We start from the raw sequence: 54962 nt of genomic DNA, 5'->3' as shown, positions 1-54962 counted from the left end.
GGCCTTGAGGACCTCCTGCAGGTCGTCGGAGAGCGAGACATCATCAAAGAGGAAGACGGTTCCGGGTTGCAGGCTGCCGTTGTAGTAGAGCGCCTTATCCGAGACCGTGCCGGCGAGGCGGTACTCCTCCGGGACCTGCTGGAGCATGGTGGTGCAGGCGTGGCTCTTCCCCTTCCCGGAGTTGCCGGAGATGGCGACATGAAGGCCGTTCGTGTTCTCGACCGACTGGGACGCAAGAGACATCACAAGACATTCCGCGACAGTCCGGTCCCCGACATGGCTCTTGTTGAAGGTGTCGAGAAGGAACGCGAGCGGGTCGCCGGTCTGAAGGATCGCTATTGCCCGGCGGCGATGCCCATCATCCACCGGTGCCGGAGCCGGAACCGGGGGAGGGGTGGGTGCCGCCTCCTTCTCCTCCGTCGTCCGCTTCTTCTCGTAGATCCCTCGAAGCTCCGGCCACCGCTGCGCCCCTCCGCCGCAACTTGCGTGGTGGCAGCCGGCAAAGATGGCGCCGTTTGCAAACTGGATGGCAAACGCACCGTCTTTATGCGCTCCCGAGAACGGGCACTCCGCGAGGATGTAGAGGGTCCCGCCCTGGTAAGGCCGTGTGCTCCGGACGGCGATACCGTGATCGAGGAGCCAGGCGGCAAGGTCGATCCTTCGAGAACCCTTCTTCGGCTGTGATGGTTCTTCCCGGGGGAGGAGCCCGGCGAGGTACTGGAGCCGATCTATCGGGACGATCTCGATCTCTTCTGGGACCTTGAGGACCTTCGCCCGCCGGTGGGGGCGCTCCTCTGTTGAGTCGCCCTTTCTTGAGAGCGTCCCGTAGAGCTTCCAGATCCGGGCGGCGTTATAGTTCGCGGTATCGACGGTGATCACATCATTTGAGAAGAGGGCATCGAGGGTTGCGAGCGCCCCCTTCACGAGCGATGTGGCTACCTCGTCGTTCGGGAGATCGATCCGGTATAACAGGTGGGCGCCATTGCCCGAATCCGCCCGGATGGGTGCGGGGAACCCCTGCTCCGCGAGGTAGGCCGCGATCCGCTCCGCTGCATTGAGTGCCGCATCGTGCTCCTCATCCGTCGACGAGACCCCGCTCGGCCGCACCGGGTCGATGTCGATTGGGAACCAGCGCCGGCGGATGATGTCGGCATCAGCGGTCGTCGCATCCTTCCGCGAGAGGCGCATCTTGATCCGGTTCGCCCGCCGGGCGAGGAGGGCGGGGTTCGGGGTGTTTAAGGTGACGTAGATCCCGGCGACCGAGGGATCGGCGTCGAGGGCCTCTACGGCCCGGGCGAGGCGCTCGTAATCGTCGAAGTAGCCGGAGTGCGTCACGCCGTCGGCGAGCGCCCGGACCTCGACCACGCTGCCGGGGGCGAGGATCTCTGCTGTCTGGAGGATCTCGCTCATACCTCCACCTCCGAAAAGAGGGGGGCGCTTGTCGCCTCTCCGCAGGCGACCCGCCGGAGGGAGGCGAGCGGGACGGTCCAGGCACCCTCCCGGGTCCGGATCACCACCGCTTTCCCCGCGGCGTTTAGCGCCGCATATCCCTCGATCGTCACCTCCCCCGTGATGGTGCCGCTTGCCCGCCGCACCCGCTCCCGGACGACCGGGGCCGGCCGGCCAAAGAAGATGAGCGCCCGGACATCAGCGGGCGATATCCGGCAGCGTTCCCCCTCGACATGGACGATGAGCCCGCCGGCCGATGTGCCGGCAAGGGTGCCTGGCTCAGGCATCATGGGCGCCCCCGCTCGACTTCGACGGCGTAGTGGTGGTTCCTGGTCCTCCGTACATGGATCTCCCGCACAGCCCTTCCATACCGCCGGATTACATCCGCCACCGCCCGCGGGATGAGGAAGAGCGGGACAGTGCTGGCGCGTTCTTCCTCAGTAGATGGTCTTATCACTCTGGGCGGAGAAGTGTTATCGGCAGTCCCGTGTGAATCGATATTGGCGTACGTTTCATCCCGTGGGCTGCCATCTTTCCTGTCTATGCTTTGCATTCTGTTCCCTCACCGTGTGATGCTATCAATCTGACTTTATCTTCAGCAAACAACTTCTCCCGGGCGATCTTTGCCATCGCGCCCGGGATATGGTCAGGTAATTCCTGGGTGATCTCTTCCATGCCGCTTTCCTGTGCTGAGATGCCGTCGTTTTGGCATTAAGCGCCGGCGCCTCTCGCATAAAAATAGATAGATATGAGATGATATAAGCAAGAACCGCGCGGAGTGTGAGTGAAAATCTGTTAGTTGCTGTGCCCCGGGAGATAGCCTTCGGCAACCCATGTTGTGTTGCATAAATATTCAGGTGCATGGAGGGGGAGTCGCAAACCGCACGCGGGGTGAACTTTCGGAAATCCCCGGGAGCCGGCCGGGCATCCCCGCCCATGAAGAGCCTCACTCTCAAAACTGTCGTGGATCCAGCCCCCATGCCGCCGGTGGAGTTTGACGACGTACGGCTGATGTCGTTCCTCTCCCTGCAACGGGGAGGAACGGATGGTGTTATTAGCGCAGACGATAGAGATGCTGGTATCGAATGTGGTTCGTTCGACAACCCGGAGTGATGATGGCGTTCGGTGAGACCCTGAGGTCTCATGCCGGCCTTCTGCTCCTCAGTCCGGGCGGATGGAAGTAACCTTTCACCCTCCTGGAATAAAAGGGAAGAGCGTTCCCCATGTACGTGGGGATGAACCATAGTCATCCTCGACCGCGACCGCATGCACGGTGCGTTCCCCATGTACGTGGGGATGAATCGACCTCGTCCTTACCAGGGACGTGCTCTACCGAGTGTTCCCCATCCCTGTGGGGACAGACCGGACCCGGAATTCCCCCCGCCGGCCGGCGCCCGCCCTCCCGCTACCGGATGACCCCCCGGCGCCATCGTCGCATCGGTCCGGCTCCCGGCGCATATTACAGGAGAGGGTACAGGTAAACGGATAAGGGTTCCCATCCCTCCCTCACTCCTCCCCGCCCTGGATCTCCCGGTAGTACCGGCAGAGGTCCGCGACGACACACCGCTCGTGCTTCGGGTTCTCGGCCGTGCAGACAGCACGCCCGTGGCGGATCAGGAGGTAGTTGATGTCCCGCCAGACCTCTCGCGGGAAGAGGGCCATGAGGTCGCGCTCGATGATATCGGGGTTCGTGCTCCCGGTGAACCCTATCCTCTTTGAGACCCGGCGAACGTGAGTGTCGACGGCGATACCGACGTTGACCCCGAACGCGTGGGAGAGGACGATGTTCGCGGTCTTCCTCCCCACCCCCGGGAGCGACCGGAGTTCCTCCATCGTCCGCGGGACCTCCCCGCCGAAGTCGGCGACAAGCCTCCTCGCCGTCTCGACGATATAACGGGACTTCGCGCGGTGGAACCCGATGCTCCTGATGAGCGGCTCCACCTCCTCGGGCTCCGCGCGGGCAAGCGCCTCCGGCGTCGGGTAACGGGAAAAGAGGGCGTCACGGACGGCGTTGACGGCGCGGTCCGTCGTCTGCGCGGAGAGGATCGTGAGGACCAGCGCCTCAAAAGGGTTTTTGAAGTCGATGAAATGACGTCTGCCGCCGACGACGGGGTACTCGGCAAGAAGACGGCGGTACGCCTCGCAGGCAGTCTCGCGGTTCATACGGATGGGGCAGGGCAGATTCGAACTGCCGTCAAAGCGTCCCAAACGCTCTAGGATGGACCAGGCTACCCTACTGCCCCGTACCACTATACGTTAGAGAAGCAGGCAAAAATAGTTACCGATAGAAGGATCAGGCTGGCAGGGGGTTTACGTGCTCTTCGCTCACGATGGTGCCGACAAAAGTCCCCTCCACGATCGCCCGGTAGAGGTTCTCCGGGTCGCGGCCGTCAAGCACCAGGAGCGGGATCCCGGACCGTTCGACGACCTTCCCGGCCACGATGTCAAGCACATTGTTCGCACCCGCATCCATCCTGCTCCCGGTGATGATATCGAGGAGCTCCTGCGGCGTGAGGCGCTCATACCTCACCGCGGCGGCGTCCTTCTTCGGGTCGGCGCTGTAGATCCCGTTGACCGACGTGGCGTTGATGAGGAGGTCGGCGCCGACGCTCTCGGCGAGGACCGCAGATACCGCGTCGGTCGTCTGCGCGGGGGTGATGCCGCCCATGACGACGATCTTTCCCGTCTGTGCGAACTCCCGCGCCTCCGTGTAGTTCTCGGCAACGCGCGGGTAGGCCGCATCCCCGAGTCCGGCCACCAGGAGACGCGCGTTCAGCCGGGTCACCAGGATCCCGAGTTCATCGGCCGTCGCCTCACCGGCACCGAGCTCGCGGGCAACCTGGATGTACCGGCGCGCCTCCCCACCGCCGCCGACGACGATAAAAATCCCGCATTTCCCGGCGAGCCTGGAGAGGACAGAGACGTAGCGGCTTATATTGTTCGATTCAAGCGAAGGGACCAGAACCGAGCCGCCCAGAGATATCACAATCTTCTTCATTTCACCCTACTATTATCCCTGATACCGCTCATATACCTGTCGTGAACAGGCTGCACTGCCCCGTATGCAACGCAACAGAGGTCTGGGAGATCGCAGGAGGCTGTACCGGCAAGATCTACCGGTGCAAGCGTTGCGGGTATCGCGGAGCGCTCATCATCGAGTACGACGATGAGGAGCGCGACAAGCGGTAGCCCGGCACCGCAGTGATTAATACCATGCGCCCCCTCATCCTCATGCGGTGGCCATATGCACGAGGCGCGACTCTACCGGAAACTCGAGGAGAACACCGTCCGCTGTTCGCTCTGTTCCCACCGGTGCACCATACGGGACGGCAAACAGGGAGTCTGCGGCGTTCGCATCAACCGCGGCGGCACGCTTTACGCCGCCACCTTCGGCAAAATCATCGCCGAAGCGGTCGACCCCATCGAGAAGAAACCACTCTACCACTTCCTGCCCGGAACGCTCTCCTACTCCCTCGGGACCATCGGGTGCAACTTCCACTGCGAGCACTGCCAGAACTGGCACATCTCCCAGCAGACGCTGGAGATGGAGGCGCTCCGGGACCTCGCCCCGGAGCAGGGCGTGGAACGGGCGATCAGGTCGGGCTGTGCGAGCATCGCCTGGACCTACAACGAACCCACCATCTGGCACGAGTACCCGCTTGCGATGGGGACGCTGGCGCGCGAAAAAGGCCTCGGGACCGTCTACGTCACGAACGGCTATATTACAGAAGTTGGGCTCCGCGAGCTCTCACCCATGCTCAACGCCTTCCGCGTCGACATCAAATCGTTCTCCGACACCTTCTACCGGAAGGTCTGCGGGGGGCGGCTGCAGCCGGTCCTCGACGCGACGGCGCTTGCAAAGGAGCTCGGGATGCACGTCGAGACGGTCACGCTGGTCATCCCGGGGCAGAACGACTCGATGGACGAGATGGAGACACTCATCCGGTGGGTGCTCGACACCCTCGGGCCGGACACCCCGATGCACTTCACCCGGTTCCACCCCGACTACAGGATGCTGGAGGTGAGACCGACTGCGATCAGGACACTTGAGAAGATCTACGAGCGTGCAAAAGAACTCGGGCTCCACTACCCGTACCTCGGCAACGTCGGGGGCCACCCCTACGAGAGCACCTACTGCCCCACCTGCGGCAGCCTTGCCATCGAGCGGTCGGGCTACGCGGTCAGGATACGGGGGCTCGATGATCATACCTGCACGGAGTGCGGCGGGCGCATCGAGTATGTCTCGAAGATCGACTGAACAGCGGAGGTTCCTCGCCGACCGGATGCTCGGGACGCTCACCCGCTACCTCCGGTTCATGGGCTACGACACGATGAGCGCAAACAGCCTCGCCCCGGGCAGGACCCGGGAGGACACACTCCTCCTCGAGATCGCCGCACAGGACAACCGGGTCCTCCTGACCCGGGACCGTGAACTTGCACGGCGGGGCGGTGCACAGGCAGTCTACATCGCATCCGAAGAGATCATGGACCAGATCCGGCAGGTCGCCGCCCTCGGGCTCATCGAACCCCGGATCCGGATGAGCCGCTGCTCGATCTGCAATACGCGCCTGCGACCCGCCACCGCTCGTGAGGTCCGGGAGGCGCACTACGCACCGCGATCAGACCGGGGGAGGGAGTTCTCGTGGTGCCCCGTCTGCCGGAAACTCTACTGGATGGGCTCGCACGGTGATCGCATCGAGGAACGCCTGAAAGAATCCCTCTCTTCCTGACCCGGCACCCGGCATATCCCAAACCGGACCGCGAAAACGCCCCGTATCAGGCAATTTTCAAAAAAACCAAAAATATATCAACTTTGAGCGGGTATGTAGCGCGGCGGCCCGGGGTCGGCCGACCCCGCATCACCACCCGGATGCCGGCGGGGGCATCCGGTCCGGGAAGAAAACGGTCTCGGCCGCCCGGTCCTGAATTCCGGACCTCGTGCACGGATCGGCGAGGTCCGGGCAATCTACGAAGAGGAAAACTATGGAACACCTGAAAATAGCATTTTTTTGCTGGGAATCACTGTACGCAGAGAAGGTCGGCGGGCTCGCGAACGCGGCGACCAATCTCGCCGAGACGCTGGCACAGCGCCACGAAGTTCATTTCTTCACCCGGGGAGAGGGAAGAGACGCGGAGATCAACGGTGTCCGGTACCACTACTGCCAGCCGGCGGGAGAGGACATCGTCCGGTACTGTTCCGATATGAGCAGGAAGATGATCGACCGGTTTGGCGAGTTCGATACACCGTCGTTCGATCTTCTGCACTTTCACGACTGGCACGTGGTCGAGGCGCTCAACAGGCTCCGGGAGCGAGAGACCGTCTTCACCTACCACTCGACGGAGTTCGGAAGGAGCGGGAACAGGTACAGCGAAAGATGGCCGTTTCCCGAGATCTCCGGGATAGAGCGCCGTGGCGGTTCGATTGCAAAACGCGTGACGGCGGTCTCCTCGACCCTCCGCCGGGAGGCCATGAACCTCTACAACATACCGGACGAAAAGATCGACGTCGTCCATAACGGCATCGTCCCCGGCCTCTACCAGGCGGACGTCGATCCGGAGGCGGTGAAACGGCGCTACGGCTTTGACCCCGACGCCCCGCTGATCCTCTTCGTCGGGAGGCTTGCATGGCAGAAAGGCCCCGATATGCTCGTGGATGCAGCTCCCCGCCTTCTCCGGGAGCACCCCGACGGCCAGTTTGTGTTTGTCGGCGACGGCCAGATGCGCCGGGGCCTCGAGGCCCGGGCCCGGTCGCTCCCCGTCCGTTTCCTCGGGCGGCTGGACGATGCCGACTACGTACCGCTCCTCAACGCAAGCGATATCGTTGCCATCCCGAGCAGAAACGAGCCGTTCGGCCTTGTGCTCCTCGAGGCGTGGAGCGCCGGGCGGTGCGTCGTCGCCTCCGACGTCGGCGGGCTTGCCGAGAACATCGAGCACGGAACCGACGGGGTCAAGGTGCGGCCGCATCCGGACTCGATCGCCGAAGGGCTCTCTCTTGCGGCGGACTCCCCGAAGCGATCGCTCTCGATGGGCCGGGAGGGGCTTGGCAAAGTGAAGAAAGAGTTTCCCTGGAGCCGCGTTGCAGAGCGGATGGAGGACTCGTACCGAAAGGCCGCAAAGCACGAGACGCTCCTCTGCTGACCGCCCCCTCATGGCAGCATGACGGCTGTAAGGTGCTCCATCAGGCGGAACGGGTCCGACGTGACGACGGGCGTCCCCGCGTAGAGCTCCATCCCCCCGATGTCCGACGTCCGGGAGTGAAGGTCGCCCCGGTCAACCACCCACGCGGCGTAATAGCCCTCTTCCCCGAGCGGCGGCATGTACACCGCCGCGTTATAACTCTGCACCCCGATGTTGCGGTAACACTCAAGCACTTTTGCGAGAGCCGGGGCGAGATCGTGCGGCGACTCCGTGAGGATCGCGACTTCGTGCTCTTTCCTCGGGGTGAGGTGCGCCATGATCCGGGCGCCCCGGTAGACGAGCCCGAGACCGATGGCGACGTGGGCCGAGAAGAGGTCGTCGTAATACTCGCTCCCGTAGCGGCACCGGTACTCCTCCCTGACCCGCTCGATCCGTGCCGGGGCGGCATAGGGGCGGTGGGTGAGCAGGATCTGGGCATGGTTGTGCACGATGCTCGCGCCCGCCCGCCAGAGGAAGTTCCAGACAAGGAAAGGGTAGACTGCCCGGGGATCGGCGCGGTGCGCCTCCTGGCACCACCGGACCGCCACGCTGACCATATCGGCCACCTGCGGTTCCGTGATGATGGAGGGGTTCTTCTCCTTCGCGATGATGACGGCGTGGAGGTAATCGTATTTCGCTATGTTGCTTGCCGTGATCCAGTGGTCGCCGTCGATCCGCCCGAACGTGTCGGCCGGCGTCTCCTCGAGGGGGTTGGCAAACGGCCCTCCCTCTGCAAGCGCCCGCAGGTCCCGCGTCTCCTCGGCGCGGGGCGTCAGCACCGGGCGGCGTGCCCGGACAGAGTTGAAGAGCGTGCTCTCGCCGGTCTGGTTATTGGTCACCCGGACGATCTGTTGCGCCTCGATATCCCCGTACTTCTCGCGCACCCACGCCCGCATGGTATCCGGGAAGACCAGGTGTCCGGGTTCGACGTACCAGGAGTAGATCCGGGAGACGAGCTCGTCCATACCCGGCGCGAGTTCCTGCACAACGCCCGGCAGCCGGGTGATATCAAGTGTTACCTCTAACATAGCCCTGGTCTGAGAGGTTGTTACCATATAATTCTTAGCCAGACCGGTGCGGGGGTGTGCGGGGGAGCATCGCCGGCAGGACCGGACGGGCGCCGATCGTAGCGCAGCCCGCCGCCGGGACGCGGGATGGAAGATTTATTCGGTACGGATAGAAAATATACTCTGATTTCAGAGATAACCGCCCGGACAGGGCGTTCCGGCTGAGCATTCCAGGGATACGGCGACATGGCATTCTTTGACAGGTTTCGGGCGAACGTCGAGAGGTTACAGCAGGAGAGAGACTATGCCGGTCTTGCCGGGGTCCTGGACGCTGAAGACCCCGGCACCCGTGCCGATGCGGCGCGGGCGCTCGCTGTCCTCGGGGTCCCCGCCATCCCGGACCTTCTCGTGGCGCTTGAGAACGCCGGCCCCGCATCACGCACCCGGATGACGGAGGCCCTTGTTTCGACCGGCACTCCCGCCATCCCCCTGCTGCTTGCCGTGATCCTCCGGGCAAGCCCTGCCCTGCAGGCATCCATCGCCCGGGCAGTCGCCGGGACGGGCAACGGGATGGTTGAAGCGCTGATCCCTGCACTGCACCACGAGCAGCCGGCGATCCGGCGCGCCGCCGTGATTGCTCTCCGGGAGACAGGGAAAAAGTCTATCCCGCACCTTGCGGGAATGCTCCACGATAAAAGCCCCCCGGTCAGGAAAGAGGCCGCGGACGCGCTTGCCGCGCTGCGGTGGGCGCCCGACGACCCCGGTGAGAAGGTATGGTTCTGCTACCTCCGGGAAGACTGGGGAGAACTTGCAAAACTCCAGGGCGCAGCCGTCCCGGTCCTCCTCAAGGCTCTCGGCAGCAAAGAGGCCCGGGTACGGTGCGATGCGGCGCGGACGCTCGGGAAGATCCGCGACAGCCGGGCCATCCCGCCGCTCGTCAGGGCGGTGAAAGACCCGGATATGGACGTCCGCATACGCGCCGTCGAAGCGCTCGGGGAGATGGGGGACGACCGGGCGAAACCCCCGCTCGTCGAAGCGCTCAACGACCCCCACCACCGGGTGCGGATGGAGGCGGCGTGGGCGCTCAACCGGCTGGGATGGGTGCCGCAGAGCGACCTCGCGAGGGCGGAACACCTCGTTGCAGGCGAGCAGTGGAACGAACTTATCCGGATGGGGAGGGTGGCCATCCCGGCGCTCATCCGGGCGCTGGAGGTGGAGTATTCGGGGGTCCGCACCGGCGCAAGCGAAGCGTTGCGGCAACTGGGGCAGCCCGCGGAGAGCGCCCTGAACGCGGAGATCGCATCAAAGAACCCTGCACGGCAACAGCGGGCGCGAGCGGCCCTCGAGTACATCCGGCGGCGCCAGGAAGAGGCGTCCCGGACCCAGCCTGCACCAGCGGAATCCTCCCGGTACGAGCAGGAACTCAAAGAGGGGCTTGCCATCCAGCGGCGGTTCAGTAAGCAGTTCGGGCGCCCGGGGTATGCCCGCAGCGTGCCGGCTATAAACCCGCCGCCTAAAAAAGAAGAGGCTCCCGCCCCCGAAAGTCCGGAGAAACCCCCCGAGCAGGCCGGCGGAGAGCCAAAAAAAGCCGTAAGCCTTGAAGACCTCATCAAGGAGAGCCGGCAGGCGGAGGAGGCGTGGGCGCAGGTGAAGGCCCGGTTCAGGCGGGAGGCGTCAGCCCCGGCAGGACCGGTCCCGCTTGAGCAGCTCATCCCGCTCGAGTTTGAGGAGGCGATCGCCGGCACCGACAGCGCCGGGGAGGAGGAGGAGGGGGAACTCGTTCGCGAGGGGCCGGGGCCGCAGGAGCTGGAGATCCCGGAGATCCCCCAGAAGATGCCGGAGCCCGCGGTCGCAGAACCGGCCCCCGAGAAGACGCCGCTGGAACGGTGCCTCGAAGCCCTCAGGAGCGGCGACGAGAACATCAGGGCGGCGGCGGTCGCGGCGCTGCAGACGATGGGGGAGGAGGCGATCGGGTACCTCATCGAAGCGCTCAAAGACCCGTATTACGGGGTCCGCATCGCCGCCGCAGAGGCGCTCGGCGAGCTCAAGGATAAGGCTGCCGTCGACGCCCTGGTCCTGCTCTGCGCCGACGAAAGGGAAGACGTGCGGATTGCCGCTGCCCGCGCCCTCGGGTCTATCGGCGACCGCCGCTCAATCCCGCCGCTCATCCGCCTCTTCGGGGACAGGTACCACGGCGTCCGGGTCGCCGCCGCCGATGCCGTCACGGTCTTCGGGCGTGATGCGCTTGGGCCGCTTGAAGAGGCGCTCGACGATCCGGTGCCGGCCGTCCGGGTGACGGCGGCAAGGGCGATAGGGCTCATCGGCGCCGGCGAATCGGTCCCGGCCCTCATCGAGCACCTGGGAGACCCGGCGCCGGAAGTCCGGTGGAGCGTTGCCCGGGCCCTCGCCGAATTCGGCTCCCTGGCGGTTGAGCCGCTCTTTCTGGTGCTGAGGAAAGGGAGGAAGGAGATGCGCCTTGCGGCGATCGACGCCCTCTGGGAAGTGCCGGGCGAGCGGGCGGACGAAGCGCTGCTCTATGCGAGTGTTGATGAGGATGAAGACGTGAGGGCAAAAGCAGCGGCGGCTCTCCGGAAGCGGCAGGTGATAAACGTCTGGCGGATGGCGCTCGGCAGCCAGGTCCAGGCAGAAGAGAGCACCCCGGAGAAGAGGAGATCGGCCCGGTTCGAGGATAAACAGGCATTCGAACAGTCCGGCCGGCAGGAGATCGATACGCTCATCGTGGCGCTCAAGGATAAGGCCTGGAACGCGCAGCTTGGCGCCGCTACGCGCCTCATCATGATGGGGCGCCCCGCCGTGGACGGCCTCATCCGTGCGCTCAGGGACGAGAACCCCGACGTCCAGACCGCTGCCGCCAGTCTCCTCGGGGAGATGCGCGAGACCGCGGTCGCTCCGCTCATGGACGCCCTGAGCGACACCGACCGGTTCGTCCGGCTCGTTGCCGCCCGCAACCTCGGTAAGATCGGGAACAAACGAGCCATCGAAGCCCTGATCGGCTCCCTGCACCGGGAGCCCGACAGCGAGGTCAGGGCGACTGTGGCGGAGGCGCTCGGCTACATGGGGAGCAGGCAGGCGATAGAACCGCTGGCCCTGGCACTGCGGGACAGGGACGAGGCGGTCAAGATCGCCGCCGCCCGGTCGCTCGGCTACATGGGGGACAACCGTGCCCTTGAACCGTTGATCCTGGCGCTCAGCGACGTGGACGACCGGGTCCGGCATGCCGCGCTCGAGGCCCTGAAGGACCCCGGGGACGCGGTGCGGGGCCGCCTGGTCGACGCGCTCCGCTCGGGGGACGAGAAGTTCCGGGCGGGGGCTGCCGAAGCGCTCTCCGCGAGCGGCTGGGTGCCGGAGAACGGCGGAGAAGAGGCGCTCTACCTCATGGCCCGGGACCGGTGGGCCGAGGTGGAGAGGATCGGCGCCGATGCGCTGCCGGCAGTTGCAGAGGCACTCTCCGACCCGTCCATCGAGGTCCGGACAAACGCCGCCAGGACCATCGCCCGGATAGGAGGAGATGCGGCTATCGCTCCCCTCATCCGGGCGCTCGAAGACGATGCCCTCGCGGTCAGGAAGAGGGCTGAACAAGCCCTGGTTGACATGGGGGATGCGGTCCTTCCCGCACTCACCCTGGCGGCCGAGGAGGGGCGGCCGGAGGCCCGGGAGGAACTCCGGCGGATCATCGACGAGATACGCCGGAAGGGGCCGTGAGCGGAGGCCCTACTCCGGTATCCGCCCGGCTGCCTTCCAGTAATCGTACTCGTGGTGCCAGCGGTCCTTGTTCGCCATGACCAGGGCACGCATCCTCTCAAGCATCTCGGCGTGGAGTTTCTCCTGCTCCGGGTAGGTCTCTTTCTTCGCGATGGCCTGGACAAGTCTCCTGCCGAGTTCGTAGGCCCTCCCCTCCGCAGGCACGATCGCCTCCGGGTCTCCCCCAAGGACCACGCCGACACCGCCGACGGTGTTCGCGCCCAGGGTCTGGAGGACGCCGTTTAAGTAGGCTACGACCTCATCGGCCCCGGAACCGCCCGCCGTGGCGACGGCGCACCCGTACTTCCCGATGAACATCTGGCAGTGGATGGCGTCGGCCATCCGGTCAAGCAGGGTCTTGATCTGGGCGGTGACGGAGTTGATGTAGTTCGGCGAACCGAACACGATCCCGTCGCTCTCGAGCATCTTCTCGTACAGGGCGGCAAAATCGTCCTCCTTGACGCATTCTCCCCGCTCGTAGCAGACCGTGCACCCGTTGCAGTACTCGATCTGGAGTTTGCAGACATCCACGACCTCGACATCGGCCCCGGCACTCCGGGCGCCGTCGAGGACCGCCTGCACAAGCCGGAGGGTCTGGCTCCGTGAACCGCGGGGACTCCCGTTAATTGCAAGTATCTTCATCTTCATCTCTCCTTTGCCCGTGAGATCACGGGATATCGTGCATGACCGTGATCTCAGCGCGATACTGCCGGTCACAGTCGCCCGGGAGCGGATTCGCTGTGAACATCTTCGTCTCGCCCGCCTGGAACCGGGGGATGAGGATGGTCTCGGTCGACCGGATCATGTCGTCTGCGTCATCGATGAGCATGAAGCGGATGACGACATTTCTCCCGGGCGCATCACCGGTGTTGGTCACCGTCCCCTTCACGATCCAGTAACAGGACATATCGGAGCGGAAATGCTTCTCCGGTGCGGTGACGGCGGCTGAGAACGACGGCCGAGGTCCGGGGGGCGACCAGGTGGTGTACGCGGGCGCTGTCGCCTCTGTCTCCTCCGGCACCGGGGCCGGCGCCCCGGGGACCCCCGGTGTCCCTGTACAGCCTGCCGTGACAGCAGAGCCGATGAGGCAGGTGAGGAGCAGGAGACATACAAAGCTCTTCTTCAGAGATCATCACCCTCCTGCATGATGGTTCATCGACCGGAGGCCTATATAACAGATGCGCAAGCGCGTCCGGGGCCGGGAGACGCGGTCAGGCCGGTGCGTCGTAATCCCGGGTTACCGGCCGCCCGGCGGGGGAACGATTTATATCTTCCAGGAGTAAGGGACCAGGGGAGTCTTGATGAGCGGGGATATCGTGGAACCCACCGGGACCGTGAAGGTCTGCAACGCCGTAACCAGAAAGGTAGAGGAGGTCGCGAGAGTCGTCAAACCCGACGAGGAGTGGCGGCGGCAGCTTTCGCCCGAAGAGTTCTCCGTTGCCCGGCAGGGGGGCACGGAGCCGGCCTTCACGGGAAGATACGCGGATTGCAGGGAGGACGGCCTGTATGTCTGCGTCTGCTGCGGCAACCACCTCTTCTCCTCGAAGGCGAAGTTCGAGTCGGGCACGGGTTGGCCGAGTTTCTACAAACCGGTATCGGACCTGAACATAAGAACAGAGGTTGACACCCGGTTCTTCATGACCCGGACCGAGGTGCTCTGCAGGCGGTGCGACGCCCACCTGGGCCACGTCTTTGACGACGGGCCGCCGCCGACCTATGAGCGCTACTGCATGAACTCAGCGTCGCTCCGGTTCGTGCGGCAAAAAGACCTGTAGGGCCGGTGCGGGAGAACCCGGCGGCAGGGCGGCGCCCCGGGGTTCACCGTGAGGGCGCTCAGCCGAGGAGCCAGACCGGGCTCTCTTTGCCAACGCTGACCTTGAGATAGGCGCGGGACGGGTCAAGGTCCTCCGGCACCTCGAAGAAGAGGTACCCGGCCAGTGACTCACCCCGGCCGAGAGCAGCCCTGGAGTACGACCCCCCCTTGTTGGTCGGGCCGGGTGATGTAAGCGGACGGTAGGTCTCAGCGTCGTAGTGGAGGACGAAAGCGCTCTCCGCAGGGGTCTGGATACGGGTGTTCACGCCGTCCCCCTTATGGCCGAGGTGCGTCACCTTAACGGCGACCAGGAGAAAGAACTTCCCGGGCGCTGCATCACGCTGCGCCGGTTTCGTGCCGGTGGTCTGGAACGCGCGCGACCAGGTCACCGGGCCGGCGACCAGCGAGGCGGAGTTCTCCCCGCGGGCATCTTCGTAGCAGAACCGTTCGCCGACCTGCAGGGCGTCGGGGAACAGGGGAGCGGGCTCCTCACCGGGACTCATGAGCAGCGGGAGAGCGTCAGAGTCCGCGGCAAGAGGGCGATTGCAGTCATTGAGGGCGCTGGAGAGGTATTCGGTCCCGAGAGCGAGGCGGCCCAGCACGTCCTCCGTCACGCTCCGGTTCAGGGGGATGTTCCCGCCGACCAGGGTTCCGGCCGCGGCGAACTCGTCGAGCGCAGCGATGAAGTGCGCGTATGCGGGCTCCATACCGAAAGAGACCTCGAGGGCGGCAGCCTCGGCACGGTAGCCGTCCGTAAGGGAAGAGATATCGGCTGCCCGGCTCCGGAGCGCTGCGTCGTCGCGGGTATAGAGGGAGCAGATCTGCTCCACGGAGGCCCCGAGGAGCGGTATACCGGCCCCGGCAATCAACGACTCCAGCTTCTCGTCGTCGCTCACCGGTTCGGGGAGAAGAACAGTTTCGTCCTCCGGAGCAGGGCCGGAAGAGGATGCGTTCCCGGGAAGATCGGCCTCCTCCGCCGGCGGAGAGGGGACGACCGTCGCGCATGCCCCGGGAACGAGGAGGACCGCCGAGAGGATCACCCCGATAAAACCGGCGGCAAGCAGTATCTTTGTATGAGAGCCCCTCAGTGCCACAGGTTAGCGTATTGCGCCCAGAACGGATATTCGTTGCGATGGGGATACGGCAGACCGGCACCGCTCCCGGTCCGCCGGGAAGCAGCATGCCGGCGGGCAGAGCCGGTCATAACGTCTTCCCGAGCGCCCAGACGGGCGACGTTGCCCCGCCGAGGTTCACCTGGACGAAGCACTCGTCGAGAGGGAGCGCCTCCGGAACGTCAAAGACGATGTACCCCGCCTTCATTCCGTACCGGTCCAGCGTCGCCGCAGCGTATGGCTCGCCAAGCGACGTCCCGGACGCCAGTTTTATCGGCGCGTAGGTCGTCCCGCGATACTGGAGCGTGAAATCCCGGGGGTCCGGGGTCCGTATCTTATACGTCCTGCTCTCCCCTTTATGGCCCAGGTTGGTAACCTTCACCTTGACGAGCAGGAACATCCTCCCGGGCTCCGCGAGAACCGCCTCGCCGCGTTCATTGAAGAGGTAGTACACGCCAATGCCGCTCGCCGACTCAAGCATCAGGGAGATGTCGTTTGCGCGGCTCCGGTCTTCATAGACGTACCGCTGCAGGAGCACCAGTTCTTCCCCGGACCCGGACGCGTCGCGCGGGCGGGGCAGGGAGAGGCTGGTCGCCGCGATCTCCGCCGGCGCCTTCAGCACCGGGCGCTGCAGGTATCCAGACGCTTCGCGGAGATGGTCCGACCCCTGCCGGTTCGCTTCGAGGGCCGCATCCACCGTCGTCCTGTTGAGGAGGGTGTTTCCCTGGAGCGCCGCGCCGGCGGCCTCGTACGACTCGAGGGCACGGGTGAACGAGGTCTGCAGGGCTTTTCGATCGTCCGAGACCTGCAGGGCCGCCGAGTCCTTGAGGAGGCGGGCAGCGAGCGCCCGGAGCGCTGCAGCACTCTCCTTTGCCGGCAACTCGTCCCAGGCGTAGAGGGCGTAGGCGTTCTGCACGGAGAGCAGCATGAGCGATATACTGTTCTCTTCGACCAGCATGGCCAGTTCATCGTCGTCGTAGTCCGGGACGGGCTCCGGGATCTCCTCAACGGGCAGGGGCGTCCCGTTCCCGACCGGGACGCCCGGTTCGTCTGCCGTCTCCGGCACCTGACCGGGGGTGGGGTCCAGGAGATGGCCGCTCTGGAGCCGCTCCTCAACCCCGGCGAGGAGGCAGGAGATGTTCCGGGCGGCGGCAGGCTGCGGGGGTCCGGGATCGGTGATGCCCGCTCCGGCGGTGTCCGGCGCTGCCAGGGACGGGCTGGACAGGATACTCGTGAAGACGACGAGGGCCAGTATCGTCACAACGGCGTTCTGGAGGTCCATAACGATCATAGTTCTCGCCTCCCGGGGCAAAAACCTTCCCGGGGCAGACGGAACGAATCATTATCCCCCGGCGGCGCCGACATTTGCAGCGTGACCGATCGCGCAACCGCCTGGGACGAGGACTACCAGAGGCGGGGGAACCTCTGGGGCGGAGCCCCGGCGGCGCTCCCGGACCTCCCCGCCGGCGCCGCCGTCCTGGAACTCGGTTGCGGGAACGGCAAGACCCTCTCCGCGCTCGTCCGGCGCTCCTCCCTCGCGGCCGCAATCGACATCTCCCCCCATGCCGTCGCCCTCGCCCGGCGGCGCCCGGAGACGGCGGCGGCCTGCTTTGCCGTTGCCGATGCCCGGCGCCTCCCGTTTCGCGGGGAAACGTTCGACGCGGTCTTCCTGGTCCACATCGCCGGCCACCTGCCCGGGCCGGGCCGGAGAGCCGTGGCGGCCGAGGTCCGCCGGGTTCTTGTGCCCGGCGGAGCGGCCTTCTTCCGGGGTTTCTCCGTCGAGGATATGCGTGCCGGGAAGGGGGTGGAGACGGAGCACCAGACCTTCCAGAGGGGCGACGGCATCATCACCCACTACTTCACCGAAGACGAGGTGAGAGACCTCTTTGCGCCGCTTGCCCCCGCCCTGGTCCGGACGCACCGCTGGCAGATGCGGGTCAGGGGGAGGGATCTCCCCCGCGCAGAGGTTGAAGCGGTGTTTGAGAAGGGAGGATAAGGGAGGGCGGGGCACCGCGCGCTCCGGTCGGCCCGGGCCGACCCCCGGCATCCCCGCCTTCCGGCCCCGAAGGCACCGGAACCGGAGCGGACATACCTTTTTTACGCTTCCATACCGAATATTAGTACCAGGATACGCGGACCCGGGGAGTGGACGCCGGCCGAAACGGCTCGTCTCCGGGTTTTTTTATGCAGCAAGGTCAACCTTTTTTGACGCCCGGACAAACTAACAGGAGAGGAAGAGAGGCCATGTGTATTGCAATGCCCGCTGAGGTGCTGGAGATAAAAGAAGGCAACATCGGCGTCGTCGATTTCGGCGACCTGCAGCAGGAGGTCAGGCTCGACCTCGTGGACGTGAGCGTCGGCGAGTTCGTGCTCGTCCACGTCGGGTTTGCCATCCAGCGCCTTAGCCGAGAGGAGGGGCTCGAGACCCGAGAGGTCTTCAGGCAGGTCTACGCCGCGATGATGGAGGAGTAATGCACGAGTACAGCATCGCCTACGACATCTACACGACCGCCCGCCGGGCAGCGATCGAGAACTGCGCAAAAGAGGTCAAATGCGTCTGTGTGGATGTCGGCAGGATGGCGATGGTGAACCCCGAACAGGTGGAGTTCCTCTTCAACGTCATCATCGAGGACGACCCGCTCTTCTCCGGCGCCCGGTTCTCGTGCCGGGACGTCGAGGTGCGCACCCGCTGCTCCTGCGGCTACGAAGGGAGCGAGCGGTTCGTCTGCCCCCGGTGCGGAAAACTCCCGGAGGTCGTTACCGGTATGGAGATCGTCGTTACCAACATCGAGATAGAAGTGGACGGAGAATGAAAGTCAACCTCATGCACGGCGCCGGCGGCGAGGTGATGGGTGAGCTCCTGCGGGTCATCACCAACCTCAGGCATAACAATGCCGGCGGAATAGGGCTCGAATCGCTCGACGACGGGGCGGTCATCCCCATAAACGGCCAGAACATCGTCTTCACGACCGACAACCACGTCGTATCGCCGATCTTCTTCCCCGGCGGAGATATCGGGCGCATTGCCGTCTGCGGGACGATCAACGATCTCGCGATGATGGGAGGAAGGCCGGTCGCGCTCTCCTGCGGCATGGTCATCCCCGAAGGGTTTGAGGTCGCGGACCTCGAGCGGATCGTCGCCTCGATGGATGCCGCCCTCGACGAATGCGGGGCAAACCTTGTCACGGGAGATACCAAGGTGCTCGAACGGGGCGCGCTTGACACCATCATCATCAACACCGCCGGCATCGGCATCGCCGACCGCGTGGTGCGGGATAACGGCCTCTCACCGGGCGATGCGATCATCGTCAGCGGCACCATCGGCGACCACGGCATCGCCATCATGGCCCACCGCGAGGGGTTCGACTTTGGCGGCCAGATCCACTCCGACGTCGCCCCTCTCTGGACACTCGTCGAGCGGGCGCTCGCGGCTGGGGAGATCCACGCCATGAAAGACCCGACCCGGGGCGGGTTTGCAAACGCCATCAACGAGATGGCGAGAAAGAGCGGTGTGGGCGTCGTCATCGAGGAGGAGGCCCTTCCCTTCCGGAGAAATGTCCTCTCCGCCGCCGGCATGCTCGGCATCGACCCCCTTGAGGTGGCAAACGAGGGAAAGGTCGTCATGGGGGTCGCGCCCGGCGACGCAGAGGCCGTCCTCGCGGCGCTCAGGTCGCATCCCTACGGGCGGGACGCGGCGATCGTCGGCGAGGTCGTTAGCGGGTCCCACGTGACCATGCGGACCGCCATCGGCGGAGAACGGTTCATAGAACCGCCCGTCGGCGACCCGGTCCCGCGCGTCTGCTGATGGAGGACCGTACCTCTTTTCTGCTTCCCCGCAAATCCCTTCCAGGTACGTGCTGGCGGCGTGAGCGGCCTTAAGGAGAGATGTGGTATACGATGACGGAGCGGGCAGCGATTGAGGTGCGCCTGGTGGATGTCTGGGACGTGGACATGATCGCCGACCTCTACCGGGCGGGCGGCTGGTGGAACGAGGAATGGAACCCTGCGGGACTGCGCGCCCTCATCGCGGGGAGTTTCGCCTTTGCCGTCGCCGTCGACCCGGCGGCTGAGAGAGCGGTCGGCATGGGCAGGGTGATCTCGGACGGGGTCTCGGACGCCTACATCCAGGACCTGATCGTCCTCCCCGGGTACCGGGGAAGGGGCATCGGAACGATGATCTTATCAGCGCTGCTGGGTCACTGTAGATCTGCAGGTGTCACGTGGGTCGCCCTTGTCGCCGAACCCGGAACCGAACCATTCTATACCGCGCTCGGGTTCCGGAGGTTGGAAGGGCACACACCCATGCGGTGGTACCCGGAAGAGAGGTGAGTATGCTTCGATTTGCTGATTTCAAACCCGTGAGCCTGGACGACCGTGACCTCTTTTCAGGGCATTACCGGCAGTATCCACAGGTGCATAGCGATAACACGTTCGCAAACATGGTCTGCTGGAACCATTATGCAGACTACCGCTTTGCCGAAGCGGACGGCGCAATCGTCCTTGCAAGCACCATCAACGGTGTAACGTCGTTTCGCCCCCCGATCGGCCCTAAAAACCCGGCCCTGGTCGGAGACGTCATCGATCTCGCGGTGAGGGAAGGCGGCAGGTCTCCCCTGCTGATCCTGGACCCGGCGAATGAAGCCTGGATCCGGGAGCTCTACCCGGACCTGCCCCTGCACCCGGACCGCGACTTCTTCGATTACATCTACCAGACCGGAGACCTCGCCGACCTTGCCGGGAAGGGCTACGCCACCATCCGGCGCCAGATCAACCACTTCAGGAGGGAGCATGCGTATTCGGTCGAAGCCATCACAAAAGAGAACATCGACGAGGTCTGGGAGTTCCTGGTCGTCTGGTGCGAGTGGCGGGACTGCGACTCCGTGCCTATCCTTGCCTACGAAAAAGAGGCCATCCTCTTTGCCGTCAACAACTTCTTCAAGATCGGGCTTGAGGGATGGATCATCAGGATCGGCGGGACCATCGGGGCAATATCGGTTGTCGGCGAGGTCAACGCGGATATGGCGGTCGTCCATTTCGAGAAGGCGCTCCCCGAGACCTACCGGGACATCTACAAGGTGATCATGGCCGAGACGGCGGCAGGACTCCGGGAGCGCTACCGCTACATCAACCGGGAGTGCGACATGGGCGTGCCGGGGCTGCGCGAATCAAAGACACGTTGCCACCCCGCCTACATGGTCGAGGTGCACTACGCGACCCGGGGCGACCTCGAGGCACGCTGCCGATGACCGCCGACCTGGTGCTCCGGAACGTAACGCTCCCGACGGGGCGTTGCGCCGACATCGTCGTCGCCGGCGGATTGGTGCGGCACGTCGGGAGAGCGGTGCGTGCCGAGGAGACGATCGACTGCAGCAGGCTGACCTGCCTCCCGGGAGCGGTCGATATGCACGTCCACATGCGGGGAGGGGTGCAGGCAGGGAAAGAGGACTGGCGGACAGGCACACTGAGCGCGGTCGCCGGCGGGGTGACGGTGGTGGTCGACCAGCCCAACACCGTCCCATCACCACCCCGACCTCCTCCGCGCACGTGTCCGTGAGGCAAAGGAGCAGGCCGTCTGCGGGTTTGCCGTCAACGCGGGCGTCACTCCGGGCGCAGACCTCCAGGGGATGCACGACGCCGGCGCGATGGCGTTCGGCGAGACCTTCGCCGCCCCGTCGAGTTACGGCGACGGGCTCGGCCCTGAGACGCTCAGGGGACTGTTTACCCGTATTCACGCCCTTGGAGGGCTCGCCACGGTCCACGCCGAGGAGGTCGCAGGTCCGGCGCCGGCGACGCTCGCGGATCACGACCGCGCGCGCTCCGGCGCCGGGGAGGCGCGCGCCTTCAGGACGGTCTGTGCCCTCGCCCCCGGAGGCATGCGGCTCCACTTCTGCCACGCGAGCACCGCCGCCTCGGTCGAGGCCGCACGGGGCACGGTGGAGGTGACGCCGCACCACCTCTTCCTCTCACGCGGGATGTTCCAGGAGGGTGACACCCGGGCCCGGGTGAACCCCCCGCTCAGGGATGAAGAGACCCGGCGCGCCCTCTGGTCCCGGTGGGACAGGATCGACGTCGTCGCCTCGGATCACGCCCCGCATACGCTCAGCGAGAAGGGACTGCCGTTCGAGGACGCCCCTTCCGGCATCCCCGGCGTCGAGACGATGGTGCCGCTTCTCGTGGCGGCGGTGCGGAGGGGCGAGATAACCCTCGCCTCGGTGATCGAGAAGACATCGTGGCGGCCCGCCGCCATCCTCGGCATACCCCGCGCCGGGTTCCTCCCCGGCGACCGGGCGGACTATGCCCTCTACCCGGATGCGGTCACCCGCATCGACGCCGGACACCTCCACGCAAAGTGCGGCTGGTCGCCGTTCGAGGGACTCGAAGCCGTCTTCCCGGAAGAGGTTGTCGTCCGGGGCAGGCGTGTCTACGCCTGCGGGGAGCTTCGGGAGGCGCACCCGGCATGGTACCCCGGGCGAGGATATTTATCCTCATACGTAAAATAATATAGAGCCGATAAAGCGCATCTTATAGGTCCCCGGGTGATCACCGGCAAAAGCCCGATATGATCCGCGGGACAACCCAGGTGCGCGACAGGCACGCCCGGCATATAGGGTACGATCAGGTGAGGACCGGCACAAGCCGCCTGTGATCAGTGATCGTTAGTGCCGGGCGACACTATCACTGATATCACGAGGCTCTTTTATGGAACAGTATGCCGATGCCGTCGTCGAAACCGCACGTGGCGTGGTCATAACGCTCGATGTCACGGCAGGCGCAAAGCGGTCCCTGTTTCCGGCGGGCTACAATGCGTGGCGCAAGAGTATCCGCTGCCAGGTCACGGCTCCTGCCGTCGGCGGAAAGGCGAACCGTGCCATCATCGACCTCGTCGCCGGGACGCTCGGCGTACCCCGCGCCGACGTTGCCATCGTCGCCGGGCACACGTCCTCCTCAAAGACCGTGGCGGTCTCTGGGCAATCGAGATCCGGTGTTGTCGCGTGCCTCAACGCCGCCGGTGCATGACCGGGTGCGACGGGTGTATCGCCGGGGTAGAGCGTCTATTATAATAGTCTATATATAATCAGCGGTAAATTAAAATGAGGCCCATATAGAGCCCTATTTTGGGTTTCCCATTTTAAAAAAACCTTACGTTCAAGCCCCCATCTGATTTAAGTAATTGCACCTTCGATATATAATTGACCCCTATGCCCGCGCACATGACGACCCGCATGGCATACGGCGATCAGACTTACACAGAAGGAGGCAGGACTCCATGTATTCACCAGAAACTACAAAGTACCTCATCCATCTTACTCTGCAGACCGAGGGGGTGGTCGATAAGCCCGACGTGGTGGGCGCTATATTCGGCCAGACCGAGGGTCTGCTCGGCGAAGACCTTGATTTACGCGATTTGCAGAGGACCGGCCGCGTCGGCAGGATCGATGTCCAGATAACCACGAAGAGAGGCGAGACGAAAGGCGAGATCCTCATCTCGTCGTCGCTCGACCGGGCAGAGACGGCGCTCCTTGCCTCGTCGCTTGAGACGATCGACCGGGTCGGGCCATGCACAGCCCGCGTGAAGGTCGACCGCATCGAGGATATCCGGGTGACCAAGCGGCGCAGGATCGTCGAGCGCGCAAAAGAACTCCTTCTCGAGGACTTCGACGAAGGCACCATCAACAGCGACGACCTGCTCGACGAGGTCAGGGAAGTCATCAGGATCGAGAAACTCGAGTACCTCGGCGAGGAGAGGGTGCACGCGGGCCCGAACGTCATGGCCTCCGATGCCATCATCCTCGTCGAAGGGCGGGCCGACGTCATCAACCTCCTGCGCTACGGCATCAAGAACGCGGTTGCGGTCGAGGGGACCAACGTCCCGCGCGTCATCATCGACCTCTGCTCGCAGAAGACCGCAACAACCCTGCTCGACGGGGACCGGGGCGGGGAACTGATCCTCCGTGAGCTCCTCCAGGTCGCCGAGATCGATTTCGTGGCATACAGCCCGCGGGGGAAGAGCGTCGAGGAGATGAGCCGCAAGGAGATCGTCAAGGCGCTCCGGAACAAAGTGCCCGTGGAGGTGGTCACCGACCACATCGCCGACGAAGGGGCGGCGGAGCGGGTGCCTGCACCTCCTGGCCCCACCGAAGCGCGACCTTCCGCCGGTGCGGGGGAGGCCGGCGGCGGCGAGCGGCCGGGGGTGCAGCAGAGAGACGGGAAGGAGGGGAGCCGGAAACCCCCGTCGACCCTCGGCGAGCACATGGCCGACGTCCGGGACAGGAGGATCGCACGGTTCCTTTCCCCTGACTATACCGTCCTCATGGAGTCGAACGCCGCCGACGTCGAGGGGGCGCTCCAGACACTCGACGGCGATGTTGAGGGGCTCGTCGTCGATCGCGTCATCGACCAGAAACTCCTCGACCAGATTGGGGGAAGAGACCTCGAGTTTGTGGCTGCCCGCGACTTTAAAGGTATTATAAAGCGCCCCCTCTCCATCAGGCTTATAAAGATAGGGTGAAGATCATCCGGGGTGCAAATTTATATATGTTTATATTCACTATTTTTATCTCCGGGAGAGAATATGCACAAGGAAGAGTTAATAGCCTTACATGGGATTCTTACGGAGATTAAAGATTATTTTGAGTTGACGAACCCGGAATTGAAGTTTTCGCAGTATTATGCACTGAAGATAGATCCTTCTCAGGTGCACAAGAGCAAAATGGAACATAAATATGCAATATTCGTGCTCGGAACGGAACTTGCGAACGCCATGAAGGATGTGGAGTTCTCATCGTCGGGGAGGATCTCCGCCCGGATGAAGGAACTTGCCGAGAAGACCTTAAAAGAGATCGAATATCTCCAGTGAAGACTCCCCTATCCGCGCATCGTCCGCGGACAGGGTATCCTGCCGGGGCAGGAGGCCCCGGCGCTCCTCTCCTCAGGCCCGCATCTCGCGCCTGCGCTCGATGAGGTACGCGGCCAGCAGTTTCGGGATCGGTGCCGCCATGCAGTGCCAGTTCGGCGTCCCGTTCACCTCAAGAACCGTGTAGCCCTCCCTGTCACGGAGGAGATCGACGCCGCAGTAGTCGATCCCGACCGCCGATGCCGAAGCCTCGGCTATGGCCCGCATCTCCTCATCGATCGGGACCGCCGTGCCGATCCCGCCCTGGTGGATGTTGTGCATCAGGCCCTCGGATACCCGGGTTATGGCGCCGACGGCCTCCCCGCCGAGGACGAAGACGCGGAAGTCCCGGTCGTTTGGCACGTACTCCTGCAGGTACCAGGGCCCCGGGCCGAGGTCGTCCGGCTTCTCCACCAGCCGGATGCCGTTGCCGTCAAACCCATAAAGCGGCTTATAGACGACCTTCCCGTGCCGCAGGAGGAACTCCCGCGCCTGCGTCTCTGAGCGCATGTATGCCGTCTCCGGTGTCCGGATACCGTTCCTGAGGAGGAGCGCGGACGTCATCACTTTCGATGCACAGGTGACGATGCTCTCAGGTGTGTTGATCACCTGGTTATGGAGCGAGAGTACGCTCAGGGTCTCGAACTGATGCCCGTCCTGCCGGATCCCGCAGACCCATACGAGTTCGTTCTCAAGCCCGGAGTTGAGAGGGTCGATTACGCCGAGATCGAGGACCCTGCACCGGGCATCGGCTCTCTCCAGCTCCCGTATAACAGCGCCGGTCGAGTTATCGTCCGGCGTATCAGTCGGTTTTGGTACGATATGGATCATAGGCTTCACATCCCGCTCACGGGACTCGCGGTTCACTCCCGGGGTTTTCAGTACCCTTTTGTACCTCGCCGGATATAATCAATGGGGATGGAGATGATGCAGAAGAACCGGATCGGCATCATCGGGTGCGGAAACCCTCTCATGGGAAACGACGGGGCGGGAATCCTGGTGATGCAGCGCTTCGAGGGGAGGTACCCGGGTGTCGACGCAATCGACGGCGGTACCGGGGGTTTTGGCCTCATTCCCCTGATGGAAGGGTACGAGAAGGTCGTGATCGTCGATGCGATGACGGGCATCGGCAGCCATATCGGCGATGTCGTCGTCTTTGAGACGCCGCCCTCTCCGGACCTTCCCGCATGCGCACTCCATGATGTCGGAATCGGCGACGCGGTGACGATGGCCCACGAGCTCGGGTACGTCACGGAGGTTGTGACCATCGGGATCGAGGTGGGCGATATCCGGGCGTTCAGTCAGGATATAGACCCGGCGGTCGAAGGAGGAGTCCGGGTTGCCGAAAAAGAGGTCCTCAGGGTCCTGCAGGAGTGGGCCGGCGAATCTGACGGCGCTTTCACCTGTGGGGATGAAGAGAGCGGATCCAGGAGCCCCTCTTCAGGGCGGGGTAACTCACAGGTGCGGCGATGAAGTGTACGAGCGCGAGAACATCAGGCTCGTTTCCAAAGGTATAAATAGCAAGATTTATCTCATACAACAGTATTGAAGATGTCCGTATGCAGCTGCCACGAGGCCGATTCCATCGCCTTCTCAAGTCCACAACATCCCGTGCCCTGATAGAGGAGATGGCGTCCGCACGGTTTACCGGGATCTGTACAATCGTCCTTGGCGGAGAGAGCGCCGTTCTGGTGCTGAATGAAGGTCTGGTGGTGCTTGCCGAATATGGGGGCATGAAAGGGCAACACGCACTGGACGCGGTATTGAAGGGCGAAGAGAGCGAAGCGGCGGCAGAACTGAACCTCCTGACGCCTGAGCAGCTACAACTCGCCCGGGAGTTCAACAGGCCGTTTACGACCGCCAGCGCCGATACCGGTAAAGAGAAAAGGCCTTCACCGGCGAAGGCCGCTCTGGGAGGGGCGAAACCGCCCGCCGGACCGATAGGCTCCACTGCGGCACCGGCGCCGAAGCGCCGCCCGGAACCGGCAGGAGAGGGGCAAAAGATCCCTATGCCGGGCGCAAAACCCGTGCAGGAGGCGGCTGCAACACCTCCATCCGGGAGTGACGATATCGAGATGCTCATCCGGAACATGGAGGAGATGGACATTGAGCAACTCGTCAGCAGTTTCAGGGTAAACTGCAAGGACATGCTCAGAAAGATTCATCTCGACCACCTCATCCAGGACGGAGATACTTAAACAGGCAGGAGCTGATAACAGAATGGATTCGACAGACACCATACAGATCTTCCTCGTCATCATAACGGTGGCGACGATAGCCGGCTTTGCCGGCGTTCTGTACTTTCTTTCGAGGATCTCCCGGGCCCTCGCCGGACAGAGACCAGAAGGCGCTACCGGAACTCAGGAGGGACCGGCGAGCAATGCACGGCCGGCCGCCGTCGAGCCCGCAGGACCGCCCGGCGATATCGACCCCCGGGGGGTGCGGAGCCTGGAAGAGTACCTGGGCGCAATCGGCAGGAAGTACAGCCTTGCATCCTTCACGCTGGCAACCGCGGACGGCCTCCTGATCGGCTCGACGAGGCCCGGCAGCGAAGACGAGGCAGCCCGGTACAGTCACCTCTACGCCCAGGGAAGACTGCAGGATGAGACCGGAGCAGAACTCCTTGGTATTCCCTACCGCGGGGAGACGGTCGTCGGCATCGTCCGCCCTTCGGAGCACCTCTCTGCTGAACTGATGAACGCACTTAAACAGGATACCCGGGATGCCCTGCAGCGCTGGGTGTAAGGCCGGCGTGCCCGGGAGATACGATAACGAGTGATTCCATGGTGAAAGTATACACGATTGCATCCGGCAAAGGTGGTACCGGCAAAACGACGGTTACAGCAAACCTGGGGCCGATGCTGGCCCGGTACGGGAAGAAGACATGCATCCTCGATGCCGATGTCGGGATGGCGAATCTCGGACTCATACTCGGGCTTGAGAACCTGCCGGTGACCCTGCACGAGGTGCTGGCAGGCAAAGCCCGCGTCCGCGAAGCCATATATGACGGGCCGTTCGGCGTGAAGGTGGTGCCGTGTGGACTCTCCCTGCAGGGGTTCCAGCAGTCGAAACCGGACCGGCTAAAAGACGTCATGGCCGACCTCGTGAGCGAGTTCGATATCCTGATCCTGGATGCTCCTGCAGGGATAAGCCGGGACGGCGTCATCCCGCTGACGATCGCCGACGGGGTGATCCTCGTCGTGAACCCCGAGATCTCCTCGATCGTCGACTCCTTAAAGACGAAGATCCTGACCGAGACGGTCGGCGGGCATGTCGAAGGCGCGATCATCAACAGGGTTGCCGGCAGCGGGGACGAGTTCAACCGCGCACAGATGGAGAAACTCCTCGGAGTCCGGGTGCTCGGGGTCGTACCCGAAGACCCCAACGTCCGGCGTGCGTCGGCCGGCAGGTCGCCGATCGTGGTGAAGTATCCGGACTCCGACGCGTCCCGGGCCTTTAAGCGCATCTCCGCCGATGTAGCCGGTATCGAGTACGTCGAGGAGGAGGCGCCGGCACAGCGGGAAGGGTTCGTCGACCGGCTTGCCCGCGCCCTCTTCCGGTCAAAGGCGTGATGCAGGAGCCGTCTGAACGCGAAAGATCGCGCATCGCTCCTCCGCGCTCAACGCGAGCGGCCGGATTACCGCTCGCTACAGGTTAGCTCTCGCGAAGAGGAGCGGGGATATCAGATGGAGCGGTCTAATACTGGACCGTTTCACCCTATTTTGATGGCGCGAGGGGCGGATCGCCGTCGCTCGCGAGAAATTATGGTGCACGTGAAATAGCCTGCTACGCCTCACGCTGCACGGATGAAAACGGCCTGCTCTCCGGGCAATGCCCGGATAGTGGACCATGGCGGCTATCGCGCCGGGAGAATGGGGGCTGGAGGGGGACCGCGCCCCCCGCTCCCCCAGAGAAAGCCATGCCCGGGCGTGATGGAGTTGGCAGCCGGGAGTTTCCCGCCGCCCGGGCCCCGGGGGATTCGTGGAAAATACATAAAATCCACGATTTTAGCCGCAAAGGGAAGTTTATGTAACGAACTGATTATATACAATCATATTTTAATAGCAGGAGGTGGTAACCACAAACAGAGGCTCATAATGGATATATTTGTGGACAAGGATGCGTGTGTCGGATGCGGTCTCTGCGTCAAAGATTGCCCGATGCACGTATACGAACTCCAGGACAACGTGAGTGTTCCGGTCAGGCCGAATAACTGCATGGGGTGCCTGTCCTGCCACGAGATCTGCCCGGCCCAGGCACTCGAGCACCGCGGCATCTACCCTGCCCGGAGGCATTACGTCGACATCAAGGTCTGCGAGATGCTTCGGAAGGTGATCTGATGAGCGCGGGCTACATCGACGAACTGCACGAGGCCTTCCACTCCGATCTCGTCTACCGGCCGGAGGATATTCCTCTTGACTGCACACCGCGGCCAAAAGAGATGGAGCAGACGCTCCACGGTGTGATGAAGCTCAACGGCCTGGTCATCAGGTCGCTTGAAGAGATCGCCGGCAGAGGGGCAAACGCGGTCACCTACCGGGCAGGGAAGAAGTTCGGCCATGAGGTCGCCAAGTACTTCCAGAAGCGCGAAGACGTCGAGGGAGCGCTTCATGAACTCTCCGACCTGCTCCGGGGCCAGTACTCATTCGAGGTCTGGAAACCCGAGGATAAGGAGACGTTCATCATCGAAGAGAACGGCGAGACCTTCATCTACCTTGTCTTTCACGACTGCATCGTCCGCCAGACGCTCCGGCGCAACGGCCTCGACCAGGGCGGCCCGCTCTGCCAGACCCTCTTCGGCTACGTCGTGGGGGCGGTCGAGGAGATCACCGGCCGGAAAGCCAAACTGGAGATCGTCCACACCGGCCCGAACGCCTGCCTGAAGAAACTGGTCCTGAAATGAGGCTGAAACGATGAAGATCGCCATTGAAGAACTGGCAGGATGCTCGGGATGCACGATTGCGGTCCTCGACCTCCACGAGATGCTCCTCGACGTCGTCGCGAAGGCGGAGATCGTCTACTCCCCGGTGATCATGGATGTGAAAGAGCCTCCTGAGGGTATCGACATAGCGTTCGTGACGGGGGCCGTCCGGAACGAGGAGAACCGGGAGCGCCTCGAGAAGATCCGGAAGCGGGCAAAGACGCTTGTCGCGCTCGGGACCTGCGCCTGCTACGGGGGGATATCGGGCCTCTCGATGCTGAACTCGAACCAGGACCTCTTCTCCTGCGTCTACCGGGAGGTGGAGACGGCAAAGCCGGACGGCGTGATCCCGACGGACGTGCCGCCGTTCCTCTACCGGGCGTTCGCGGTGGGCGACCTCGTGAAGGTCGATTACTATGTCACGGGCTGCCCGCCGAAGGAGGCGTTCCTGAAGAAGATCATCCCGGCGATGGTCTCCGGGAATACCCTCGAACTCTCACGGAAATCCGTCTGTTCGGAGTGCGACAGGACCATGGGGCCGGTCGGGAACTGGACGCTCTCGCGGCGGCACGAGGGTGTTCCCGACCGCGAGCACTGTCTGCTCGGGCAGGGCTACCTCTGCCTCGGGAGCGTCACCTTCGGCAGGTGTGGGGCGGCGTGCCCGAAGAACAACATACCATGCCACGGGTGCAACGGCCCGTCGCTTGATATCCTCCGCGAGCCCTGCCGGGACATCTACGGCATGATGGTCCGGAGGATCTCGGATCTCACCGATAAACCGCAGAAAGAGGTGGAGAAGGAACTCTACGACGTCGCCCACACGATGTATGCCTTCACCATCGGGAGCCTGATCATGGAAGACAAGGAGACGTCAAAGATTCGCGACCTCGTGAAGGAGAGGAGCCGATGAAGGAGATCACGATCAGCCCGGTGACGAGGATCGAGGGTCACGCCGGCGTCAGGATCTATCTCAATGACCGGGGAGAGGTCGACTCGGCCCATTTCCAGGTCGTTGAACTCCGGGGGTTTGAGAAGTTCCTCGTCGGGGCGGCGGTCGAGGAGGCACCCCGGATCACCCCCCGGATCTGCGGCATATGTCCTTCGGCACACCACCTCGCCGCAGCGAAGGCGACCGACCAGATCTTCGGTGTCGAACCGCCCGCGACCGGGAAGAACCTCCGGGAGCTCCTCAGCGTCGGTCAGTTCGTCCATTCCCACGCCCTTCACTTCTTCATGCTCGCGGCCCCCGACTTCATCCTGGGCCACGACGCGCCGCCGGAGGAGAGGAACGTCATCGGGCTTGCCCGTCACTCGCCGGAACTCGCGAAGAAGGCCATAACGGTCAGGAAGTTCGGCCAGCGCCTGACGGAAGCGGTCGGCGGCAAACCTATCCACCCGGCAAACGCTCTCCCCGGCGGTATGTCGGCGCCGCTCACGGAGGGGAAGAGAGCCGAATTAGCCGTTATGGCAGACGAGGCACTCGTCATCGCCCGTGAGGGATGGGATATCGCACGCACCCTCCTCGACGGTGTCGATACGGAGATCGGCGCCGTCAGGACCGGGTTCCTCGGTATGACCAACCACGGGCTCCACTCGACCTGCGACGGGCCCGTTGCGATGCTTGGCCCTGATGGGGGCCGGGTCGGTTCGTTCACGGGCCCGGACTACGCGAACTTCATCGAGGAGTACTCGGAGGACTGGTCCTACCTGAAGTTCGCCCGGTTCAGGGGCGGGGACTACTACCGCGTCGGGCCGCTTGCCCGGCTCAACATCGTGGAGAGGATGGGGACCGAGCATGCCGACGCCGCCCTCGCGGAGTACCGCGAGCGGTTCGGCACCGTTACCCAGGCTGCACTTGCCTACCACCTGGCCCGCTACATCGAGTTCATCGCCTCCTGCGAGCGGGCGAGAGACCTGCTCTCGGATCCCGGGATCACCGGCTCCGACATCAGGACCCCGGCAGGAAAGGTCGTGAACCGGCGAGGCGTCGGGATCATCGAGGCCCCCCGGGGAACCCTGATCCACGACTATACCGTGGACGAGGCCGGCACCATCGAGCGGTGCAACCTGATCGTCGCGACCTGCCAGAACAACTACGCGATCGACCGGGGCGTGGAAGACATGGCACGCCGGGTAGTGGAGAACGGGGCGTTGACCCAAGGTGCGGCAAACCGCATCGAGATGATCATCAGGGCGTACGACCCCTGTATATCGTGCGCAACGCACGCTATCGGGCGGATGCCCCTTCGAATTGAGTGCGTCAGAAGAGCCTGAGGTGTTTGGAGTTATGTTAAGACAGATTCTCGGAGAATTCCTGAAACTTGACGGGGTCACCGCCGCGGTCGTGGCGGGACGGGACGGCTTTGTGATCGAGAGCGTTGTTGCCGGCGATGTGGACGTCGAAGCCCTCGGCGCCATGGCATCGACAGGCATGGGTACGTCTGAGGCGATGAGCAACGAACTCGGGAAGGGCGAGATGCACCAGATGCTCGTCGAGCTCGAGAACGGGCCAATTCTCCTCTCCCCGCTCTCCGAGGACGAGTTGATCGCCATCGTGGCGAACGCGAACGTCAATGTCGGGCGGATCCGATACGAACTGAAGAAGAACAGGGACCGTATAACCGCTGCCCTGTGAGATGATGCTGCCCGACGGCGTCTCGCTTGGACGGCTGCAGGGGCCCCTTTCGGCCCTTGCTTCCATCAGCCCCCGCTTCACGGGAGCGGTGCGTATCGAAGGGCCCGGGGGCACGGGGTTTGTCCTGACCCAGAGCGGGAACCCCTACGCGGCCGCGTTCGAGGACACCGAGAGAAACCTCCTGCTCAGCGGAGACGAAGCTTACCGGTATCTGCTTGATCGGCCGTCGCTTGATTACGAACTCATCGCCTACACCGCCGAAGAGACCGGGGCGGCCCGGGAAACCTCCCGGGAGACGGGGTGCCTGGTCAGCGGAGACGGGGCAATGCCCGCTGCCCGGACCGGTTCGGGAGATACGGATCGCCTTGATCGGATCGCGCGTCAACCGGGGGTGATTGCCGTCTCGGTCTTCCACGAGGGGTTTGCCCTCCAGTCGCTCGGCTCCGCGGACTTCGACCAGGTGGCTGCGGTCGCCGAAGACCTGCTCCGCGCCGGCACCCGTATCACCGCTGACATGGATATGGGGGACCTCACCCAGGTGGTCCTCGAGACCCCGGCAGGAAAACTCATCATCGCACCCCACGGGGACCTCTCCCTCTGCATACTCGCGAAACCTGACGCCAACCTCGGCCTGATCCGGCTCTCGATACGGGGCATGCAGGACAGGTCCAGCTGAGGAGAGGGGATCCCCCGCTCCGCCTCCCGCTTCTTTCACACCCGCAGGTTGATATCCCGGCGGGCCGGAGAGAGACGTATGCAACTCCGGACAGCACCAGGAGTACAGCCGGCGGTAGCCCTTCCCGGGCTCCCGGTTCGATCGCCCTGCCGTCGTGAGGTGACCGCGCAATGAAGTATTACCCGGTTCATTCCGGATACCCGCCGTACACCCGGGTGAACCCGGCGATCGAGGCGGCTTTTGCAGAGCACGGCAGAGGGGGAGTCCAGATGCCGCCGAAGGTCTACGTGACGCTCGTTGAGAACGGGGATTTCCGGACGATGCCCGCATACATCCCGGCGCTCGGAATTGCCGGGGTGAAGGTCGTCAACGTCCACCCGAACAACCGCGCACGAGGCCTGCCTACCGTCATGGCGCTCACGGAGGTCATCGATGTGGAGACGGGCGTGCCGAGAGCGATCGTCAACGCCACCGAACTCACGGCGATGCGTACCGGGGCGGCGGGCGCCATAGCGGCGAAGCATCTTGCGTCCCGGCGCCCCGTCACTCTCGGTGTCGTGGGTGCCGGACGGCAGGCGGAGGCGCTCGTCGAGGCGACGGCGGCGACGATCACGATCGAGGAGATCCGGGTCTGGAGCAGGACGGAGAAGAGTGCAGAGGCGTTTGCAGCACGCTACACAGATTATAACGCGATACGTGCCCCCATCGAACGCGCCTGTGACTGCGACGTGCTGAACACGACGACGCCGTCAAGGAAGCCGCTCGTTATGGCGGACTGGGTCCGGGAGGGGACGCATATCAACGCGATCGGCGCCGATGCTCCCGGCAAACAGGAACTGGACCCGCTGCTCCTGTCGAAGGCGGAGGTCTTCGTCGACGACCCCGGCCAGGCGGTCCACTCGGGCGAGATCAACGTCCCGATCAGCACCGGCCTCTACGACGCCGGGATGATCGCGGGAACCCTCGGGGAGGTCGTCACCGGGAAGAAGGGGAGGTCATCTCCCGGCGCCATCACGATCTTTGACTCCACCGGACTTGCCATACAGGACCTTGCCATCGCCGCCCTTGTCATGGAGGGAGAGGATGGTTATGAACTGCCGTTTCCCTGATGATCCCGGGGGCAAGGGACGGTCGGTTCGCCGGCGATCGCGCCGTCCGTCGAGAGCATCGCCGCAATCATGAAAATGGGCGGCCGGGGAAGGGGCAGTGAACTCCTCCCCCGGTGGTGTGATGGGCCGTTACTCGTCCTGTGAGGGCTGGGCGAAGGCTTTCCAGACCTGCTCCCGGTATACGGGGCCGCTGTTGTAGGTGCAGAACGGGATCAGGCGGCCGTCGGGGGTCGCGTAGTGGATGCAGCACCGCTGCACCCGGGAGAGGTCGTAGTTGTAGTTGTCCATGAAGTGCATCGTCCCGATGAAGAGGGCGTTCCAGTGGAACTCGCGCAGGGCCTCGAAGTTCTGCAGGACGAGGGTCTTACCGATCAGTTTCAGGAACTCCCCGGTATTCTTCTGCTCCGCCTTCCTTGTAGAAGTGTAGAGATCCTTGACGCCCTCGACGAGGGTCACGTACTTGTTGAGCGACCCGCCTTTCACGAGTTTCGCCCCCATCTTCTCGACCGACTCGAAGAAGGCGTCGACGTCCACCATCTTGTTGACCGGGACCATCCCCTCATCGGTGACGAAGACGTAGGTCGCTGCCCCGCAGTGCTGGTGCGTGGTGAACGTGACCTGGGGTTTGCCCGTATACGCCTCGACGAGCTCGGATATCGGGACGACACAGGGCACCGGGTAGAAGTATTCCTTCCTGATCACGCCGTCCGTCTGCTCCTCGATCCGCTCCGCAAGTTCCGGGATGGTGATCCGCTCTTTTCTGACATCATCCTCGCTTGCGGCCCCGGTGAACGCCACCGGCTGGAAGTTGACGCCCCTGATGGTCTTGATGTGCTCTGCGGCATACCTGATGATGGCGCCCACCTCGTGGTCGTTCCTGCCCTTGATGACCGTGGGGACCAGCACCACGCCCATACCGATCTTCTCGCAGTTCTCTATGGCCCGTCGGTCGCTCGCGAGTTTTGTGTTGGTCTTGCGGGTTACGCCGTCGAAATGCAGGTAAACAGTGGAGAGCCCTGCCTCCTTCAGTTCTGCAATGTAGCCGGGTTCCTGCGCTATCCTGATGCCGTTCGTGGCGATCTGCACCTGGTACAGCCCGAGTTCCTTTGCCTTCCGGATGAGTTCGGGGAGATCGTCGCGCATCGTCGGTTCACCGCCCGAGAACTGGACGGCAGGCACCGGGACCGGCTTTTCCTCGCGCAACATACGCAGCATCCCGACGATCTGGTCGAAGGTCGGTTCGTAGACGTAGCCGCATGCCCGGGCGTTCGCAAAGCAGAAGTCGCAGTTGAGGTTACACCGGTTCGTCAGATCGATGTTCGCAAGCAACGTCGTTGACCGGTGGTTCTGGCAGATGCCGCAGTCGTTCGGGCACCCCGCCGGGGAAACGGTCTTCTGCGGGTTCGATACCCCTTTTCCAATGCGCTCGTAAGCATCGAACCTCCGGTACATCTCCGCGTCAGACCAGTAGAGGGCCTTGTACGCGCCGTGAACAGGGCAGGTACGGACCAGCCAGACCTTCCCCTCTTCCTCGACGATCTCGGCATCGAGCACGCTGCCGCACATCGGACAGAGGCTTTTTGTCTTTTTTATCAGCATTCTCTCACCGTGCCCATCTTTCATTCGTATCTCATATTTCGACACTTTAATCTTTATAATTACTGATTGTACTGAGTATTGGCACTGATTGATGCAGACATCGGCTACTGGATCTTCTCCGGGCTTGCGGCGCTGTGGATCATGATCCCGGCCTACGTGCCGAACTCAGCGGCGGCACTCTTCGGCGGCGGAACACCCATCGACTTTGGCAGGACGTGGAGCGACGGGAGACGGGTCTTTGGCGATGGGAAGACGTACCGGGGGTTCTTCGGCGGTGTGCTCGCCGGAGTGCTCGCCGGTCTCGCCGAGATCCTGGCATGGGCCTCGTTCGGCCTGACCGCACTTCCCCACCAGACCGTCCTCTCCGTTACGCTGCTCGCGGCAGGCGCGCTCCTCGGCGATCTCGCCAAGAGCTTCCTGAAGCGGAGGCTGGGTAAGGAGCGGGGCGAGTCCTGGTTCCTGGCCGACCAATACGATCTGGTCATCGGTTCATTCCTGCTCATCCTCCTGGTTTACCCGGAATGGCTCTTTGAGAATATTACCTTACCCATTGCAGTCTGGATCGTCGTCATGACACCCCTCCTTCACCGTGCGGTGAACATTATCGGCTACTACATCGGAGTTAAAGAGGTACCATGGTGAACCCAATCGCGACACTGTTACTGGAGAGCGGGGCTATCGAGTTCGGGGATTTCGTCCTCGCATCGGGGGCCCGGAGCTCTTACTACATCGACATCAAGGCCGCAACGACGAACCCCACCATCCTTGCGGCGATCGGAAAGACCATTGCCGAAGGCTGGGACTTCGATATGGTGGCCGGAGTGGCGGTCGGCGCCGTCCCGATCGCCGTCGCCGTCTCGCTTGCAAGCGGCCGGCCCTACGCGATCGTCAGGAAAGAGGAGAAGGACCATGGCAAAGCCGGGACGATCGTCGGTGACGTGAACGGCAGGAACGTTCTGCTCGTCGAGGACGTGACCACGTCCGGGGGAAGCGCGCTCTACGGCCTCGCGGCCCTGCGTGCCGCAGGTGCAGAGGTCGACCGGGTCGTGACCGTCGTTGACCGGGAAGCGGGCGCCCATGAGGCGCTCGCAGAAAAAGGAGCATCTCTCTTTGCACTTGTGCGGGTCAGCGAGCTGCTGGACGGATAAACATTTTTTAAGAGCGGGCAAATAGATGGATATGAAAGTACTCGTTGTAGGTGGTGGTGGCAGGGAGCATGCGATCACCAGGGCGCTTTCCTGCAACAGCGACGTGAAACTATTCTCTGTCATGGCACGAAAGAACCCGGGAGTTGCCCGGCTCGCGGAGCGGGTGCTTCTTACGGATGAGACCAACATCCCGGATATCGTCAGATTCGCTACCGAGAACGGGCTTGACGCTGCGGTTATCGGGCCGGAGGCGCCCCTTGAGGCGGGCATCGTCGACCACCTCGAGGCTGCGGGGATACCCTGCGTGGGCCCGACCCGGGCTGCGGCCCGGATTGAGACGGATAAGGCGTTCTGCCGCCGGCTGATGGAGCGGCACGGGATCGCAGGGTGCCCGGAATACCGGGTCTTCCACGATCCGGAGGAGGCCGGGCGGTTCATCGAGGCCTACGACGGCGATCTTGCCGTCAAGCCCATCGGGCTTACCGGGGGGAAGGGTGTGCGGATCATGGGCGAACATGTCGACGTGGCGGGGGCAGTCGAGTACGTCCGGGAGATCGGGGGGGATGTCGTGCTGGAAGAGCGGCTCCTCGGGGAAGAGTTTACCCTTCAGGCGTTCGTCGACGGCGAGCACCTGGTGCCCATGCCGCTCGTCCAGGATCATAAACGGGCCTACGAAGGTGACGTTGGGCCGAACACCGGCGGGATGGGTTCCTACTCCCTACCTGACCACATGCTTCCCTTTGTCACCCGTGCGGACTACGAAGAAGCGCTCCGGATCATGGAGGATACGGTCGCGGCCATGCGGGACGAGGGGACGCCGTACCGGGGGATTCTCTACGGCCAGTTCATGAACACCCGCGAAGGCCCCAGGGTCATCGAGTTCAACGCCCGCTTTGGTGACCCTGAGGCGATGAACGTCCTCTCGCTCCTGGAGTCTGATTTCTCCGGGATCGTCCGCCATATCGTCGAGGGAGACCTCTCGCCGGCGCATGTCCGGTTTGCTAACCAGGCGACGGTCTGCAAGTATCTCGTCCCCGAGGGTTATCCGGAGGCCCCGGCGGCTCGCGAGCCTCTCACCCTCGGCGACTCCGGCGACGCCCTCCTTTACTACGCGAACGTCGAGGAGCGGGACGGGGCGCTCTATACCCGGACGTCGCGGACGCTCGCGTTCGTCGGGAGAGGTGAGACGCTCGGAGAGGCCGAGGCGATCGCCGAGAAGGCGGCATCTTCCGTTACCGGGCGCGTTTTCCACCGCAGGGATATCGGCACCCGGGAGGTCCTCGAACGGCGGTGCCGGCACATGAAGGAGATTGCATGAAGAAGGATTTTCTCTCGATCATTGATATCGACGGGTATGAGCTTGAGAGCATCGTCGCCGACGCGATGCGCTTAAAGCGGCTGAAGTCTGCAGGGACTGCACACGAATTCCTGAAGGGGAAGAGCCTCGGGATGATCTTTGAGAAGGCGTCCACCCGCACCCGGGTCTCGTTTGAGGTCGGGATGACCGACCTCGGCGGCCACGCACTCTTCTTGAACCCCACGGATATGCAACTTGGACGGGGCGAAGAGATCAGGGATACGGCACGGGTGCTTGCCCGCTACACCGATGCGGTGATGATCCGCGCCTACCATCACGCCACCATCGAGGAGTTCGCCCGCTACTCGACGGTCCCGGTCCTCAACGGGCTGTCCGACCGCCTGCACCCCTGCCAGGTGCTGGCCGATATCATGACCCTCAAGGAGCGGTTCGGCAACCTGCGCGACCTGAAGTTAGCGTGGGTCGGGGACGGCAACAACGTCTGCAACACGTGGATCCTCTCCTCGGCCCTGACCGGGATGGAGATCGTGGTCGCGAGCCCCCCGCGTTACCAGCCCAGGGCTGCCGTCGTCGACCAGGCGCGGGCGGGAGGAGGCAGGATCAGCATCGTCACGGACCCGGAGGAGGCGGTCCGGGATGCGGACGTCCTCTACACCGACATCTGGGTCTCCATGGGCGATGAGCAGGAGCGCACCGAGCGCCTTCTGGCCCTCAAGGGTTACACGATAAATTCCCGCCTTCTTGCCCGGGCACCACCCGACGCGCTCGTGATGCACTGCCTCCCCGCCCACCGCGGGGAGGAGATCACCGACGAGGTGCTGGAAGGGCCGCAGAGCATCGTCTGGGACCAGGCCGAGAACCGGCTCCACGCGCAGAAGGCGCTGCTCCTGCGGCTGATCGCCGGCGGCATGCCTGCGACGGAGTGACGGCAGGAGCAGAATATCTTTTTCTGAGTTCCCGCGACGATGAAAGCATGAGGTTGCCGGTTATCCCGATCGTGCCCTTTTCATCACGGCTGTAGCGATACTCAAGACCCGGTAGTCTCACGGGTAGAGCGTGCCAATCGGAGTTCGCACTCCTGATGCCCCCGCCCATTTCGGCAGGTTGCACCCCGGGCACGGCTTCCCGCCGGCTATCGCCATGACTGTCCCCCGCCCTCCCCAATGGCGATATCCCCACGGTTCACTGTCCGGGGACAGGCCGGGAGGCAACGGATCCGGTCTACCATCTTAGGTGTATCGCGGGCACGGCTTTCCCCGGATATCGCGGGCACTGCCCCCCCCCCTCAGGAAGGGGAGGAGCGCCGGAGGCGCGGGCGGGGTGGGGGTGCCGGAGAGGAACTTTCGGGTATTATTTTGCCCGGGGAGGGACGAGCCCTCCCCGGTCCCTCCCCCGGTTGCGATAGCCACCACGGTCCACTGCGCGGGGAGCTCCGGGGAAGAACCGGATTCTGGCTGGCTCCACCTGGTCCCTCTCGCCAACCGGCGCCAGATCGAGAAACCGGCGTCAGCACCGCTTCCTGGAACGGCTTTCCACCGGGTATCCCCACGCACTGCCCCTGCCCCCGGGGGGCGGGGTAGTTCACCGTTCATGTCTGTGATGGAGGTCGGGAGAGTGCGGATGGTCATGGTCCAGCGGTTCGTGGAGATGAGGATGTGCATGATCCCCGGTAGCTCCGTTATGGCCATGCATATGGTGTTCTTCGGGGTGATGATGGAGGTGCTCATGCTCGATCGGAGCATGGTGGTGCTGATGCTGATGCCTCTCGGTTGTGAGGACCAGGGCCCCTGCAAGCATCATGCCAAACGCAATCGTCAGCTGCAGGTCCGGATACTCCCCGAACATGAGAAATGAGAGTGCCGCACCGATGAAGGGTGCGGTGCTGTAGTATGCACCCGTCCGGGCCGCGCCGAGATCCCGTAGCGCACGGATAAACAGGACCATACTCACACCATAACACAGAAACCCCAGAAGCATCGCAGCAAGGACCAAGGGTAACCCGGGAAGGGAGTCGTGTCCCGGTATCGCAAGGATCAGGGCCATACTTCCCGCAAAAAGGCCCTTAATCGTAACAATGGCAAACGGGTCTTTTCCGGAGATATTCCGGGTGGCATTGTTGTCGATGCCCCACAAAATACAGGCGAGCAGTATCCCGACTGCACCGACAGAGAATCCAAAAGCAGCGTTGGGCTCCCATGACAGCAACAAACTTGCGAGCGTGATGATCCCGAGTGCTACCCAGATACGCCTCCCGACCGACTCATGGAATACCGCGAAGGCGATTATCATCGTTGCGACGCCTTCAAAGTTCAGGAGCAGAGATGCCGTCGCAGCAGGAGTGACCGCCAGGCTGGACATCAGCAGGATCGGTGCAATGACGCCACCGGCGAGAATTGCCAGCAGGAGCCACGGGATGTCGTAAACCCGTATCCCCGCTTCCCCTGACAGGGGATTATGCCGGGATTTCAGGACCTTCCCGAGAAGGAACATCCCGAGAGCGGTCCCGAGGTACAGGAAGGCGACGAGGAGAACCGGTGAGATATCCCCGACCAGGATCTTTGAGAGCGGGGTGCTTATCCCGAACAACAGGGTAGAAAGGAGGGCATAGCCTACCGGAGACCACGCATGTTTCACCATGGCAGAGTTACCTTCCCGGCCACTTGCGCGGCGGGACATTCAATGAAAGAAAGGTAATTGTTCGTATTGAGGGATACTGCGGGGTTACTACACCTATTCCTCGACGAACTCTTTGAGCCGCGCGAAAAGATATTTCTGCACCTCTTCGACGACCTCTCTTCTGCCGCGGAACGCGAGCAGTTCCCTTGCATCCCCGCCCATGTTCGCAAACGCCATCTTCTGCGGCCGCCGCACCACTTCCACGTCGTACTTCTCAGCGACATCGTACAGCATCTTCCGGGGCACGCCCGGGGGAACGAGCAGATCGTAGAGTTCTTCCTCAGCCATCATTTACCATATCCTACTTTCCTACTTTGATCCGGCGGGACATAATACATGGCCCTCCCCGCACGCCGCCGAGCGGGGCCTTCGGTTTCCCGAGAGAGTTCATGCACCGCCCCATCAGTGCCGCACCCCGGGCAAGACCGTCGTCCACGAAGACCAGGTGGTCGTTCGGAGTGTCGTAGAGGTTCCGTTCAGTGATGCCCTCGAGGATGTATTCGGGTTTCCTCCCCGAGATCGCCGCCCGCCCGGTGAACCCTATCGACGAGTTCGGCGGGACGAGCCCCCTCTCGATGGCGACATCGACGAGCCGGAGCGCCATCTTCGCGCAGACCCGGTCGACGACCTCGGTCAACATGCCCATGCCGTGCTTCTCGTAGATCTCGTGCCCGATCTCCTCGAGAACCGGCGTCTCACTCCCGTTGACGCCCGAGTCGCACCCGATGAGGGCAACGCCCGACTTGTCGGCCACCTCCGCGCAGACCGGCACCCGCCCGAACCGCGTCCGGTCGGGAGGGACGATCCGGATATCGATGTGGTCGTGGCACCGGTCGACGTAGCCCTCGACGACCGAGCGTTTCCTGCCCCCGAACGCGCCCTGAATGCTGTGATCGCCAAAGAGGTCGAGGGCCGTCCCCGTCCGCCCCTTCACGAGCCCGGTGCCCCGGACGATAGCATCCGGTATGGCCCCGGCAAGCCCGCAGAAGTTCCCGATCGTCTGGGCGAACGGGTTCGGGTCATCGCGGGCGACGTCGCTCGTGATCCGTCCGTCAAGCGTCGTCCCGAAGTCGATGGAGATGCAGGGGTTCCGGAAGTCGACGGCCGTCCACTTGGCACCCTCCTTGATCCCCGCCATTGCAAGTTCTCCCTCCATCTCGTTTGCCACCATCTCAACGCCGGTACACCCGACCGGCGGCACGACGCCGGCCACCGCACCGACGAAGACCACCCGGTCGGCGAACGAGAACTGCCGGAGTTTCGGCGGGAGGTTGTCGATCGACATCGGGGGCGTCATCTTTCGCGGGGGGACGCCGGCGGCGAGGCAGCCGTTTGCGAGAGCAATGACAAAGTCCCCGACCTGGTCGGGCGAGTCCATCGCCGCCACGACGCCGGTGCTCCTGACGACGAAGTCCAGGTCGTCCTTGATACTCAGGTGAGCCTCGTTGTGGCACCGGATCAGGGTATCGCGCACCAGATCCGTGACCGATTCCCGGGTCAGTTCCGTGCCGTCCAGGGTTTCCCCGAAGATCGTCTCGCCGGGCAACGGCCGCCGGACGTCCCGGCTCATGGTCACGGTCTTGTTGATGACGTATGACCTGCCCGTCTCCAGGTTCGTGCCGGTCAGGATGCACTTTGTCGTAGTATTGCCCATCTCAACAGACGCCACGATAAAATAGGGCTTCACCCGGTACTCGGGAACACCGTCGCCCGGTCCGTGGGAGAGCGACGGCGGTGGCGGGCTTTCGACGATATGCGGCGTAGGTTTGAAAAAGCGCTCCAAAAAGCGGGCACACATAGTAGTCTTTTCCGTGTCTGCCTGCTTATAATTTTCTATACACCTCCGGATGCCCGGAACGCAGGGAGAAAGGGACCCCCGGCGAGACTCGCCCTGGCGGGCCGGATTGCCGTATACCGATCCCGCCGGGGACCTGTGCCGATTCGGGCGGGGATACGGGGACTTCGGCACGCATACGGTGGGGTGCTGCCCGGTACGGTGGGGGTGGCGACTGCAGACCGCGGGTCGCCTCATGCGGCAAAGACCGGGACCAGGCCGCACGCGGAAGCAGCATGGAAGACGAGATGTGCCGGTCCACTACCCGGGCCGGCAGAGTCCTTTATATAGCGATAGCGCGGATAACCACATTACCGGAAAGGCTCCGGCGCTTCGCCGCGCCCGGTCCGTTCCCAGGAAGAGGTGAACCGTATGGTTGCGCTTTCAAACGAAGTTAAGGATATATTTACCAGGACCAAAGTCATGCCGATGGCCACCGCGTCGAAGAGCGGCATCCCGAACGTGGCGCCGATGGCATCCATACAGCTCGTGGGCGACGATACCGTCTGGATCATGGACAACTACATGGTCAAAACACTGGAGAACCTGAAGGAGAACCCTGTTGTAGCCCTTTACTTCTACGATCAGGAATCGAAGCGCTGCTTCCAGATAAAGGGCTCAACGGAGGTTAAGACGTCCGGCCCCGAGTACGAGAAGTTCCGAAACCAGATGAAAGCAAAGAGCGACAAGTACCCGGCGAAGTCACTTATCGTCATCAAGATCACCGACGTCTTCGAGTGTACGCCGGGAAAAGAGGCCGGGAAGAAGGTGCTGTAAGCACCCCTTCAACACTTTTTGAGGTTTTTGAGCAGGCGCGCCTGCAGCCCGAAATAATTCGAGAACCCGACAGCGTGGTTCTGGTCGATCGTCGTCGAGTCAAAGGAGACGAGGTCGCCCGAATAGAGCCCGGCATCCGAGCTCCGGCCGAGCACCGAGAGGCTGCCCTTGTAGAGGCCGATGTCCACGACGCCGCTCGCACGCTCCTGCGTCTTATCGATGAACGCATTGAGCGCATAGAAGAGCGGTTCGTGCACGAGCCCCATGTAGGCGAGCTCCGACCATTTGTCGTCGACGATGTGCTTGAACGCGAGCTCCGAGCGGGTCAGGACGAGGCGCTCGAGGTCGCGGTGCGCGGCAAGGAGGACGGTCGCGGCCGGGTGCTCGTAGATCTCGCGGGCCTTCAGGCCGAGGATCCGGTCCTCGACCATGTCGTTGCGGCCCACGCCGTTCCTGCCGGCGATCCGGTTCAGCTCCCGGATCAGGGCGATGCCGGGAAGTCTCTTCCCGTTGAGGGCGACCGGGACCCCCTGCTCGAACTCGATCCTGATCTCCTCCACGGCGTCGGGGGCCTCCTTCGGCGATACCGTCCAGGCGTAGATCTCCTCGGGCGGGCGGAAGGCCGGGTCCTCGAGCCTGCCGCCTTCGATGCTCCGGCTCCAGCAGTTCTCGTCGACGCTGTAGGGGTTCTCTTTCCCGACGCTCACCGGGACGTTGTGCTCCTGCGCGTAGCAGATCTCCCACTCGCGGGTCAGGTTCATCTCCCGCATCGGTGCAACGATCTCGTAGCCGGCGGACCTGAAGATGAAGTCGAACCGGAGCTGGTCGTTTCCTTTTCCGGTGCACCCGTGCGCAACCGTCGAGGCGCCTTCCTTCTCTGCGACCTTCACGATCTCTTCGGCGATCAGCGGGCGGGCGAGGGCCGTGCCCATCGGGTAGCCCTCGTAGGACCCGTTCGCTTTTATCGAGGGGAAGATGCACTCTGCTATGAACTTCTCCTTCGCATCGATGGTGTAGTGGTTATCTGCAAGCATCCGGCCCTTCTCTGTTGCCCGGGCAACCTCCTCCTCGGGCTGGCCCACGTCGACTGCAACGGTGACGATCTCGTCAAACCCGTAGTGCTCGCGCAGGAGGGGGATACAGACGGAGGTGTCGAGACCTCCCGAAAACGCTAGGACGACTTTTCTCTTTTCCATGGTACTGATCTCCGCGTTCCTGGTTCCTGTCGGACAGCGACAGTCTGGAGTAATCTACATTGATACGACCTCTCACCCAATAAAAGAAATGGTATGGACGGGCGCACCGGGAGGAACCGGAACTGTTACCGGTATTTCCAGGGGTCGGGGGATACCGGAGATCCGGGGTGCGGAGATGCACAGGGCATCCATTGTGACGACACCTGCAGTCCCGGCGCAGTCGGGACTTCCAGGGCGGAGGGGCGTGAGAACGAGATCAGGAAAAATGAACGTTATGCGAAGAATGATCGACAAACCGGCGATAAATCGCAGAATAACAGGCACGACTGTACTCTATCCCTGAATGCACCACAAAATGCCGGAAAAACTGAAATTCCCTTTAATATTGGGCTATTTTCGAAATCAGAAATTATAAAACAGATAAAATAGAAATCGTGAGTCGGAGGGTTCTGTTATTCTTGAGCAGGCATCACCCACAGAAGACTCAACATCACTACAACCAATCATCAGTGTAAATGGTCTGACCCGAGTATTTGGACAGGATCCCGGAGAAGCACTGGCACTGCACCGGTCCGGTTGCTCAAAGCAGGAGATCTATGAGAAGACCGGTGCGAGGCTGGCCCTCAATAACGTTTCATTCGAGGTTATGCGGGGCGAGACGTTCGTCCTGATGGGGCTCTCCGGGAGCGGGAAATCAACTCTTCTGCGCTGCATCAACCGGCTTATCGACCCTACCGAGGGCACAATACTGATCGACGGCGAAGATATCGTCAGGATGAGCCAGGAGGAACTGCGAGCAACCCGGCGGCGTAAATTGGGCATGATCTTCCAGAGCTTTGCTCTCCTCCCTCACCGGACGGTCCTCGACAACGTCGCCTTCGGTCTTGAGATCCAGGGCATCCCGGTGAATGAGCGCCAGCGGAAAGCCGAAGAAGTGCTCCGGACGGTGGGGCTTGGCGGCTACGGGGCGAGCATGCCTGGCGAGCTCTCCGGCGGCATGAAGCAGCGGGTCGGGCTTGCCCGGGCGCTCACGAGCGACCCGGATATACTCCTGATGGACGAGGCGTTCAGCGCGCTTGATCCGCTCATCAGGAGGGATATGCAGGATGAACTGCTGGATCTCCAGCAACGGTTGGCTAAGACGATCATCTTCGTCACCCACGATCTCGATGAGGCCCTGAAACTCGGCGACCGCATCGCCCTGATGAAGGATGGCGCGATCGTGCAGATCGGTACGCCGGAGGAGATCCTGACCAACCCGGAGAATGCCTACGTTGAACGGTTCGTCGCCGATGTGGATCTGACAAGGGTGCTCTCGGCAAGCGACGTGATGCGCCGCCCCGAACCGGTTGCCCAGTGCACCGCAGGACCAAGGGTAGCCCTGCACCTCATGGAGGAGCACGATATTGCAGGGATATTCGTCGTCACCCGGCAACGCTTGCTTCGGGGGCGGGTGACGCTCGACGATGCCGCCAGGGCTGTCAGGAGGGGAAAAGAGATGAAGGATATTCTCATCACCGAGATCCCCATTGTGGCTCCCGATGCAACGCTATCCGACATCATCCCGCTGATCGTCGAGAGCCCCCACCCTGTGGCGGTGGTGGACGACGCGGGCAGGCTCAGAGGGGTCATATCACGCGGCGCCATCCTTGCAGCTCTCGCACGAAAGGGAGAGAACACTCATGCAGCTGCCTAAACTTCCCGTGGGAGAGGCTGTCGAGATGCTCGTCGACTGGATCGACGAGTACTTCGGCTGGCTGCTTGACGGCATCAGCGAAGGGCTTGGATACCTCATCGAAGGATTCCAGGACCTCCTTATCGCCACACCGCCACTGGTCCTGATCCTCATCTTGAGCGTGCTGGTCTGGTTCGTCACCCGGCGGAATATCAGGCTGGCGGCGCTGACCGCGCTTGGCCTGCTGCTGATCTGGAATCTTGAACTCTGGGACCTCGCGATGCTCACCCTGGCACTCGTCCTCGCCTCGACGGCCCTTGCGCTCGCGATATCGATCCCGGTCGGGATCGCGGCTGCAGGGAGCGACGCCCTCAATGCCGCGCTCCGGCCGCTCCTCGACCTGATGCAGACCATGCCCTCGTTCGTCTACCTCATACCGGCGGTGATCTTCTTCGGGCTCGGGAGCGTCCCGGGCACCATCGCGACGGTCGTCTTTGCGATGCCGCCGGCGCTCCGCCTCACCAATCTCGGGATTCGGCAGGTGCCGACCGAACTGATCGAGGTCGCGGACGCCTTCGGCTCCACGCCCCGCCAGAAACTCTTCAAGGTGCAACTCCCGGTCGCGCTCCCCACCATCATGGCGGGGGTGAACCAGTGTATCATGCTCGCCCTCTCCATGACCGTCATCGCATCGATGATCGGGGCGGGGGGGCTCGGCTACCAGGTGCTCGTGGGCATCCAGCGGGTGGATATCGGTATGGGGTTTGAGGCGGGGCTTGCCATCGTGATCATCGCGATCGTCCTCGATCGGATCACCCAGAACCTTGTGCCGCAGCATGACACCCGGTGACCCGTTCAGAGTGAACCGGGCCCCGCTCATCCGCCCCGGACAGTTCGTCAGAGCCCGGAACCCCACATAGTCGGGCTTGAAATGCCATCTGGCCGCCTTCTGGCGGTAAACAATGACAAGGTGAAGAAATGATTCAAAAGAAAGGAAGCGTACTCGTACTGACAGGTATTGTTCTGATGCTCTGCCTCTTCTCTGCCGGATGCGCCGGCACAGGAGCGACCGAGCCCAAAAAGAAGATCAGCATCGGCTACGTCACCTGGGACTGCGCCATCGCGAGCACCAACGTGATGAAGCAGGTCTTTGAAGAAGCAGGGTATGACGTCAACCTGGTCGCCGTCGACGCAGGGCCGCTCTTCCAGGCGCTTGCTAACGGAAACGTCGATTTCACGACGACCGGATGGCTCCCGCACACTCATGAGCGTTACTGGGAGCAGTACGGCGACAGGATCGATTACGTCAGGGCCAACATCCCCGGTGCAGCACGTATCGGGCTCGTCGTCCCCACCTGCGTGACCATCGACTCGATCGAGGAGATGAACAGTGTCGCAGATAAGTTCGGCGGCAGGATCGTCGGTATCGAGCCCGGAGCGGGCGTTATGGCCCGGACCGAGCAGGCCATTGCGGAATACGGCCTTGATTACGGCCTGATCGCAAGCAGCAGTGCCGGCATGGCAGCTGAACTCGGCTCCGCTATCAACGATGAGGAGTGGATCGCGGTGACCGGGTGGTCACCGCACTGGAAGTTCGGCCGCTACGACCTCAAGTTCCTTGAGGATCCGAAGGGCATCTACGGCGGGGCCGAAGATATCGTGACCCTCGCGCGGCAGGGCTTGAAGACCGACGACCCGGAAGCCTACGGCATCCTGACCCGGTTTGAGTGGACCGGCGAGGATATCGCCTCGGTCATGACCGATATTGCGGGCGGCATGCCTGAAGAGGAAGCCGCAAAGACATGGATCGATGCCAACCGCGACAGGGTCAACGCCTGGCTTGGGAAGGCATAACCCTCTCTTTTTTGGCTCTGTATAACCGCTTTGCGTAACTCCGCATATCCCCACAGACGATGGAAACAGGTGGCGTGGCCTCCGAAATATGATCGAATACAACGCCAGGAATCCCTGTAGCCTCGCGCGAAGCCGCGGAAGTTCGCGAAGTTCGGCAGATGGATTTGCAACGCCCCATCAAGGCTTCGCGTTCTTCGCGTAAACTGACGCAGACGGCAACACCGGAACAAAAAGAGAGGGTGCTACGTTCCCGGATCATACCAGCTCGTGGTAGTGCCCGAGCGGTTCGAGGGTGATCTCTTCGCGCTTGATGGCGTCGATCGCCATCGCAGCGGCCCGCGCCGCCTGGAGCGTCGTGATGTAGGGGATGCCGTAATCGACGGCGGCCCGCATGATCTGGATATGGTCCTGCCGGGAGGCCTTATCTGCCGGGGTGTTGATGATCAGCCGGATACCCCCGGAACGCATGATGTCGATGACGTTCGGGGAGCCTTCCTGGACCTTCCGCACGAGGTTTGCCTCGACGCCGTTCTGGGTGAGGAAGTCGACCGTCCCGCTCGTGCCGTAGAGCGAGAGGCCGAGTTCCCGGAGTTTCCGCGCGATCGGCAGGATCTCTTCCTTCTGCTCGTCCGTCACCGATATGAAGATGTTTCCTGCCGTCGGCAGGGTGTTGTCCGCGGCGGTGCTCGCCTTGTAGTAGGCGCGGCCGAAGTCGTAATCGATCCCCATCACCTCGCCGGTGCTCTTCATCTCGGGCCCAAGGACGGTGTCGACACCGGGGAGTTTGTTGAAGGGGAGGAGCACCTCTTTGACCGCGACGTGCTCGATCTCGGGCTCGGTGACACCCATATCGGCGAGCTTTCTCCCCACCATCACCTTCGCCGCAAGCTTCGCAAGCGCAACACCCGTCGCCTTCGCGACGAACGGCACCGTCCGGCTTGCACGCGGGTTTGCCTCGAGCACGTAGACGACATCGTCCTGGACGGCGTACTGGATATTGATCAGCCCGACGACCCCAAGGCCGAGCGCGATCTTCTTCGTGTAGTCGCGCACCCGCGCGATCACCGAGGGCGAGAGGGACTGCGGCGGGATGACACAGGCCGAGTCGCCGGAGTGGACCCCGGCCCACTCGATGTGCTCCATGATGCCCCCGATCAGGACGTCCGTCCCGTCAGAGACCGCATCGACGTCGATCTCGACGGCGCTCCTGAGGAACGAGTCGATCAGCACCGGGTGTTTCCTGCTCACGCGGACGGCCTCTGCGATGTAACTCTCAAGCTCGAACTCGTCGTGGACGAGTTCCATCGCCCGCCCGCCGAGGACATAGGACGGCCGCACGAGGACCGGGTAGCCGATTGCCCGGGCCATCGTTCGCGCCTCCTCCTCCGAGTAGGCGGAACTGTTCGCCGGGCTCGGTATACCGAGCCGGGAAAGGAGCCGGCTGAACCGGTCGCGGTCTTCCGCCGCATCCATGGCGTCGGGCGACGTGCCGAGGATCTTCGTCGGAAGGCCGAGGCGCTTGATCTCGGCCTCAAGCGGCACGGCCAGGTTCACCGAGTTCTGGCCGCCGAACTGGACCAGGACGCCGTAGTAGTCGTCCTTCTTGAGGATGTTCACGACGTCTTCAAGCTGCATCGGCTCAAAGAAGAGCCGGTCGGACGTGTCGGCGTCGGTCGAGACAGTCTCGGGGTTGTTGTTGACGATATGGACCTCGATCCCTTCCTCCTCGCGCAGCGCCATCACCGCGTGGACGGTGCAGTAGTCGAACTCGATCCCCTGGCCGATCCGGATCGGCCCGGACCCGAGGATCAGCACCTTCTTCGCACCGTCCCGGGTGAGCTCGCACCCTTCTTCCCAGGTCGAGTAGAAGTAGGGCGTGGTGGCCGGGAACTCCGCAGCGCAGGTGTCCACCATCTTGTAGGTCGGCGCCCCCGCGAGAGCCACGATCTCGTCGGCGGTCTTCCCGGTCAGGGCCTGCAGTTCCTCGTCCGAGAATCCGTAGCGTTTGGCGGCCCTGATATCCCCGGGCCCACAGGCGGTCCCGAGCCTCCGTTCGAGGTCCACGATGTTTTTGATCTTCTCTAAAAAGAACGGCGTGATGGAGGTGAGGCCGGCGACCTCCTCGACCGTGAACCCCTCCCGGAATGCGTCGAAGAGGCACCCAAACCGCTCGTCGGTCGGGGCCGTGAGGATCATCCGGATCTCGTTTGGGTTTGTGTGCCGTTTCATGTCGGTATCAAGCGACCGGAGCGCCTTCTTGAACGCCTCCTCGACCGTCCGGCCGATCGCCATAACTTCGCCGGTGCTCTTCATCGCCGTGGTGAGCGTCCGGTCTGCAGACTTGAACTTGTCAAACGGCCACCGGGGCACCTTCACGACGACGTAATCGATGGCAGGCTCGAAGGATGCCGGGGTGACGCCGGTCACGGTGTTCATGATCTCGTCGAGACGGAGCCCTATGGCGATCTTTGCCGCCACCCGGGCGATCGGGTAGCCGGTCGCCTTGGATGCGAGTGCAGACGACCGCGAGACCCGGGGGTTCACCTCGATGATCCGGTAGTCGCCGTCCTTGTAGGCGAACTGGATGTTGCACCCGCCCTGGACGTCGAGCGCCCGGATGATCTTTATCGCGGCGCTCCGGAGCGTCTGGTACTCGTCGTCCCGCAGGGTGAGGATGGGCGCAACGACGACGCTCTCGCCGGTATGGATGCCCATCGGGTCGACGTTCTCCATGCCGCAGACGATGATGCAGGTGTCGGATGCGTCCCGCATCACCTCGAACTCGATCTCCTTCCACCCGGCGACGCTCTCTTCCACCAGCACCTGGCGGATACGGGAGCGTGTGAGCCCGATCTCGATGATCCGCCGCATCTCATCAGGCGTATGCGCAACACCGCCGCCCGATCCGCCGAGGGTGTATGCGGGCCTGATGATCGCCGGGAGACCGACCTCCCGGATGGCCTCATCGATCTGGTTCATGTTCCCGAGGATCATGCTCCGGGGGACGGGCTCCCCGATAGCGTTCATCAGGTCACGGAACTGCTCGCGGTCCTCCCCCCGGTAGATCGCCTCAAGCGGCGTCCCGAGGATCTCCACGCCCGCAAGCGCACCCATCTCCGCGAGCTCCGCCGTCATGTTGAGGCCGGTCTGGCCGCCCATGCCGCTCAGGATCCCGTCCGGTCTCTCCTTCTGGATGATCTTTGCTATGATCTCGGCCTTCAGGGGCTCGATGTAGATGACGTCCGCCGTATCGGGGTCGGTCTGGATCGTTGCGGGGTTTGAGTTGACGAGGACGACCTCGACGCCCTCTTCCCGGAGCGCCCGGCAGGCCTGCGACCCGGAGAAGTCGAACTCTGCCGCCTGCCCGATCTGGATGGGGCCGGAGCCGATGATGAGGACCTTTTTGATGTGAGACTTCCGCGGCATTACGGGATCCCCCTGTATACGCGGTCAAAGAAGTGCATCTCCGTATCCCGGGGGCCGCCGTGCGCCTCCGGGTGGAACTGGACGCAGGTGATGTTGAGGTTCTGGTCCTCGAACCCCTCGACCGTGCCGTCGTTCACGTTCCGGTACGAGACGGTGCATCCCTCGGGCAGGGTCTCTCCATCCACCGCAAAACCGTGGTTCTGGGTGGTGATGGATATGCTCCCGTCCCGGTAACGGACCGGCTGGTTTGTCCCGCGGTGGCCGAACTTCATCTTGTAGGTCTCGGCGCCGAGCGCGAGAGCAGTCACCTGGATGCCCATGCAGATGCCGATGACCGGCACCGCGCCGGCGAGCTCCCGGACGCACCGGATGGCGTCGACTGCCCTCCTCGGGTCGCCGGGACCGTTGCTGATGAAGAGCGCATCGGGCTTTGCCGCCATGATCTCATCGGGCGCGGCGGTGTGCGGGAAGACATGGATATCGGCGCCACGGCGGCTGAGGCTTGCAAGGATATGCCGTTTCACCCCGAGGTCGATGACGGCGATCCGTTTCCCGGTGCCGCCGATACGGTAGGGCCCGGGGCAGGAGACGCTCGCGATGAGGTCGGCGTCGCCGACCGGGGGGGCGGCCCGGGCGCGCCGGACCGCTTCTTCTCCGTCATCGCTGCCGACGATGAGCGATGCGCGGAGTGTACCGACCGTCCGGGTCTTTATCGTCAGGCTGCGGGTATCGACGCCCGATATCCCGAGAAGGCCGTTCTCTTCGAAGTATTCTGCAACCGACGGCCGCATGGTGGGCACGCGAGCGATCTCGCGCGCAACACAGCCCCGTGCGTGAACCCGGGGACTCTCAAAATTCTCTAGATCCACACCATAGTTCCCGATGAGGGGATACGTAAACATCAATATCTGCCCGGCATAACTGGGATCCGTTAATGCCTCCATGTAACCGGTCATCTGTGTGGAAAAGACGAGTTCACCGGAACATACCCCCTCAACGCCAAAACCGCTCCCTACAACAAATGTTCCGTCTTCAAGACCCAGAACCGCCTTCATGGATTACCATACCATGTGGAACGGATTCCTTATTAACGGTAATGACGGATCGCACATCTTCCCCGGAAAGCCGGCCGGAAACCCTGAAAAAAGGGCTCATATTCCCCCAACTGCCGGATCGGGCGGCGTACCGGGTGACGCGTGATGAGTGAGGGCGCGGTGGAGAAGATCCGCGCGATCGAGACACCTGAGGGGACGTTTACCATCCGGCTCATCCTCGACGACCTCGGAAGCATCTACCCGGGCATGATCCGGTATACCGTTGAGGTCCTCTGCGGCGCGGAGCCGGTCGCCACCTACGCCGTCAACTCCTACGAGGTGCCGCCCGGCTCACTCATCGATACCCGGGAGGCGGCGGAGATCCTCTTCTCGCGGCTCGCGCACGACGTGGCGTCCCGCCCCCACGCCTACACCCGCTCTCGCCGTCTCACCCGCCCGCTCCCCGGGAGCGGCACCTCTGATGTCGTCATACTGCAGGGGAGCCCGCGCCGGTTCGGGAACTCTGCCAGGATTGCGTCGTGGTGCGCTGACGAGGCCGCACGGGCAGGCCTCTCCTCCCGAATCTTCTTCCTGCACGAGCTCTCTATCCGCCCGTGCATCGGGTGTTATGCCTGCTACAACTACGGTTATTGCCCGGTCGACGATGATATGCCCGGGATCGTCCGGGCTCTCGAGTCCGCCTCGGTCATCGTCGTCTGTACGCCGGTCTACACCGGCACCGTCCCGGCCGGCCTGAAGGCCGTGATCGACCGCTGCCAGTGGCTCCACGCCCGGCAGAAGGTGCTGGGAAGAGAGGTGCACGCCCGCGGCCTGCTCGTCGCCGTCGCGGGACGGCGGGGGGCCGCGCCGTTTGTCTGCATAACCCGTGTGGTCAGTATGTTCATGGAGAACCTGGGCATCCGTCCGGCCGCCCCGGTGCTGATCGGCGATCTCGACCGGGCCCGGGATGTGAGGAAGATTGAGGGGTCCGAGGACGACGTCCGGGCGGCGCTGCGGACGCTGTTCGCCCCCGGGGACGAAGGATAATATACCCCCGCTCCCCCACCGATGATGCATGGCAGAAGTGACTGTTGAGATTGTCGGGCTCATGGAATCCGAATGCGGCCCGTTCCCCTGCGATGAGACGAGAACCTGCGGTCTTGAGACCTGCTACCCGTCAAACAGCCTGATGGATGCCATCAGCGCCCTGCGCGACGAACTCCTCGCCGGGTACGGGGATAAGGTCGAGGTGAAGATGACCCTGATCGACGAGGGGATGCCCGACCACGTCAGGAAGATCATCGAGGAGCGCCATCCCCCCATCCCGATCATTCTCGTCAACGGCAGGCTAACATCGATCGGGAGGGTTTCGCTCGATCTGATAAAAGAGGAGATTGATTATGCGCTTGAAGAGTCCTAAAATATCTTCTTCAACTCTCCGGTCGCAAGGTCGAAGTACAGGCCGTGAAGCCGGACCCGCCCTTCTTTTTCCGCAGCCACGACCGGCGGATAGGTGCGGAGGTGCTCAAGCTGCAGGCCGACGTTCTCGATCTCGATGAGCCGCAGCCGGATCTTCTCCTCTTCCGGGTTCTTCGGAACCTGCATCCTGTCATCGACGCGGCGTTTCGCCTCCCTTGCGTTGTTGAGCCAGAGCGGGACGTAGGCGTCTTCGCTCTCGTGGTCGAGCCCCTTTATGGCGCCGCAGTCCGAGTGCCCGCAGATGACGATGTCACCGACCTGGAGGTGGTTGAGCGCATACTCAAGCACCGTCGCGAAGTTCCAGTCATGGACCGGGACGATGTTGCCGATGTTCCGTTGCACGAAGAGTTCCCCGGCCTGTGCGCCGGTGATGCGTTCGGGGTTCACTCTTGAATCCGAGCATCCGATCCAGAGGACCACCGGGTGCTGGCTTGATGCCAGGGCCTTGTAATGCTCAGGGTTCTTTCCGAAGTCGTCTTCCCTGAACCGTTCGTTTCCCTCAAGAAACTTCTCTATCATCTCTCGTACTCCATTAAACAGTATGCAGGCGCCCGCCACGGACGGGTTGTGCCTGCAGAGGGGGTTACCTCCCGGGGGTTAAAAATACATATGCCTGGATTCTGCAGGGGGAGAAAGAGGCATAAACAAGGCGAATCGGAGTTTTACTATCCCAAATAGGGATTTGGTTCGTCGGAATACCTCACGCTTCATCTCCTCGAACCAAGGTGGAGAGGGGGCGACGCACCACGGTACACAAGGTAATATGGTAAGCAAACTCGATTTGTTCATGAAAGATAATGTTTGATCCCGGCCACGAGACCGGCAGCCCGGTATGCGCTCTCCTATAAGAAGAGCTCGGGTTCTATCGAAGTCTTCGGATCGTTGTGGCCGAGAGGCCCCGTGACGAGAGAATCGGGACGAATCGGCCACCTGATGTACCTTCCGAACACTTTCGCCCCGCAGGGGGAAGTTATATGCCTCAGGAACGATATGAGTAGGGCCGTTCCAAAATCCTCTTACGAGAGGGGCGACCCGCTCACATCACCCAGTGGTCATCCCGCCGGGTGCACAGCGAAACTCTTCGAGTCTCTTGTGTTCGCTACGCTCCCACACCAAACCCATTGGGTTTTTTCATGCTCCCTCCGGTCGCATTCCGCACCTCGGAACATCCTTTCGCACGAACCACCCTCCAACCGATCAATCCCGCCCGGAGACGATCTTCCGCAGATGAGGTCACCTCTGGACAGCCCCGAGGTTCGCCTGCTCGACGGTCCGCGCGTACCGGGCGAGAACGCCCGTAAGCCGGCGCGCCGGGGGTTTCCAGGCCCGTCGCCGCTCTTCCAGGATCTCCGGATCAACCAGGAGGTCGAGGCGCTTCTCGTAGAGGTCGAT

General features: G+C 63.1%; 59 protein-coding genes and 1 tRNA gene (2 of these 60 cut by a window edge). 39 read left to right on the top strand and 21 right to left on the bottom strand.

Annotation, left to right across the window (positions count from 1 at the left end):
* From QZ408_RS00565 to pyrH, 6 genes are all read right to left on the bottom strand, one after another.
* A protein-coding gene (locus tag QZ408_RS00565) for a hypothetical protein (RefSeq protein ID WP_292488781.1) crosses the window boundary here: on the bottom strand, positions 1 to 1410 show its 5' portion. It extends 1407 nt beyond the left edge of the window; only the first 1410 of its 2817 coding nucleotides appear in the window; it begins with the start codon at positions 1408 to 1410; its stop codon lies off the left edge, out of view.
* Positions 1407 to 1739 (bottom strand): hypothetical protein, encoded by a 333-nt coding sequence (locus QZ408_RS00560; RefSeq protein ID WP_292488779.1) that lies wholly within the window; start codon positions 1737 to 1739, stop codon positions 1407 to 1409. Before QZ408_RS00560 ends, QZ408_RS00565 begins: the two co-directional genes overlap by 4 nt.
* 250 nt (positions 1740 to 1989) lie before the next feature.
* A complete protein-coding gene (locus QZ408_RS00555; protein WP_292488777.1) occupies positions 1990 to 2124 on the bottom strand; it encodes a hypothetical protein in 135 nt (44 codons plus the stop codon).
* 831 nt (positions 2125 to 2955) lie between these two features.
* The gene (gene nth, locus QZ408_RS00550; protein WP_292488775.1) at positions 2956 to 3612 is read right to left on the bottom strand and encodes an endonuclease III; all 657 of its coding nucleotides are present in this window, start codon (positions 3610 to 3612) and stop codon (positions 2956 to 2958) included.
* 5 nt (positions 3613 to 3617) lie between these two features.
* A tRNA-Pro gene (locus tag QZ408_RS00545) sits at positions 3618 to 3692 on the bottom strand.
* Positions 3693 to 3742: 50 nt separating this feature from the next.
* Positions 3743 to 4447, bottom strand: coding sequence for a UMP kinase (gene pyrH / locus QZ408_RS00540; protein WP_292488772.1), 705 nt, complete (start codon positions 4445 to 4447; stop codon positions 3743 to 3745).
* Positions 4448 to 4488: 41 nt separating this feature from the next.
* Here pyrH and QZ408_RS00535 point away from each other — a divergent pair, with 41 nt between their 5' ends.
* The 4 genes from QZ408_RS00535 to QZ408_RS00520 all read left to right on the top strand — a co-directional run bounded on the left by QZ408_RS00535 (position 4489) and on the right by QZ408_RS00520 (position 7587).
* Positions 4489 to 4638: a hypothetical protein gene (locus QZ408_RS00535; RefSeq protein ID WP_292488770.1), complete on the top strand. Its 150-nt coding sequence runs from the start codon at positions 4489 to 4491 to the stop codon at positions 4636 to 4638.
* A 55-nt stretch (positions 4639 to 4693) separates the two neighbouring features.
* Complete coding sequence (gene amrS / locus QZ408_RS00530) at positions 4694 to 5707, top strand: AmmeMemoRadiSam system radical SAM enzyme (protein ID WP_292488768.1); 1014 nt, start codon at positions 4694 to 4696, stop codon at positions 5705 to 5707.
* Positions 5688 to 6179 carry a Mut7-C RNAse domain-containing protein gene (locus QZ408_RS00525; RefSeq protein ID WP_292488766.1) on the top strand — a complete coding sequence of 164 codons (492 nt, stop codon included), beginning with the start codon at positions 5688 to 5690 and terminating at the stop codon, positions 6177 to 6179. The genes amrS and QZ408_RS00525 overlap by 20 nt, the downstream gene beginning before the upstream one ends.
* 253 nt (positions 6180 to 6432) lie before the next feature.
* Positions 6433 to 7587 (top strand): glycosyltransferase family 4 protein, encoded by a 1155-nt coding sequence (locus tag QZ408_RS00520; protein ID WP_292488765.1) that lies wholly within the window; start codon positions 6433 to 6435, stop codon positions 7585 to 7587.
* Positions 7588 to 7595: 8 nt separating this feature from the next.
* On the opposite strand, the gene QZ408_RS00515 is transcribed toward QZ408_RS00520, so the two are convergent.
* Positions 7596 to 8654: a hypothetical protein gene (locus tag QZ408_RS00515; RefSeq protein WP_292488763.1), complete on the bottom strand. Its 1059-nt coding sequence runs from the start codon at positions 8652 to 8654 to the stop codon at positions 7596 to 7598.
* A gap of 225 nt (positions 8655 to 8879) precedes the next feature.
* Between QZ408_RS00515 and QZ408_RS00510 the strand changes: the two genes are divergently transcribed.
* Complete coding sequence (locus QZ408_RS00510) at positions 8880 to 12356, top strand: HEAT repeat domain-containing protein (protein ID WP_292488762.1); 3477 nt, start codon at positions 8880 to 8882, stop codon at positions 12354 to 12356.
* A gap of 9 nt (positions 12357 to 12365) precedes the next feature.
* Here QZ408_RS00510 and QZ408_RS00505 read toward each other — a convergent pair whose 3' ends face one another.
* Entirely contained in the window at positions 12366 to 13037 is a 672-nt protein-coding gene (locus QZ408_RS00505) for a flavodoxin family protein (RefSeq protein WP_292488760.1), read from the bottom strand.
* Positions 13038 to 13062: 25 nt separating this feature from the next.
* Positions 13063 to 13416: an FxLYD domain-containing protein gene (locus QZ408_RS00500; RefSeq protein ID WP_292488758.1), complete on the bottom strand. Its 354-nt coding sequence runs from the start codon at positions 13414 to 13416 to the stop codon at positions 13063 to 13065.
* 280 nt (positions 13417 to 13696) lie between these two features.
* Here QZ408_RS00500 and msrB point away from each other — a divergent pair, with 280 nt between their 5' ends.
* The gene (gene msrB / locus QZ408_RS00495) at positions 13697 to 14170 is read left to right on the top strand and encodes a peptide-methionine (R)-S-oxide reductase MsrB (protein WP_292488756.1); all 474 of its coding nucleotides are present in this window, start codon (positions 13697 to 13699) and stop codon (positions 14168 to 14170) included.
* 58 nt (positions 14171 to 14228) lie between these two features.
* Here msrB and QZ408_RS00490 read toward each other — a convergent pair whose 3' ends face one another.
* Both QZ408_RS00490 and QZ408_RS00485 read right to left on the bottom strand, forming a co-directional pair.
* Positions 14229 to 15302, bottom strand: coding sequence for a hypothetical protein (locus QZ408_RS00490; RefSeq protein ID WP_292488754.1), 1074 nt, complete (start codon positions 15300 to 15302; stop codon positions 14229 to 14231).
* Positions 15303 to 15408: 106 nt separating this feature from the next.
* Entirely contained in the window at positions 15409 to 16611 is a 1203-nt protein-coding gene (locus tag QZ408_RS00485) for a hypothetical protein (protein WP_292488752.1), read from the bottom strand.
* 81 nt (positions 16612 to 16692) lie between these two features.
* On the opposite strand from QZ408_RS00485, the gene QZ408_RS00480 reads away from it, so the two are divergent.
* The 11 genes from QZ408_RS00480 to QZ408_RS00430 all read left to right on the top strand — a co-directional run bounded on the left by QZ408_RS00480 (position 16693) and on the right by QZ408_RS00430 (position 24177).
* Positions 16693 to 17316, top strand: coding sequence for a class I SAM-dependent methyltransferase (locus QZ408_RS00480; protein ID WP_292488750.1), 624 nt, complete (start codon positions 16693 to 16695; stop codon positions 17314 to 17316).
* 248 nt (positions 17317 to 17564) lie between these two features.
* Entirely contained in the window at positions 17565 to 17792 is a 228-nt protein-coding gene (gene hypC / locus QZ408_RS00475) for a HypC/HybG/HupF family hydrogenase formation chaperone (RefSeq protein WP_292488748.1), read from the top strand.
* Positions 17792 to 18133 carry a hydrogenase maturation nickel metallochaperone HypA gene (locus QZ408_RS00470; RefSeq protein ID WP_292488747.1) on the top strand — a complete coding sequence of 114 codons (342 nt, stop codon included), beginning with the start codon at positions 17792 to 17794 and terminating at the stop codon, positions 18131 to 18133. The genes hypC and QZ408_RS00470 overlap by 1 nt, the downstream gene beginning before the upstream one ends.
* Positions 18130 to 19125 carry a hydrogenase expression/formation protein HypE gene (gene hypE, locus QZ408_RS00465; RefSeq protein ID WP_292488745.1) on the top strand — a complete coding sequence of 332 codons (996 nt, stop codon included), beginning with the start codon at positions 18130 to 18132 and terminating at the stop codon, positions 19123 to 19125. The genes QZ408_RS00470 and hypE overlap by 4 nt, the downstream gene beginning before the upstream one ends.
* 92 nt (positions 19126 to 19217) lie before the next feature.
* Entirely contained in the window at positions 19218 to 19649 is a 432-nt protein-coding gene (locus tag QZ408_RS00460; RefSeq protein ID WP_292489224.1) for a GNAT family N-acetyltransferase, read from the top strand.
* Between the two features lie 2 nt (positions 19650 to 19651).
* The gene (locus tag QZ408_RS00455) at positions 19652 to 20566 is read left to right on the top strand and encodes a phosphatidylglycerol lysyltransferase domain-containing protein (protein WP_292488743.1); all 915 of its coding nucleotides are present in this window, start codon (positions 19652 to 19654) and stop codon (positions 20564 to 20566) included.
* Entirely contained in the window at positions 20563 to 20874 is a 312-nt protein-coding gene (locus QZ408_RS00450) for a hypothetical protein (protein WP_292488742.1), read from the top strand. Before QZ408_RS00455 ends, QZ408_RS00450 begins: the two co-directional genes overlap by 4 nt.
* A gap of 70 nt (positions 20875 to 20944) precedes the next feature.
* Positions 20945 to 21820 carry a hypothetical protein gene (locus QZ408_RS00445; RefSeq protein WP_292488740.1) on the top strand — a complete coding sequence of 292 codons (876 nt, stop codon included), beginning with the start codon at positions 20945 to 20947 and terminating at the stop codon, positions 21818 to 21820.
* A 199-nt stretch (positions 21821 to 22019) separates the two neighbouring features.
* A complete protein-coding gene (locus QZ408_RS00440) occupies positions 22020 to 22337 on the top strand; it encodes a DUF167 domain-containing protein (RefSeq protein WP_292488738.1) in 318 nt (105 codons plus the stop codon).
* A 250-nt stretch (positions 22338 to 22587) separates the two neighbouring features.
* On the top strand, positions 22588 to 23829 hold the full coding sequence (gene dnaG, locus QZ408_RS00435; protein WP_292488736.1) for a DNA primase DnaG: 1242 nt from the start codon (positions 22588 to 22590) through the stop codon (positions 23827 to 23829).
* Positions 23830 to 23892: 63 nt separating this feature from the next.
* Positions 23893 to 24177, top strand: coding sequence for a UPF0058 family protein (locus tag QZ408_RS00430; protein ID WP_292488735.1), 285 nt, complete (start codon positions 23893 to 23895; stop codon positions 24175 to 24177).
* Positions 24178 to 24249: 72 nt separating this feature from the next.
* Here the strand turns inward: QZ408_RS00430 and QZ408_RS00425 are convergent, their stop codons facing one another.
* Positions 24250 to 25044, bottom strand: a complete 795-nt coding sequence (locus QZ408_RS00425) for a RimK family alpha-L-glutamate ligase (protein WP_292488733.1) — start codon at positions 25042 to 25044, stop codon at positions 24250 to 24252.
* Between the two features lie 87 nt (positions 25045 to 25131).
* Here QZ408_RS00425 and QZ408_RS00420 point away from each other — a divergent pair, with 87 nt between their 5' ends.
* From QZ408_RS00420 to QZ408_RS00370, 11 genes are all read left to right on the top strand, one after another.
* Positions 25132 to 25686 carry a hydrogenase maturation protease gene (locus QZ408_RS00420; RefSeq protein ID WP_292488732.1) on the top strand — a complete coding sequence of 185 codons (555 nt, stop codon included), beginning with the start codon at positions 25132 to 25134 and terminating at the stop codon, positions 25684 to 25686.
* Positions 25687 to 25772: 86 nt separating this feature from the next.
* Positions 25773 to 26411, top strand: a complete 639-nt coding sequence (locus QZ408_RS00415) for a hypothetical protein (RefSeq protein ID WP_292488730.1) — start codon at positions 25773 to 25775, stop codon at positions 26409 to 26411.
* Between the two features lie 22 nt (positions 26412 to 26433).
* Positions 26434 to 26958, top strand: a complete 525-nt coding sequence (locus tag QZ408_RS00410; protein WP_292488728.1) for a hypothetical protein — start codon at positions 26434 to 26436, stop codon at positions 26956 to 26958.
* 38 nt (positions 26959 to 26996) lie between these two features.
* Positions 26997 to 27785, top strand: coding sequence for a cell division ATPase MinD (gene minD, locus QZ408_RS00405; protein WP_292488727.1), 789 nt, complete (start codon positions 26997 to 26999; stop codon positions 27783 to 27785).
* Between the two features lie 525 nt (positions 27786 to 28310).
* Positions 28311 to 28553 carry a 4Fe-4S binding protein gene (locus QZ408_RS00400; RefSeq protein ID WP_292488726.1) on the top strand — a complete coding sequence of 81 codons (243 nt, stop codon included), beginning with the start codon at positions 28311 to 28313 and terminating at the stop codon, positions 28551 to 28553.
* Positions 28553 to 29116 (top strand): hydrocarbon binding protein (contains V4R domain), encoded by a 564-nt coding sequence (locus QZ408_RS00395; RefSeq protein ID WP_292488724.1) that lies wholly within the window; start codon positions 28553 to 28555, stop codon positions 29114 to 29116. The genes QZ408_RS00400 and QZ408_RS00395 overlap by 1 nt, the downstream gene beginning before the upstream one ends.
* A gap of 10 nt (positions 29117 to 29126) precedes the next feature.
* Positions 29127 to 30044, top strand: coding sequence for a F420-nonreducing hydrogenase (locus QZ408_RS00390; protein ID WP_292488722.1), 918 nt, complete (start codon positions 29127 to 29129; stop codon positions 30042 to 30044).
* Positions 30041 to 31408: a Ni/Fe hydrogenase subunit alpha gene (locus QZ408_RS00385; RefSeq protein ID WP_292488720.1), complete on the top strand. Its 1368-nt coding sequence runs from the start codon at positions 30041 to 30043 to the stop codon at positions 31406 to 31408. The genes QZ408_RS00390 and QZ408_RS00385 overlap by 4 nt, the downstream gene beginning before the upstream one ends.
* A 13-nt stretch (positions 31409 to 31421) precedes the next feature.
* Positions 31422 to 31769: a roadblock/LC7 domain-containing protein gene (locus QZ408_RS00380; RefSeq protein ID WP_292488718.1), complete on the top strand. Its 348-nt coding sequence runs from the start codon at positions 31422 to 31424 to the stop codon at positions 31767 to 31769.
* Position 31770: 1 nt separating this feature from the next.
* Positions 31771 to 32445 (top strand): roadblock/LC7 domain-containing protein, encoded by a 675-nt coding sequence (locus QZ408_RS00375; protein WP_292488716.1) that lies wholly within the window; start codon positions 31771 to 31773, stop codon positions 32443 to 32445.
* Between the two features lie 170 nt (positions 32446 to 32615).
* Entirely contained in the window at positions 32616 to 33554 is a 939-nt protein-coding gene (locus tag QZ408_RS00370) for an NAD(P)-binding domain-containing protein (RefSeq protein ID WP_292488714.1), read from the top strand.
* A 129-nt stretch (positions 33555 to 33683) separates the two neighbouring features.
* Here QZ408_RS00370 and tes read toward each other — a convergent pair whose 3' ends face one another.
* Positions 33684 to 35153: a tetraether lipid synthase Tes gene (gene tes, locus QZ408_RS00365; protein WP_292488712.1), complete on the bottom strand. Its 1470-nt coding sequence runs from the start codon at positions 35151 to 35153 to the stop codon at positions 33684 to 33686.
* Positions 35154 to 35294: 141 nt separating this feature from the next.
* Here tes and QZ408_RS00360 point away from each other — a divergent pair, with 141 nt between their 5' ends.
* Genes QZ408_RS00360 through argF form a run of 4 tightly spaced genes read left to right on the top strand, consistent with a single transcriptional unit; the run spans position 35295 to position 38545 of the window.
* On the top strand, positions 35295 to 35795 hold the full coding sequence (locus QZ408_RS00360) for a CDP-2,3-bis-(O-geranylgeranyl)-sn-glycerol synthase (protein ID WP_292489222.1): 501 nt from the start codon (positions 35295 to 35297) through the stop codon (positions 35793 to 35795).
* Positions 35789 to 36301, top strand: coding sequence for an orotate phosphoribosyltransferase (pyrE, locus tag QZ408_RS00355; protein ID WP_292488710.1), 513 nt, complete (start codon positions 35789 to 35791; stop codon positions 36299 to 36301). Before QZ408_RS00360 ends, pyrE begins: the two co-directional genes overlap by 7 nt.
* A 25-nt stretch (positions 36302 to 36326) precedes the next feature.
* Entirely contained in the window at positions 36327 to 37619 is a 1293-nt protein-coding gene (gene purD, locus QZ408_RS00350; protein ID WP_292488708.1) for a phosphoribosylamine--glycine ligase, read from the top strand.
* Positions 37616 to 38545: an ornithine carbamoyltransferase gene (gene argF / locus QZ408_RS00345; RefSeq protein ID WP_292488706.1), complete on the top strand. Its 930-nt coding sequence runs from the start codon at positions 37616 to 37618 to the stop codon at positions 38543 to 38545. The genes purD and argF overlap by 4 nt, the downstream gene beginning before the upstream one ends.
* A 655-nt stretch (positions 38546 to 39200) precedes the next feature.
* Here the strand turns inward: argF and QZ408_RS00340 are convergent.
* The 3 genes from QZ408_RS00340 to QZ408_RS00330 form a co-directional block, all read right to left on the bottom strand.
* Positions 39201 to 40256, bottom strand: a complete 1056-nt coding sequence (locus QZ408_RS00340; RefSeq protein ID WP_292488704.1) for a DMT family transporter — start codon at positions 40254 to 40256, stop codon at positions 39201 to 39203.
* Between the two features lie 93 nt (positions 40257 to 40349).
* Positions 40350 to 40586 carry a hypothetical protein gene (locus QZ408_RS00335; RefSeq protein ID WP_292488702.1) on the bottom strand — a complete coding sequence of 79 codons (237 nt, stop codon included), beginning with the start codon at positions 40584 to 40586 and terminating at the stop codon, positions 40350 to 40352.
* A gap of 10 nt (positions 40587 to 40596) precedes the next feature.
* Entirely contained in the window at positions 40597 to 42093 is a 1497-nt protein-coding gene (locus tag QZ408_RS00330; RefSeq protein ID WP_292488700.1) for a methanogenesis marker 14 protein, read from the bottom strand.
* A gap of 408 nt (positions 42094 to 42501) precedes the next feature.
* On the opposite strand from QZ408_RS00330, the gene QZ408_RS00325 reads away from it, so the two are divergent.
* Positions 42502 to 42906, top strand: a complete 405-nt coding sequence (locus tag QZ408_RS00325) for a pyridoxamine 5'-phosphate oxidase family protein (protein ID WP_292489220.1) — start codon at positions 42502 to 42504, stop codon at positions 42904 to 42906.
* Positions 42907 to 42914: 8 nt separating this feature from the next.
* On the opposite strand, the gene QZ408_RS00320 is transcribed toward QZ408_RS00325, so the two are convergent.
* The gene (locus tag QZ408_RS00320) at positions 42915 to 44102 is read right to left on the bottom strand and encodes an argininosuccinate synthase (RefSeq protein ID WP_292488698.1); all 1188 of its coding nucleotides are present in this window, start codon (positions 44100 to 44102) and stop codon (positions 42915 to 42917) included.
* 93 nt (positions 44103 to 44195) lie between these two features.
* Between QZ408_RS00320 and QZ408_RS00315 the strand changes: the two genes are divergently transcribed.
* The 4 genes from QZ408_RS00315 to QZ408_RS00300 all read left to right on the top strand — a co-directional run bounded on the left by QZ408_RS00315 (position 44196) and on the right by QZ408_RS00300 (position 47631).
* Positions 44196 to 44531 carry a hypothetical protein gene (locus QZ408_RS00315; RefSeq protein ID WP_292488696.1) on the top strand — a complete coding sequence of 112 codons (336 nt, stop codon included), beginning with the start codon at positions 44196 to 44198 and terminating at the stop codon, positions 44529 to 44531.
* Positions 44532 to 44556: 25 nt separating this feature from the next.
* Positions 44557 to 45798 (top strand): glycine betaine/L-proline ABC transporter ATP-binding protein, encoded by a 1242-nt coding sequence (locus QZ408_RS00310; protein ID WP_292489218.1) that lies wholly within the window; start codon positions 44557 to 44559, stop codon positions 45796 to 45798.
* Positions 45785 to 46627 (top strand): proline/glycine betaine ABC transporter permease, encoded by an 843-nt coding sequence (locus QZ408_RS00305; RefSeq protein WP_292488694.1) that lies wholly within the window; start codon positions 45785 to 45787, stop codon positions 46625 to 46627. The genes QZ408_RS00310 and QZ408_RS00305 overlap by 14 nt, the downstream gene beginning before the upstream one ends.
* A gap of 128 nt (positions 46628 to 46755) precedes the next feature.
* Entirely contained in the window at positions 46756 to 47631 is an 876-nt protein-coding gene (locus tag QZ408_RS00300; RefSeq protein WP_292488692.1) for a glycine betaine ABC transporter substrate-binding protein, read from the top strand.
* A 255-nt stretch (positions 47632 to 47886) separates the two neighbouring features.
* Here QZ408_RS00300 and carB read toward each other — a convergent pair whose 3' ends face one another.
* Together carB and carA are read right to left on the bottom strand one after the other, a co-directional pair.
* Positions 47887 to 51057, bottom strand: coding sequence for a carbamoyl-phosphate synthase large subunit (carB, locus tag QZ408_RS00295; protein WP_292488690.1), 3171 nt, complete (start codon positions 51055 to 51057; stop codon positions 47887 to 47889).
* Positions 51057 to 52112: a glutamine-hydrolyzing carbamoyl-phosphate synthase small subunit gene (carA, locus tag QZ408_RS00290; protein WP_292488688.1), complete on the bottom strand. Its 1056-nt coding sequence runs from the start codon at positions 52110 to 52112 to the stop codon at positions 51057 to 51059. Before carA ends, carB begins: the two co-directional genes overlap by 1 nt.
* 144 nt (positions 52113 to 52256) lie before the next feature.
* On the opposite strand from carA, the gene QZ408_RS00285 reads away from it, so the two are divergent.
* Together QZ408_RS00285 and QZ408_RS00280 are read left to right on the top strand one after the other, a co-directional pair.
* Positions 52257 to 53138, top strand: a complete 882-nt coding sequence (locus tag QZ408_RS00285; RefSeq protein WP_292488686.1) for a flavodoxin family protein — start codon at positions 52257 to 52259, stop codon at positions 53136 to 53138.
* A 28-nt stretch (positions 53139 to 53166) separates the two neighbouring features.
* Positions 53167 to 53511: a hypothetical protein gene (locus QZ408_RS00280; protein WP_292488684.1), complete on the top strand. Its 345-nt coding sequence runs from the start codon at positions 53167 to 53169 to the stop codon at positions 53509 to 53511.
* On the opposite strand, the gene QZ408_RS00275 is transcribed toward QZ408_RS00280, so the two are convergent.
* On the bottom strand, positions 53508 to 54089 hold the full coding sequence (locus QZ408_RS00275; RefSeq protein WP_292488682.1) for a carbonic anhydrase: 582 nt from the start codon (positions 54087 to 54089) through the stop codon (positions 53508 to 53510). The genes QZ408_RS00280 and QZ408_RS00275 overlap by 4 nt on opposite strands.
* Before the next feature lie 714 nt (positions 54090 to 54803).
* Positions 54804 to 54962, bottom strand: partial view of a dihydroxy-acid dehydratase gene (gene ilvD / locus QZ408_RS00270; protein ID WP_292489215.1) — the end only. 1485 nt of this gene lie beyond the right edge of the window; 159 of the gene's 1644 nt are visible here — the last part of the coding sequence; the start codon falls outside the window, past its right edge — the gene reads right to left on this strand; its stop codon occupies positions 54804 to 54806.

Source organism: Methanoculleus sp. 10, assembly GCF_913757945.1.
In the GTDB taxonomy this organism is placed as follows: domain Archaea; phylum Halobacteriota; class Methanomicrobia; order Methanomicrobiales; family Methanoculleaceae; genus Methanoculleus.
This window is presented reverse-complemented; position numbering and strand designations above follow the sequence as displayed.

Excerpts from the sequence above, each read along its gene's own strand:
- QZ408_RS00390 (WP_292488722.1), top strand. The coding sequence starts at position 29,127 with ATGAAGATCGCCATTGAAGAACTGGCAGGATGCTCGGGATGCACGATT.
- purD (WP_292488708.1), top strand. The coding sequence starts at position 36,327 with ATGGATATGAAAGTACTCGTTGTAGGTGGTGGTGGCAGGGAGCATGCG.
- pyrE (WP_292488710.1), top strand. The coding sequence starts at position 35,789 with ATGGTGAACCCAATCGCGACACTGTTACTGGAGAGCGGGGCTATCGAG.
- QZ408_RS00340 (WP_292488704.1), bottom strand. The coding sequence starts at position 40,256 with ATGGTGAAACATGCGTGGTCTCCGGTAGGCTATGCCCTCCTTTCTACC.
- QZ408_RS00420 (WP_292488732.1), top strand. The coding sequence starts at position 25,132 with ATGGAGATGATGCAGAAGAACCGGATCGGCATCATCGGGTGCGGAAAC.
- QZ408_RS00415 (WP_292488730.1), top strand. The coding sequence starts at position 25,773 with ATGCAGCTGCCACGAGGCCGATTCCATCGCCTTCTCAAGTCCACAACA.
- argF (WP_292488706.1), top strand. The coding sequence starts at position 37,616 with ATGAAGAAGGATTTTCTCTCGATCATTGATATCGACGGGTATGAGCTT.
- QZ408_RS00525 (WP_292488766.1), top strand. The coding sequence starts at position 5,688 with ATGTCTCGAAGATCGACTGAACAGCGGAGGTTCCTCGCCGACCGGATG.
- carB (WP_292488690.1), bottom strand. The coding sequence starts at position 51,057 with ATGCCGCGGAAGTCTCACATCAAAAAGGTCCTCATCATCGGCTCCGGC.
- QZ408_RS00395 (WP_292488724.1), top strand. The coding sequence starts at position 28,553 with ATGAGCGCGGGCTACATCGACGAACTGCACGAGGCCTTCCACTCCGAT.
- QZ408_RS00335 (WP_292488702.1), bottom strand. The coding sequence starts at position 40,586 with ATGATGGCTGAGGAAGAACTCTACGATCTGCTCGTTCCCCCGGGCGTG.
- QZ408_RS00305 (WP_292488694.1), top strand. The coding sequence starts at position 45,785 with ATGCAGCTGCCTAAACTTCCCGTGGGAGAGGCTGTCGAGATGCTCGTC.
- tes (WP_292488712.1), bottom strand. The coding sequence starts at position 35,153 with ATGCTGATAAAAAAGACAAAAAGCCTCTGTCCGATGTGCGGCAGCGTG.
- QZ408_RS00285 (WP_292488686.1), top strand. The coding sequence starts at position 52,257 with ATGAGTGAGGGCGCGGTGGAGAAGATCCGCGCGATCGAGACACCTGAG.
- dnaG (WP_292488736.1), top strand. The coding sequence starts at position 22,588 with ATGTATTCACCAGAAACTACAAAGTACCTCATCCATCTTACTCTGCAG.
- QZ408_RS00275 (WP_292488682.1), bottom strand. The coding sequence starts at position 54,089 with ATGATAGAGAAGTTTCTTGAGGGAAACGAACGGTTCAGGGAAGACGAC.
- QZ408_RS00560 (WP_292488779.1), bottom strand. The coding sequence starts at position 1,739 with ATGATGCCTGAGCCAGGCACCCTTGCCGGCACATCGGCCGGCGGGCTC.
- QZ408_RS00360 (WP_292489222.1), top strand. The coding sequence starts at position 35,295 with ATGATCCCGGCCTACGTGCCGAACTCAGCGGCGGCACTCTTCGGCGGC.
- QZ408_RS00520 (WP_292488765.1), top strand. The coding sequence starts at position 6,433 with ATGGAACACCTGAAAATAGCATTTTTTTGCTGGGAATCACTGTACGCA.
- QZ408_RS00485 (WP_292488752.1), bottom strand. The coding sequence starts at position 16,611 with ATGATCGTTATGGACCTCCAGAACGCCGTTGTGACGATACTGGCCCTC.
- minD (WP_292488727.1), top strand. The coding sequence starts at position 26,997 with ATGGTGAAAGTATACACGATTGCATCCGGCAAAGGTGGTACCGGCAAA.
- msrB (WP_292488756.1), top strand. The coding sequence starts at position 13,697 with ATGAGCGGGGATATCGTGGAACCCACCGGGACCGTGAAGGTCTGCAAC.
- QZ408_RS00385 (WP_292488720.1), top strand. The coding sequence starts at position 30,041 with ATGAAGGAGATCACGATCAGCCCGGTGACGAGGATCGAGGGTCACGCC.
- QZ408_RS00440 (WP_292488738.1), top strand. The coding sequence starts at position 22,020 with ATGGAACAGTATGCCGATGCCGTCGTCGAAACCGCACGTGGCGTGGTC.
- QZ408_RS00425 (WP_292488733.1), bottom strand. The coding sequence starts at position 25,044 with ATGATCCATATCGTACCAAAACCGACTGATACGCCGGACGATAACTCG.
- QZ408_RS00375 (WP_292488716.1), top strand. The coding sequence starts at position 31,771 with ATGATGCTGCCCGACGGCGTCTCGCTTGGACGGCTGCAGGGGCCCCTT.
- QZ408_RS00370 (WP_292488714.1), top strand. The coding sequence starts at position 32,616 with ATGAAGTATTACCCGGTTCATTCCGGATACCCGCCGTACACCCGGGTG.
- QZ408_RS00400 (WP_292488726.1), top strand. The coding sequence starts at position 28,311 with ATGGATATATTTGTGGACAAGGATGCGTGTGTCGGATGCGGTCTCTGC.
- QZ408_RS00280 (WP_292488684.1), top strand. The coding sequence starts at position 53,167 with ATGGCAGAAGTGACTGTTGAGATTGTCGGGCTCATGGAATCCGAATGC.
- QZ408_RS00460 (WP_292489224.1), top strand. The coding sequence starts at position 19,218 with ATGACGGAGCGGGCAGCGATTGAGGTGCGCCTGGTGGATGTCTGGGAC.
- QZ408_RS00515 (WP_292488763.1), bottom strand. The coding sequence starts at position 8,654 with ATGTTAGAGGTAACACTTGATATCACCCGGCTGCCGGGCGTTGTGCAG.
- QZ408_RS00470 (WP_292488747.1), top strand. The coding sequence starts at position 17,792 with ATGCACGAGTACAGCATCGCCTACGACATCTACACGACCGCCCGCCGG.
- QZ408_RS00455 (WP_292488743.1), top strand. The coding sequence starts at position 19,652 with ATGCTTCGATTTGCTGATTTCAAACCCGTGAGCCTGGACGACCGTGAC.
- QZ408_RS00410 (WP_292488728.1), top strand. The coding sequence starts at position 26,434 with ATGGATTCGACAGACACCATACAGATCTTCCTCGTCATCATAACGGTG.
- nth (WP_292488775.1), bottom strand. The coding sequence starts at position 3,612 with ATGAACCGCGAGACTGCCTGCGAGGCGTACCGCCGTCTTCTTGCCGAG.
- QZ408_RS00505 (WP_292488760.1), bottom strand. The coding sequence starts at position 13,037 with ATGAAGATACTTGCAATTAACGGGAGTCCCCGCGGTTCACGGAGCCAG.
- QZ408_RS00510 (WP_292488762.1), top strand. The coding sequence starts at position 8,880 with ATGGCATTCTTTGACAGGTTTCGGGCGAACGTCGAGAGGTTACAGCAG.
- QZ408_RS00430 (WP_292488735.1), top strand. The coding sequence starts at position 23,893 with ATGCACAAGGAAGAGTTAATAGCCTTACATGGGATTCTTACGGAGATT.
- QZ408_RS00445 (WP_292488740.1), top strand. The coding sequence starts at position 20,945 with ATGCACGACGCCGGCGCGATGGCGTTCGGCGAGACCTTCGCCGCCCCG.
- hypC (WP_292488748.1), top strand. The coding sequence starts at position 17,565 with ATGTGTATTGCAATGCCCGCTGAGGTGCTGGAGATAAAAGAAGGCAAC.
- hypE (WP_292488745.1), top strand. The coding sequence starts at position 18,130 with ATGAAAGTCAACCTCATGCACGGCGCCGGCGGCGAGGTGATGGGTGAG.
- QZ408_RS00300 (WP_292488692.1), top strand. The coding sequence starts at position 46,756 with ATGATTCAAAAGAAAGGAAGCGTACTCGTACTGACAGGTATTGTTCTG.
- amrS (WP_292488768.1), top strand. The coding sequence starts at position 4,694 with ATGCACGAGGCGCGACTCTACCGGAAACTCGAGGAGAACACCGTCCGC.
- QZ408_RS00555 (WP_292488777.1), bottom strand. The coding sequence starts at position 2,124 with ATGGAAGAGATCACCCAGGAATTACCTGACCATATCCCGGGCGCGATG.
- QZ408_RS00325 (WP_292489220.1), top strand. The coding sequence starts at position 42,502 with ATGGTTGCGCTTTCAAACGAAGTTAAGGATATATTTACCAGGACCAAA.
- QZ408_RS00450 (WP_292488742.1), top strand. The coding sequence starts at position 20,563 with ATGACCGCCGACCTGGTGCTCCGGAACGTAACGCTCCCGACGGGGCGT.
- QZ408_RS00330 (WP_292488700.1), bottom strand. The coding sequence starts at position 42,093 with ATGTGTGCCCGCTTTTTGGAGCGCTTTTTCAAACCTACGCCGCATATC.
- QZ408_RS00380 (WP_292488718.1), top strand. The coding sequence starts at position 31,422 with ATGTTAAGACAGATTCTCGGAGAATTCCTGAAACTTGACGGGGTCACC.
- QZ408_RS00320 (WP_292488698.1), bottom strand. The coding sequence starts at position 44,102 with ATGGAAAAGAGAAAAGTCGTCCTAGCGTTTTCGGGAGGTCTCGACACC.
- pyrH (WP_292488772.1), bottom strand. The coding sequence starts at position 4,447 with ATGAAGAAGATTGTGATATCTCTGGGCGGCTCGGTTCTGGTCCCTTCG.
- carA (WP_292488688.1), bottom strand. The coding sequence starts at position 52,112 with ATGAAGGCGGTTCTGGGTCTTGAAGACGGAACATTTGTTGTAGGGAGC.
- QZ408_RS00315 (WP_292488696.1), top strand. The coding sequence starts at position 44,196 with ATGGACGGGCGCACCGGGAGGAACCGGAACTGTTACCGGTATTTCCAG.